The organism is Candidatus Methanarcanum hacksteinii (genome assembly GCF_964305265.1).
In the GTDB taxonomy this organism is placed as follows: Archaea; Thermoplasmatota; Thermoplasmata; order Methanomassiliicoccales; family Methanomethylophilaceae; genus Methanarcanum; species Methanarcanum hacksteinii.
Genome location: NZ_CAYATA010000003.1, coordinates 400,939 through 456,600, shown reverse-complemented (window position 1 = coordinate 456,600; position 55,662 = coordinate 400,939). Strand labels below are relative to the sequence as shown.

The window sequence follows — 55,662 nt, the reverse complement described above, 5'->3', positions numbered from 1 at the left end:
GATAATAAAATCCGGTATGCTTGACAAGAAAGAGGTCTGCATGGTCACCGATTATGGTACGAATGCAGAGATGGGACTCTACCTGGACGGTGAATTGTATTCAGGTTCCGCTGCTGCCGGTCCAGCGATGGAAGGTCAATCCATTGAACAGGGTGTCCTCGCATCACCGCGTGCGATCTCGGATGTCAATATCGCAGATGACGGTACATGGGAGAACGTCGTACTTGACGATCATCTGATCCCTGTGACGACCGCTAAGGTGGATCCTGTGACCGGAAATACAGTCAGGATCCTGGACTACAAGGCGAAAGGGATCACAGGAACAGGTACCGTATCATGCATATCTGAAGGTCTCAGATCAGGCGTGATCGCACTTCCCGGAATAAAGACCCCAGATAACAAGATCCATCTCGTGGACGGTGTAACGATATCCGCCAACGATGTACACGAAGCAGGGAAGGCCATGGGTGCAATCCGTGCAGGTCACAGGACTCTGATGTATGAGGTAGGTCTCTCCGATGCTGATGTGAAGACTATGTACATGGCTGGTGCTTCAGGAACATATGTTGATCCTGTAAAAGCACAGTATTGCGGAATGATACCTCGCGTATTGGATGAGGTGTATCAGCTCGGTAACACATCATTGATGATGGCTCACGATCTGCTCAAATCCGATGGTGCTCTCGATATGATGCAGGATGTTGCGAATTCGATCTCTGCGAACCACATAATGTTCGCAGGGAATCAGAAGTTCGAAGACATGTACGTCCTCGAGCTCGCATATTGGGATGAGGGTATGCCATACGACATGTACAACGAATTGATGGTAGCATCTGGATTCCCGCCGCTCCCTGAGATCGTACATCCGAAGATATGCAAGAGGATCGTGAAATCGGACATACCTGAGGTCGGTGCAGGAATACACACTTTGGATCCTGTCGGTATGATCATGACAGGTATATTCGACGGATGCACCGGATGCAGGAAATGTCAGCGCGGATGCCCTGAGAAGGCATTGACCGTGACCGATACGCCCGACGGAGCGCACATGATAAACGTACGTTCCGACCTCTGTCTCGGTACCGCATGTAAGGCATGTGAATTCAATTGCCCAGAGAAGGTCTATTCTTTCACAGATCTCAAAGTGCAATACAAACTCTGATTCAGATGGGGGCTACACCCCTATTCTCTTTCTTAGATACATTTTATATGTAGTATTAACATCCTTAAGGCATGTCGGACAACAGCGTATTCGCAGAGAAGTTCAAGACGATTCTCAAGCTCAGACACGAGCCTGTGGCTGTAAAATTGGTAAAGAAGGATGAGGAGTATCCAGCAGGTTATGACGCACCTTCCGAGCAGATGACTCACTGTCAAGCCGTGATGGGAGCGAAGAATGGAAATTCATACAAGATGCCTGCAGCTATGCAGTCATGCAATGTCGGTGCATCCACTTTGGGAATGATCCCGAAGCCTGAGAAGGTCATCAGCGGCGAGTTCCATGCGAATATAGGTATCCATGAGTCGCCTGATGCGGCCAAAGCGATGATCGCTGCTGCCGTTGACGTTCCCTTCGAGACACAGGGCGAGGTCGTATGCCCACTGAAGGATGCAAATTTCATACCTGATGTTGTAGTCTTCGTCGACATACCCGAGAGGATCTATTGGTTCGAGGCATTCCTCACACGTAAGGTCGGAGGGCGCGTAACATACACCACAGCACCGTTCCAATGCGCATGCGAGGATGTCACTGCGATACCTATCGTATCAGGCAAGCCGAACATCTCGATCGGTTGTTTCGGTTGCAGGAAGAGGACGGATATGAAGGCTGACGAGATGGCTATCGGTGTCCCCTACAGCTTGATCGCAGAGATGGTATCCGATCTCGACATCTACAAGGACGGCGTCTTCCTCAAAGCAAAGAGGGACTGATGTCCGAACGGTCCCGCCTATGTCGAATGGCGGGACCAATTTCTTCTTTAACCACATGGTCTGTGGATTTAACTATTGTTTAGATAGATTAAATACGATGATTGCGTAACGTCGTTGCATGGCAGAGCTGATCGACAGGAAAGATGTTGAGATCCTGAAACGGTTGAAGGTGGATTCTAGAACCCCTATGGGTAGCATAGGGAACAAATTGAACATATCCAAGGCAACCGTGAGCCGTCGTGTGGCAAGGATGGAGGATGAGAATATCATCCGCAAATATTCCATGGATGTGGACCTTACCAGTATGGGCATCATGAAATCATTGGTGATGATACAGGTCGTAGGTACCCCCACGGCAGTGATCATAGATCAGCTCAGGGATTATGAGGAGATCGGTGGCATCTACAAGACATTCGGTGATCACAATATCATATGTGAGATATACACGAAGAATGTGGATGAGATATACGAGATGATCCAATCCAAATTGTTGAAGATGCCAAGCGTCAGGAACGTGGAGGTAGATGTCCTCATAGGGGAGGAGACTCTCAATGAGAATGCAGACCTCAAACTCTATGAGAAAGGATTGAAGGAGTGACATCATGGCTGGGATCATACTCAATCGTTGTCCGAAGGTGTCTGCAGATACAGGGATAAGGGTCGTTCCGCCAGAAGAGACGCTCAAGAGAGTGATCCCCCTCTTGGATAAGGCAGGGATGGAGCCGCTAGAGGATATCACCGATAAGGACAACATAGGCATTCCAGTCTATTCCGTGTACAGGAAGAAGACTGCGAAGGGAACATTCGGCAATTATAATGGTAAAGGTGCTACACCCGAACAGGCGATGGCATCAGCCGCGATGGAAGCCATCGAAAGATACAGTGCTGAATTACATGATGACGATGAGATAGTACTTGGTACGATACAACAGGTAAGGGACAACGGTCCGATGATAGAACCGGATGATCTGATCCTTCCTGCGCGTGTTATGTACAATCTCGAAGCGGCAGATATCGCATGGACAACAGGATATGACCTCATCCAAGGCCAAGAGGTATGGGTCCCGGCATGTGCAGTGTACTATCCATACTATCCCGATGGGGATCTGCAATTGTTCAGATTCCATACGAACGGCATAGCATCAGGGAATACCATCGAAGAAGCGATACTGCATGGTATGTTTGAAGTCATAGAGAGGGATGCATGGTCGATAGCGGAAGCATTCGACAGGACGAATGCCGACATAGTGATAGATGATGAGGATTCCGTGCCTGGAAAACTCCTCAAACAGTTCAGAGATAATGGAGTGGAGATACACCTCAAGGATCTGACCAGTGATCTTGGCATACCTACGATCGGAGCATCATCCGATGACGTTTCCACGAAGGATCCCGAGCTTTTGAACATAGGCGTAGGGACACATCTCGATCCTGTCATCGCTGCAACCAGAGCATTGACAGAGGTAGCACAGAGCAGGACCACTCACAAACATGGATTGAAGGTCAATGCGAATCTTGTCAAAGTGACCAAAGAGATGGGCTATGAGAGGATCAAGGCTGTGAACAGACTCTGGTATTCCGACAACGACAAGAAGATAAGATTGTCGGAGATGCAGAATCTCTCAACACCCTATGTGAGGGATGATATCGAAGTGATACTTGGAAGCCTGGTGGAGCATGGATTCGAACGTGCAGTGGTAGCGGACCTCACAAGAGATGATGTGAACATACCTACAGTAAGGATGATCATCCCCGGAATGGAGGTATCCACGATGGATTCGGAACGCGAAGGCCCAAGACTCTGGGGAAGATGGCCAAAACGGTGAAAGAACGAGTAATAGGTTCAATAAAAAACAACCATTAAATATCAAAAAGCAGGCGGTTTTTGTCGATTCAAACTTCATTTATAAATGGCCAAAAAATGGTCTTTTTTATCTTAACAATCGATAATTGTTAGAAATGCTTTACTTTATATGCTAAAATGGCATACGGAAGAACTACAAGGGGAGGCAAAAAGGTTAGCCCTTTTGCTGATTTATGAATAAACGGAGGTATGAAATGCCAAAATACAATGACGTAATAGATCTGTATGACGACAGAGGAAAGCGTATCGCTAAACAGATTCCTCTGGAGGCAATCAGTCCGTTGCGCAACAATGCAATCAAGAGAATTGCAGCAATGACCGAGAGGACGATCGCAGTCAACCTCGCCGGAATCGAGAAAGCTCTCAAGACTGGTTCAATGGGTGGAGACGGTGCAATCATCAAGGGAAAAGAAATTGACATCCCCCTCGTGAAGAATGCAGACAAGATTGCAAAAGCAGTAAAAGAAATGGTCCAGGTAGAAGAGGGCGACGACACAATCGTCAACGTGAAAGCTGACGGAAAGAGTCTCGTCGTTGTCGTACCTGAGGCAAGGATGCGCGCAGGAATCGAGTACACAACTGGATTCACATGTGTCGCAGCAGCAACAGTACAGGCAATCATCGACGAATTCAAGATCCCGATGTACAAGGCAAACATGGTCAAGGGAGCAGTATGGGGAAGATACCCCCAGACAATGACCTTCACCGGTTCAAACGTAAAGTCAATCCTTGAGGTTCCTCAGAACAACGAAGGTGCAGGTTACGCACTCAGGAACATCATGGCAAACCACGTCGTTGCACTTGTAGGCAGGAACGCAATGCAGGGTGTTGCACTTTCAGCAATCTTCGAGCAGACAGCATCATTCGAGATGGGTGACGCAATCGGTCCGTTCGAGAGAGGACACCTCCTCGCACTCGCATATGAGGGACTTAACGCAAACAACATGCTCTACTCAATCGTCAAGAAGAACGGAAAGACCGGAACAGTTGGTACCGTTATCGAGACACTCATGGAGAGGGCAATCGAAGACGGAGTCATCAAGGTGAAAGAGACACTCCCCAGCGGATACAAGGTCTACACAACCGATGATCTCATGCTCTGGAACGCATACGCAGCAGTCGGTCAGGTCGCAGCAGTCATGGTCAACGTTGGAGCAGCAAGGGCAGCACAGGGAGTTCCCTCAACAATCCTCTACTACAACGATCTCCTTGAGCACGAGACAGGCCTGCCTTCAACAGACTACGGACGTTCAATGGGAGTTTGTGTTGGAATGTCATTCTTCTCACACTCGATCTACGGTGGAGGAGGACCTGGACTGTTCCACGGAAACCACGTCGTTACAAAGCACTCTAAGGGAGTTCTGATCCCCGCTGTCACAGCAGGTAACTGTCTTGATGGTGGAACACAGACCTTCTCAGCAGAGGCAACATCAGGATTGTTCAAAGAAGTCTTCGGAGACGTTCCTGAGTTCAAGACACCGATGCAGATTGTCGCCGCGGAGGCAAAGAAAGTCGCAAAGAAGCTGTGATGTAAAATGTCAGAGAGTACCAATAATTCAGACCCCAATTATGCCGGAGTACCTCTTCCTGAGGTATGGATTCAAAGTCAGCGTCTGCTTGGAGCAGATAGTACAGAGAAAGTGTTGAAAGCATTGGAGGGTGTGGAGAAGATCAGGCAGATCAACCTCAAGGGCGAAAGTCTCCCCGCCACCATCAACAGTGGCCCTAACAAAGGCTTGCCCAACAATCACACCGAACGCAGGATGATCAATTTCTGCGGAAAGGATGTTGAACTCAAACATCTGGTAGGTGATTTCTACATTGAGCTTTCCGTCAACAATGAGGATGAGCTGAATGAGAAAGTGAAGGAGATCGAGGAAGCTGTCAAGGACACTATGCCTTTCGGTTACAGTGTTCAGGTCGGAAGGTACTCCAAGTACAGAGCATCAATGCACGATTATAGATAAGGTGTTTAATTATGGCATATAAGAGACAATTCTACCCTGGTGAGTCCATTCCTGCAAAGAACAGGAGAAGATACATGGACCCCAAACAGAACCTTAAGAAACTGAGAGACATCGCAATGGATGATGTCGTCAGGATCATGGGACACAGGAACCCTGGAGAGGAATACAAGTCGATCCACCCCCCGATCGAGGAGGGAAAGGAGCCCGACTGTCCTATCAGGGCACTCGTTAAACCGATCGAGGGAGCAAAGCACGGAGACCGTGTAAGGTACATCCAGTTCACGGATTCAGTCTACTTCGCACCCATCTCGCCCTACCAGAGGGCATGGATGTACCTCTCCAGGTACAGAGGTATCGATACAGGTACGCTGTCCGGAAGGCAGATCATTGAGATGCGTGAGAGGGATCTCGAGAAGATCGCAAAAGAAATGATCGACAACGAGACATTCGACCCTGCACTCACTGGAATCAGGGGTGCAACAGTTCACGGACACGCATGCCGTCTCGATGAGCACGGACTCATGTTCGATGCATGGCAGAGGTATGTCTGGGACGACAAGAAGAAAGAAGTCGTATACGTCAAGGATCAGGTTGCACTTCCCCTTGACAGGAGAATCTCCGTTGGAAAGCCCGCAAAGATGGATGACCTCAAGAAGAGGACAACAATCTTCAGAGCAGACGGTGTAGACATGAGAGACGACAAAGAGGTTACCATGTACGGTCTCAGGATCCACAAACTGAGGACACTCGGTGGTTACCAGCCCTACAAAGTTAAGGGGATCTGATTAAGATGGCAGCAAAAGAAAGGTTGTTTATTGACGCCTGTAAGAAGAAATTCAAAGAGGACCCAACCAGCATCGAGACAAAGTTCTACTGCTACGGCGGATGGAAACAGTCAAAGAGAAAGGTCGAGTTCGTAGAAGCAGCAAACAAGATCGCAAAGCAGCGTGGCATACCCATGATGAACCAGGACATCGGAGTTCCGCTCGGACAGAGGTCCTGGATGCCCTACCAGCTCTCACACACAGATATCTTCGTAGAGCCGGATGATCTTCACTGCATCAACAATGCTGCAATTCAGCAGGCATGGGACGACATCAGGAGGACAGTCCTCGTTGGTCTCGACTCACCCCACAACACAATCGAGAGAAGGCTTGGAAAAGAAGTCACACCTGAGACAATCAACGAGTACCTCGAGGCAGTTAACCACACAATGCCCGGAGGAGCTGTTGTTCAGGAACACATGGCTGAGATCAACCCTGCACTCGCATACGACTCATACGTCAAGGTCTTCACCGGAAACGACGAGCTCGCAGACGAGATCGACAAGAGGTTCCTCATCGATATCAACAAGCAGTTCTCAAAGGACCACGCAAAGCAGCTCAAAGCAGCAATTGGAAACACACTCATGCAGGCAGTCCGTGTCCCGACAATCGTCGGACGTGTCATGGATGGAGGTACAATCTCGAGGCACGCAGCTATGCAGATCTCGATGGCTTTCATCACATCATACAAACTCGCAGCAGGAGAGGCAGCAATTGCCGACTTCGCATACTCTGCAAAACACCAGTGTATCAACATGGGTACCATGATGCCCGCAAGGCGTGCAAGAGGACCCAACGAGCCTGGAGGAATTCCCTTCGGATTCATGGCAGATATCGCACAGTCAGACCGTGTACACCCGGACGACCCCGGACGTGCAGCTCTTGAAGCAGTCGCACTTGGTGCAATCGTCTTCGACCAGATCTACCTCGGTGGATACATGTCTGGTGGAGTAGGATTCACACAGTACGCATCAGCAGCATACACTGACAACATCCTTGAGGATTACACATACTATGCAATCGACTACATCAAGGACAAGTTCGGTGGCTTCGGAAAACTCAACCCCGAAGACTTCGACAAGCTGATCCAGCTCGGAGATGACATCAACTCATACGCACTCGAGTCCTACGAGAAGTACCCCGCAATCATGGAGGCACACTTCGGTGGATCACAGAGGGCAACAGTTGCAGCAGCAGCAACCGGTATCGCAGGTTCAATGGCTACCGGTGTCGCAGACTGCGGTCTCAACCTCTGGTACCTCTCAATGCTCCAGCACAAGGAGAGGACAGGAAGGCTCGGATTCTACGGATACGACCTTCAGGATCAGTGTGGTTCAGCCAACTCATTCGCATACAGGTCCGATGAGGGTCTGCCCATGGAATTGAGGGGTCCGAACTACCCCAACTACGCAATGAACGTCGGTCACCTCTCTGGATACACAGGTATCCCGAAGGCAGCTCACGCAGCACGCGGAGACGCATTCACAGCCAACCCATTCATCCGTATCGCATTCGCAGACCCGAGCCTTGTGTTCGACTTCGCGAACGTCACAAAAGAGATCGGACGTGGCGGACTTCGTGAATTCAAGCCTGCAGGTGAGAGGACCGCAATCATTAAGGCATAAGCGTGAAACACATGCAACTGGGTGAGATCTACAAATACATGCCAACATCGACTGTTGGGAAAGTGGTGGATATTCGTGAGAAGGACGGTAAGACTTGGGCTTTGCTCGATTTCACTGGCCTTTGGTACGATGTTTCAAAGCTCACTCCTGCGGATGTAAGTGAATATAAGGAGATCTCGTTCAAATACAGAGAGAGGTCCTTCGATTCCAGCGTTAGGTCCGTTGAGGAACTGGCGAAGGAGATTCAGGACGTCGACATATCTGACTTTACACCCAGTGGCGGCGGATGAACGCTCAACCAAACCAAACCTTTTACACTTTTTACCTTTTTTTTACTTTTTGTAAAAACGAACGTGTTTTTCAACATTCTATGTTTTACCACCCACACTTATTTTTACAATGAACTGTTTATTACGAAATCGTCGCAATATGCGATAAAATAAGGGGAGGGATTTGATGGCAAAGACATCGTTCAATCTCAAGGATCCGGCGACTTTCGTTGGTTTCATCTTGGGACTTCTTGCAACAGTGCTCTTCGGCGTGTTGGGATTGATTATCCTTATCGTTGTTGTGCTGTTCTATTATTTCACCAACAAGAAGAACGTTGTGCCCGCATTGATCGGTGCACTCGTCGGTATTGTTATCGGCATCGTGATCAACATCATAGTCGGTGGCGTTATCGCGTTATTCTGATGAAATAAAAGGCCAAGAAACAAACATCTTAATTTTTTCTACACCTATGCCACATGACAACAATCGATCGAGATGATGATATGTTTAGAAGGAAGAGTAAAGTGAACGTTAGGAGGAAATCTCCAGTGAAATCTATCAGAGATTTCGAGAAAGATCTTCTTAGGAATAACAAAGGTGGCGGAAAGGTCACCAATTGTCATATAGATAGGGATGAATTCACTATCACGATCGATATCGATGATGCTAAATTCGAGATGACTTATGGGCAGGCAGCCCTGATCCTCATGGCGTTAAAAGGCATCTACAATAAATGATCGAGTGCGGGTATTGATAAATATTAATTCAATATTGACAGGGATTGTGAACTGAATGATGGCTGAGAATGATTATCTGATCGGAAAGGATGTCATCACCAAGGATGCGTACAAGTTAGGGGAGATACAAGATTACTCTTGTGAGACCGTATCCTGGAGCATCATGGGTCTTAGGGTGAAGAGTGGCAATAATGTGGCGCCGTTATTGAACATCGGTAGCGGCAAATCCATGATTTTGCTTCAGCCAGATGATTTCACGATAAATGATGTTGTGCTTTTGGATGACACAATAGAGGAAGTCAGATCTAAGATCACTGCGGATAGGTCGGATTACCTTTCGATCAATTCGATAATCGGTATGAGTGTATATGCCTCTGACGGATTGTTGGTCGGAACGATAGATTCCATCGAAGTAGATTATTCCAAATGGAAATTGATCTCGATGCAAGTAAAGTTGGACAAGGCTGCACATCAAGCTCTAGGTGTCAAGAAGATCCTATTCGGTAAGAAGATATCGGGGATCCTCATGTCGCAGATAGACGGCATAAGGGATTCCGTGATATTATCCCTTGATACTGACAGTATAAGGGGTCAGATGATCATCCTTTGACCGTATTGAATGCTACGAGGATGGATGCGTATTTTCCATTATCTTCCATCCCGTGCCATTTCCTAATCATCTTGTCACATGTAGGCGCAGGACTGCATGATATGACATCGAAGCATCCGTTGCTCTCATTCAACTCAGGGAATGGAACAGGCGGCATGATGAATGATTCGCTACCTCCTGGTGGTATCTCAACATAGGGAAATATGACGAAACCATCCGACAACCAGAGTACGTCGTCTCTGTTCCTGTATTCCGCAGATGTCTCGGGGAAGACTTCGGTACCTAGGAGTTTCCCATCACTTGAAAGCAGGATTACAGTGGGTTTTGGCGGTGGCCTGAACCTGGGATCCTTGACGATACAGATGACTTTCTCCCTTTTCAGAGCTTCCATATAACCTAGATTACAAACTGTGATTCCTCCGCAGGCCTTCACGGTATTCTCCTCGGCCTGTACCTCTGCTTTGATCTTGTCATCGAGGTAGAAGGCGTCGATGACACCTCTGAGTCCTTTCAGCAGTTTGATATGCTGGTCATCTTCACACATGTTCACTCGTATGTTTACTTGTTCTAAAATACCTTATCCTCGGAAAGTTTCGTTACAATAGGCCCTTTGGACGTCAGTATCTCCTTTATGTCGACGACACCGATGGCTGCGATCGCTTTCCCATCGAGATCGATCGGAGTGACGACGACTTTGATACCTTTATATGGTCCACTTGTAGCGATCTTCCTTATGCACGTTTTCGTGCGGATGACATCCTCTAGGACCTCTCCGGTGTATGCATTGTCGATGACGACCCCATTCTCGATTCTCACACCAAGGTCATCCCTGCTCTTCGCACAGACGGGAAGTCCACCTACCAATTCGTGTATCGCGAACGCGAGTGACAATATTTCTCCGGTGGATGATCTCGATGATAGGATGTCCTTGATGCCTTTCTGTAATCTTAGGCCGCCCATCGTATTCAATGCGGCCGATATCGCACCGCATTCCGCGAGTTCGTAGGAATCTGCCGTACCGATGATCACCGCATCATCGTTCCTTACCGCGAATATGTCTCTGATGATCTTCTCGGTATCCTTGTCCACGGGGTAATCTGAACCAGGGAAGATGAGGCGGTTGTTGGAACATATCAATGTCGTAGCACCCTTCGCACCCGATATGATTGCCGAATCCCTCTCCTCACAACCGAATGAGATCCTTCTGGAGGCATGTCTGATCAGTACGGCACAGTTGTACATGCCGATGGTGAGGTCATGTAGGACGATCGGTTTCGCATCCAGGAATATCAATCCTCTGTATTCATCCCCTTCCTTTGTCAGTGTGATCCCACTCTTTCCGATCTCTATGTATTTGTTCTCGAGGAGGATATTCAGGATCGTCCTTGTGCTGCCTTCTCCGATGCCAAGTACCGATGATAGTTTCTTCCTTCCGATCGGTTCATCGACATCCATGGACATGATCGATTTCCATATGTGATAATCATTGAATTTCGGGGCAGGCCCACAGATCCTGACGTTGGATGATGGATGCATCATACATCCAGTGTTCTGTTCGGATATAACAATTCTGGTGTTGTCAGTCGTAGCCAATATTAACGCGACTAATCTTTACACACGATAAAGGCACGCTTTATCTATTTAAAAGTGATAACGCTGTTTATGTCAAATGAATCTGTCGAACTTTTAAAATTAGAGAATGTCTCGAAAGTTTATGACGGAAGGACTGTGCTCAACAATGTCAGTGCTACTTTGTCAAGCGGTAAGATCCTCGGTCTTATCGGAAAGAGCGCAGCCGGAAAAAGTGTTCTGATCCATATGATCAGAGGTTCTGATGATTACGCACCCACTTCAGGCAGGGTGCTCTATCATGTCAACATATGCCCCAAGTGTGGAAACCTTGACCTTCCGTATTCAGGTCACGTATGTACGAAATGCGGTGCTGAACCGAAGACAGAATGGGTGGACTACTGGGCACTCCCCGAACGCGATCCTGTCAGACAGGAGCTCAAACAACGTATCTCCATCATGTTGCAGAGGACGTTCGCTCTCTTCGGAGACAGTACGGTGATGGAGAACATATTCGAAGCCATCGGAGACAAGGTCTCTGAGAAGGAGAAGATCGAGAAGACCATCGAGCTCTTGGAATTCGTCAACATGACTCACAGGATAACGCACATCGCGCGTGACCTTTCAGGAGGAGAGAAACAGCGTGTCGTCATGGCAAGACAGCTTGCGAAGAACCCGTTGATATTCCTCGCTGACGAACCAACAGGTACTCTCGATCCGTATACCGCCAACATCGTTCACGAGAGGTTGGTTAAATATGTGCGCGAGAACAACATCTGTATGGTATTCGCATCACATTGGCCGGAGGCCATCAACAAGATGGCGGATGAGGCGATATGGCTCGACTCAGGTAACGTCGTCATGAGTGGCGATCCTAAGACCGTCACATCCAAATTCATGGAGGAATACCACTTCGAGAGAAGGAAGGATACCAAGCTCGGAGAGCCTCTCATCGTTCTCGAGAACGTGAAGAAACATTACTTCTCCGTCGTGAGAGGTGTCGTGAAGGCTGTGGATGGAGTATCATTCACCATAAGGGAGAATGAGATATTCGCGATGGTCGGTATCTCTGGTGCAGGTAAGACCACGACATCCCGTATGATCGCAGGTATGACTCCAGTAACATCTGGTGTCGTCAAGATCAAGATCGGTGACGATTGGGTGGATATGAGCGAATCAGGATTCATGGGCAAGGGAAGGGCGACACCATACATCGGTGTCCTCCACCAGGAATACACATTGTATCCGTTCGATACCATCCTCAAGAACCTCACAGTTTGCATAGGGATGACGATGCCTGCCGAGATCGCCAAAGTGAAGGCGATACAGGTCCTTCAGAGCGTAGGATTCCCAAGGAAGGATATCGAGAAGGTCCTGTACTCATACCCCGATGCATTGTCTGTCGGTGAGCAACAGAGGGTCGCATTCGCGCAGGTCCTCATCAAAGAACCCCGTATCGTCATCTTGGATGAACCTACGGGAACGATGGATCCGATAACAAAGGTTACTGTCGCCAAAGCCGTGTTGAATGCGAGGGACAACCTCGGTGAGACGTTCGTCGTCGTCAGTCACGACATGGATTTCATCCTCAATTGTTGCGACCGTGCCGTTCTCTTCAAGAACGGAAAGGTCATCGAGGAAGGAAAGCCGGAAGAGATCGTCAACGGTTTCGACAAGATAGAAAAAGAATTGGAAAATGGTGAACAACAGTGAAACAGAAGATTGGAAGGCATCTCAGTTTCGTTGAGTGCCGTGAATCCATGGGGATGGGTCAGGGCGGAGGCTTGGCGCAGAGAGCGACTATCTCGGAAAGCGGCAGGGATGTTGTCGCCATCGCCATGGGCCCTGGAAGAAGACACATCACGAAACCTGTGTGCGAGATCACGTATGCACTCAGGGAAGAAGGTATCGACACGTCGGTCTTGGTCCTTAACGCGGGTGCAGGTGTGCCTGCGGATGCAGAGGATGTCTCCCATGGACAGTGTATGGGATTGGATCCGATCGAAGTGGAGAGGATACAACAATTCAAAGTGGCATTGATACACCTCGGGAATGTCCGTAGCCACATAATATGGAAAGCAAGACTCATCCTCAGGAATGTCGACATCCCTGCGATAGTGGTATGTCAATGTCCTGTGGATTTCGAGGATTTCGCCGCCATCGGTGTGAAGACGAAGGATGTCATGCCACCCGATGATAAGGTGAACACCAAAGGGACCATAATAGAGATTGTCAACGGAGTCATAAGAGGGATCTCATGCCCTCAGGATAAGTTGGATGAGATCGTTTCGAAGGTACAGAGCATGCTCCCTAAACAGGAGGAGTCGAGATGAAGGTACTCGTCAACGGCAAGGAGAAGGAGTTGCCATCGAAAGCAACACTCAAATCGGCATTGACCGGCGAGCATTACGTTAAGGATACGCTTGTATCGATCCACCTCTCGACCGAGAAGTTGGTCAAGGAATCCGATGATTTCGAGATCGTCACAGAGAGGGGTAGCATGGTGATCCATCTTGACGATACTCCGGATGCGAAGATCTGGAGATCGAAGGTAAGTGATATGTCCGAACTCTTCCTGAGATGGAGGACAGAGAGGCTCGATGCCTTCGGTTCATTCTCCACAGATATAGAGTTCGATCAGACGGAAGGGATCTACAAGCGTTTCGATTGTTTCTTCTCATTGGGAGGGAATGATAATTCCACGACATACATGATGATCGCGAGGAAGGACCATAAGAGATCATATGGTGCTGGTAGCGGTCGCATAGGACACATCACGAAAGGGAGGCACATCCTGGACATATTCCAAGAGGGAGACAGGATCATAGAGGTCAAGCCTTTGATATCCGAAGAGAGTACGGAGAACGTCATAGTCACGACCGATCTCTCATTCAAGCTCGAGGACGGATATTCCGTCGACACGCACGTGAGGATAAAGCTCGACGAATCATCACCGGAGAGTGCGGAGCATGTATTGATCCTGTCGGACAAAGGTCATATGCACATATCGGACACATCTGGAAGCTATGCGGCCTGTAGTGAGGATCAGGATATCTCGATGGAGATCGAGGACAGAAGGGTGAGGGACATAGGTTCGGTCACCGTGAGGAATCAGGGTGTCGGATTAGGAAGGATATTCATCTACAAGGAGAAGAGGCAGTTATCAGAGGTGCACAATTACGCAGGTACCGTGATAAGCGGTATGCCCATAGTCAAGATGGCCAAGGGCGATAGCAGCATCAGTGTTGTGACAGAACCTCTTCGTTTGTTGACTGTCGGTATGACGCAGAAGAAAGCATCGGAATTCCTCGATTCCAGAGGCGTGAAGCAGGAAAGGGTAGGTGACGTCGATGATGATGCGATTGTTGTCGAACAGATACCTGAAAGGACTATCGATGCATTGAAGGCTGGAAAGGTCAAGACATTCGCTGTGAAAAAGGACAGGATCTACAGGATATCCTTGGACAGGAAGAAATCTCCATTGAGCGTCCATTATTTCGAGAAGGTCACAGGCTTGAGTCATAAGCCCATAGGTTCGTTGAAGGTGTTCTTCATGTTCGATGGGATGCCCATGGTGCAGTTCGAAGGCGATCCGAGCAGAGCGCATATGCTCTATCCCGATGAACCGTTCAAGAAGTGTAAACGCGGAGACATCGGTGTAACGAATCAGGCAAGACCCAATGCAGGCCTAATAGGCATAAGGTTGGAGGACAGCAAGGAGTACGGACCTACCGGTGAGGAGGGATATGGTACGAACATCTTCGGAAAATTCGAGGATGACCTTGATGAATTCTTAAAGAAGACTGATGATGAGGAGGTCATCTATGTCACGGAGGAGAGATTATGAGTGAAGAGAGAGAAACAAGACTTCTCATGATATCGCCCACATCCAATATAACACCGGATCAGCTCTCGCGTACGATCCACTCCATGGGCGAGAGGATCACAGTGAAGGAGACCTGCTACGGATGTCTCATCGAAGGGCCTAGTGAGGTCGTGAGGCGTGTACGTGATAGGGCTAGAGAGATGGATCGTAACGCCATATTCTCGAAGATCAGAGCATATCCCGCGAGCGACCCAAGAAGATGCCGTGCACAGCATGGTACCAGGCCTGGTTATTCCCAATTGGAGATGGAATGGAAGGCCCTTACCAACATAGAGGCTGGACTCGATGCATTGGATAGAGGAGAGGAGATCAAGGAACCCACTCCTAAGAAACAACTTTCAGTAATGGAATTTAAGAAAATATGTGAGGCGAACCAATGAAGGTGTTCATCGACCCCCCAAACAGTATGATTTTATTCGATTTGATAGAGAGGTTCGGACATGAGCCCCTCAGTACAATGGCAGCACTCCAAGAGAGGGTGGACAATATAGAGATAGATATGCCTCCGATGAATGTGACATTGGATGACGTCATCAAAGGACTCAAATATGCAGGTATAGAGGTACCGTCAGGTATCAGAGGAAGACTTGCGATATGGGGCCCCCTAATCGAGGAAGCGGATGCCGCTGTCGTCATGGAAGGGGCACCGTTCGCCTTCGGATGTGTCGGCTGTGAACGTTCCAACCTCATGGTCAAGTATCTGTTGCAGAGGCGCGGGATACCCGTGGTCACTGTCAATTATCCCGAGAATGAGGAAGAAGGTAAACTCGTGGTTGCCAAGATAAAGGAATTCTTGGACAAGCTCAATGATAAGAGGGAGGTGGATTGATGTCCGAGTTGATCAAGATCGCACAGTTGTCATGCGGAACCGAATACAGTAGCGTTCAGTATGAGATAGAGAAGGCCGCACGCAGTGTCGGTGCCAAGATAGTATATCCTGACGTATCCGCTGCAGATGTGGATGATGCGGTGCAGAGATTCGGTTTCAACCCAAGGTCTCCGCAGCTCAAATTGATGATTGCACGTGCCGTCCAATTGGCTGATGGACTCTACGATGCTGATGCAGTGTTCATCGCAACATGCTTCAGATGTGCCGAGGCCGCACTCGTGAGGAATGAACTCAGAAGATTCATCCAAGAGAACACAAGACTCCCTGTGGTCACATACTCGTTCACAGAGAGGCTCAAGGCATCACAGCTCCTCACAAGGATGGAGGCATTGGTCACCATAGTGGCAAGGAAGGAACTCCTTGCCAGAGAGAAGCAATCCGGATTGACCGCAGGATTGGATTCGGGTTCATCCACGACCAAGGCCGTCATCATGAGGGATAACAAGATCATAGGGAAGGCATGGATGCCCACAGGTAATGTGGTGGAATCCGCCACATCTGTCCTTGAGGATGCACTGAAACAAGCTGGCGTGAAATTGTCTGATATTGAGGCGATAGGCACGACAGGATACGGACGTTTCACTCTCGGTAAACATTTCAACGCCAAATTGGTCCAAGAGGAATTGACGGTCAACTCCAAAGGAGCCGTATGGTTGGCTGACAGACAGAGGGGAGAGGCGACCATCATCGATATAGGCGGGATGGATAACAAAGCGATAACCGTCCGTGATGGTGTCCCTGATAACTTCACCATGGGTGGTGTCTGTGCAGGTGCATCCGGTCGTTTCATGGAGATGACCGCCAGAAGGCTCAAGATCGATGTAGCTGACCTTGGAAAATATGCAGTGAAAGGGGACTGGAGGAATGCTAAGATGAACTCATACTGTTCAGTCTTCGGTATACAGGACCTTGTCACGACACTCGGTGAAGGGAAATCATTCGAGGATGTCGCAGCCGCAGCATGTCATTCAGTGGCCGAACAGGTCTATGAGCAACAGCTTCAGGAGGTCGATGTGAGGCATCCGATCATCCAGGTCGGAGGTACATCGCTCAATGCCGGACTTGTCAAAGCCGTCGGCGAGGTCCTTGGAGAGGCACCTATCGTGCCTCCGAACTCACAGTACATCGGAGCCGTCGGAGGAGCACTTCTGAGTTCAGGATTCCTGTGAGGTGTCCATATGCTTATCGATGTGACCGGTACGGAAGAATATGCATGCGAAGCATACAAGAAGCTCTTCGAGGACATCATGAACGATGTCGGCAAGGCAACGATGATAGATCGTGCTAAGTTGGTGCTCAAACCAGAGGTCCCTCTGTTCATATTCAGCGTCAGATTGATCAATGAGCCGACGAACAAAGTCGTTTCCGATGCCGCGGATCTGAGGCAGGAAGGATCCGACACACACGTTTCCATCTCCGATGAGAGATATGCTCCCGAGATCATAGCATCACTCTGGAAGAATTATGGCAGGGATAAGGTCGAACAACAGACGAGATTCGATCTCACCGTATACGGCGGGGATGAGAAGGCCATATCGAATTACCAGATATCATCTGGAGAGGAAGCAAAGAAAGAGATCATCGGTGCACTCTGGAGGGTCATGCCTGAGGGCATCAAGAACAGACACAACATGTCCGATGGCAACGTGATAACGATAGTCGCCACGGAGGAGCTGATGCATCCAGAGATGATAGATGAGGGTGTGAGCGTGCACAAGTCGATGAAGGAGGTTGCCTGATGTTCGAGGTCATGATGTATGATGGAGGCATCTATCGTTCGGATGAGTTGTTCGAAGCGATAGAGGATGTTGGCGGCGTCGTATTGCAGAGGACGAGGAGCGCACAGCTTCTCACTGTCACCATGTCCATCCCAGGTGAGGACAAGGAGATGCTGTCGGAGAAATGCAGGGAGATCGGAGGCGAAGTGAAGAATGTTCCCCTCGCAGGTACAGAGATCGCAGTGGTCGGATGTACGTTAGGAAGACACCACATGCCGCACCCGATATGCGACATAGCCGAGGAGATCAGACAATACGGGGGCATATCTGTTGTCATGGGCCTTGCAAGAGGCAGAGGTAAGAGCACCTCCCAGATATCAGCCAAAGAGAAGGGTATAATCGAGGAATACGATGCAGCGGTGTTCATGCTTGGTAATTTCAAACAATGCATCGAATCCAAGAAGGCATTGTTCGATGACATTGATATCCCTGTGATCCTAGTATGTGGTCCACAGCCTGACGGTCTCGATGAGGATTGTGAGGCTATCGTGTCCGGTGTCGGCCGTAAGGCAGAGAGGATGAGGACCACGGATGAGAGGAAGAAACTTACTGAGATCGCCGACGTCGTTGATCAAGTCATCAGGAAAAGAAGGGCGATGTTCGAGGAGGATCCTCTGTTCGTCCATCCTGCTGAATTGAAACAGTTGTTGGAGACATATGAGCCGATAGACATGAGTCTCAGACCTGCACCCATCGTCCTTCACCTGGACGGCCTTAGGGTCAAGATACCATATAGCGAACACAAGGATTATTTCGATAATCTGACCGTCTATGGTAGGAAACTGACGGACATAGCTAGGATCTCAGAGTCCAAGATCGATGACAGTAGTACGATCATAAGGATAAAGACGAAGTCAGAGGTCGATGACGAGGATCGCAGGAAGGGCATATGATCCGTAAGGGGACATATGTCCTCTTCCTCCACATCCCATGTGATACCATTGTCAACGTAGGTTCAATCGGTCCAATCCCATTCCAAGAAGGATATTACTGCTATGTGGGCAGTGCGATGGGCGGGTTGGACCAGCGTATCAATAGGCATATCTCCAAAGAGAAGAGATTGCGGTGGCACATCGATTATCTGACAATGGCATCCGATGACGTATATGCATTCGAATCCAGCGGAGACTGTATCCCGGAATGTGATTTGGCGAAATTGTTGTCCGACAATGGTTCCACCCCGGCGGTCGAGGGATTCGGATGTTCTGATTGTAATTGTGCAACGCATCTTTTCCGTGCTGAACCAGCATTTTTGGAAAGTATCCTAGTAAAAAATGGTCTTACGAAATTCGTACCAAAAATTGAATAAACTTATTATATTCGAAACATGAGGTTTTTAGTTTATATACTCAGGAAGGAAGGGTTATAAACACTAATCTATTTTACAGCACTATCAAGTCACACTGTAAAGTGAGGGACAGAATATGAAAGGCGTAGAAAACTTATCACGCAAAGTGACTCCCGAAGTCATCAACAAATTGATTGAGATCTGTGGAAAGGACGATGTCAACACAGGTGAGATGGATAGACTCCTTTACGCTCACGATCTTGCACCTTTGCCAAAGGAAGCAGGTATTGCGTTCAAACACATTCCTGATGTAGTCGTCAGGCCCGAGTCCGTACAGGAACTCTCCAAGATCGCAGCACTCGCATTCAAGACAGGCGTCGCAGTGACACCCAGGGGAGCATCCTCATGGGGTCTTGGAGGATCCATGCCCGTTGAGGGAGGTATCCTTCTCGACATGTCCGCCAAGATGAACAAGGTCATCGCTGTGGACAAGGTCAACATGACAGTCAAAGCACAGGCAGGATGCACATGGAAGCAGATCATGGATGCATGTGATGCAGAGGGTCTCTTCGTTGGATCCACACCTTCATCATTCCCCTCAGCAACGCTCGGCGGATGGGTCTCCACCGGTGGAATCGGAATCGGCGGATACAAATACGGAGGAGCAAGGGAGAACATCATGAACCTTGAGGTCGTCCTCTCGGATGGTATGGTCATCAACACAGGTTACGACAGCATCGGTAACAACATGTCCGGATACAACCTCAACCAGCTCTTCGCAGGTGCAGAGGGTACACTCGGATTCATAGGCACAGTCACACTCAGGGTATACCCTAAGGGTGAACTCAGGTACCTCGGCTACGACTTCGACAAACTGAAGGACATGCACGGACCTATCCAGAAGATCGTCAACCACCCCAGCGTAAAGCCGCTCCACATCGCATGGTCTGACAGTTACCACTTCGACAACCAGAGGAAAGCAGGACTTCACGCACCTGATGTGTCCAACCTCTTCCTCGTCACACTTCAGGGAGCACCCGAGTTCCTTGACCTCGAAGAGAAGACGATCGATGCTATCGTAGAGGAAGCAGGCGGAAGGAAGGTCTCAAGCGAGATCTGCGAGCACGAGTGGGAAGAGAGATGCTACGAGTACAGGTGCCGCAAGGCAGGTATCGGATCGATCCCCGCAGAGGTCGTTGTGGAAGTACAGCACTGGGGAGAGTTCGTCGACGAGTGTTACAAGGGATTCGAAGCAATGAAGATGGAGCCCGGAGGAATCGTCGGAATGATCTCTGACCGCAGCACAGCGATGTTCATGCCTTACTACTTCAAGGATGATGAGAGCATGCTCGGAATGCTCGCATTCGCATACAACTTTTACATGGGCGACAAGGCAATGCTCTACGGCGGTCGTTCACTCGGATTTGGCGTCTTCTTCGCATCGAACCTCGATGTTGTCCACCCCGGTGATGAACCTGCAGTGATGAGGGACATCAAGACATTGATGGATCCCCACGACATCGTCAACCCCGGACACCTCGTCTGCGGAAAGACAAGGTTTGGAATCAACCTCGACAAGAACATCATGGGCGTCGCATCGAAGCTCATGGTCGGTGTCAAGAAGTTGTTACCCAAGGACTCAAGATTCGAATCCAACCTCGGAAGGTTCTACTACAACCAGCTCGAGGAAGAGAAGATGGAGTCTCTTGAGGTCACATACGGAAAGGGAACCGAGTAAAACAATGGAATCGAGGGAGTTCAACTCCCTCTTCCAATCTTTATCTGATTTTAAAAACGTCCGATGAGTTCGGATATGTTATTGAGAATCTCTGGTCTATGATCGTATGATTCCCACATGGTGCGGCTGTGCTCATTTTGGGCCAATCCGATGAATGCCGCTCCTGAATCCCTAGCACAGAGATAATCCGTCACAGCATCTCCGACATAGATCATCTCATCGGTTCTTACGCCCAATCCCTTCGCAAGATACTCCATGGCCACAGGGTTCGGTTTCTGTTCACCGACAGGATGGTCATCGTACGCCTCTATCGCATCGAAATATCCTGTAAGGTCGAATCTATCCATGGTCTTGAGGACATACCCTCTGTGGCCTCTCGAAAGAAGCCCTATCTTGTATCCTTTCGATGATATCTCGTCAAGGAGCTCTCTCACCATCGGGAACGGTTTCGAACCAGAGATGTTCAACGTCTCTATCCTCGTGGATTCCTCATTGACCATGCGTTCCAATTCATCAGAGCTGATATCTTTCCCGATCGAATGCAGATAATCGATACCTGCGACCAACATATCCTTCTCGGACATTATATGGGCGAAGACCTTGCTCGGTACACCCAATGATGTCAATACATCATGTTCGACCATCCCCAGTCTAGCATAGTCGATATCACTGTCGATCAAGGTTCCATCCATATCGAATCCGATGGCTTTGAACATGATCGGTCAATGTTCATAGGAGGATATAAGTGTCAGGTGAGGGTAGTAGCCCCCCTTCTGTTTAAAGCGGCATTCAACTTCGCATTCTACCCACGGGTCCCGGGCAGGTCTTCCCCGTTGTATGAACTTGCTCCGATGGGGAGTCGCCGTTTCACCAAATCTCCGGAAATGTCACCACCAGGTGGATCATCCTATGGCCGGAACTGTGTCGTTTCTGAGCCCTTGCCACGACTCTCGCCGTACAGGCTTACGCCTGTCCATCTTGCCCTTGGAGGAGGGAACTTCCTCAGCTGGATCCAGTCCTACCGTCGGCCGCTCTCCCTCTCCTGACATCACGGGTTATCGGATGTAGATATTTTACAGTAACGCAACGACATCATGATTAAATCATCACTGTGCGATACCGACCTCATGATTGCCAAGTTGTCGGATTCGATACAGATGATCACAGAAGAGGATGATGATCTAGACCTCTTTGAATGCAGATACCCTATACCAGATGGTGTAACGTACAATTCGTACGTGATATCCGATGAGAAGATCGCTGTTTTGGATACGATGGACGCACGCAGATCGCAAGCATGGGAACAGGATATATCCGCGATCTTGGACGGTAGTGAGCCCGATTACCTTGTGGTACACCACATGGAGCCCGATCATGCCGCTTGCATAGGGGAATTCTCATCCAAGCATCCGAAGATGAAGATCGTCGGTAACGAGAGGACGTTCAAGATGATCGAACAGTTCTTCGGGAAGGGATTCGAAGACAGGAGATTGATCGTGGAGGATGGATATGTCCTGGAGCTTGGGAAACATTCATTGAAGTTCATAACAACGCCGATGGTCCATTGGCCGGAGGTTATGATGTCGTATGAGGCATCGGAGAAGATCCTCTTCACCGCCGACGCGTTCGGAAGATTCGGACCATCCGATCCGAATTATGATTGGGTCCTTGGCGCAAGGCGTTATTATTACAACATAGTCGGGAAATACGGCCCTCAGGCAGCTAAGGCACTGGAGAAGGTAGCTTCATTGGATGTGAGATCGATATGCCCTCTGCATGGCCCTGTGCTCAATGAGGATCTTGGAACCTATGTCGACTATTACGTCAAATGGGCCAATTACAAGGCAGAATCGAACGGGGTCTTGATCGCATATACATCCGTATACGGTAACACGAGGAAGGCTGCATACGATCTACTCGATATTCTGAAGAAGAAAGGTGTCGAGGCCGAGATCATCGATGTTGCCCGTACCGACGTATCATATCTCATCGAGAAGGCATTCTTCTACAGCAAGATGGTGGTCGCAACGACCACATACGAAGCAGGGATATTCCCTGTGATGGCCAATTTCCTCTTGGAATTGAAGGACAAGAGGTACTCATCCCGTGATGTGGGAGTGATCGAGAACGGATCATGGGCTCCTGCAGCAGGTGCGGAGATAGAGAGGATATTCTCATCGATGGAAGGTGTGAGACTCGTACGTCCGAGGATAACAATAAGGTCAGCAATGAAGGATGAACAGATGGTGGAATTATCCGATCTGGCTGAAAAATTGGCATGAATTGGAAATAATGTGGAAAACATCCTCGATTGAACGTTGTTAAAACCAAAAGCTTATTAATTACGTTCTAATCGGGGGTATGCTTGCAAGGGTAGTCAAGCATGGCCAACGACGCTAGCTTGAGGGGCTAGTCCTTAGTGGTCCGCGAGTTCAAATCTCGTCCCTTGCACCACTTTATCATCCTATTACCACAAGAGCTTGAGCGCTCGACAATGAATCCTGATAGCGTGAGCTGAGATTGAAATTCTGGGATCATGTTGTTTTCTAACTCCATGGTAATGGATAGCTATGTTCAAGAAAACTTTATGAGAACGCAGAAGCATCTGAGATTATGTACTGTCAGTATTGCGGAAGAGAGATTCCGGATGGTGCGGCATACTGCCCTGATTGCGGAAGCAAGGTCGGTCTTGTGCCCTCAACGTACGCTTCACCGTATCCCGTCTACAATCGGATGCCGAAAGAACCATCGACTTTGGGTCCATTCTTGCTAGGGATGTTCCTTGGACTCATCGGAGTCATAGTCGCAGTACTGGTCTACAACGGTAACGATGGCCCATATACGAAGAATCCGACAACTCACGCACTCGTTTGGAGCATATTAGGAATATTGGTCTGGATACCGATAATGATCATTCTACTATCGTTGATGTCGATCGGGTCATCAGTGTGAATCAGAGATGAAGTTTAACGAGAAGGGTCCATCTGAAGTATTACATCAGTGTTGATTTGGAATCTGCTACTTCACATTCATGCCATCAATGATCTGTAGAAATCGGTGATCGAATCGAATTCGACCTTCACGCCCTCTTTCATCCAATCATCCGATCTGAATGCACCAGTGGTGACCGCTATGAAATCGGTGCCCGCATCCTTGGCGCATCTGTAGTCCATACCATGGTCACCGAAATAGAGTATCTCATTCGTCTTCACATTCAATCTATCTGCCATGTGCTGCATCGCAATAGGCGAAGGTTTCGATTCCTCCTCTGGGTAATCATCCCTTGCGATGAGACAATCTATCCTCTTCAGTGAATCACACTTCTTCAATACGGCTTCGGCATATTCCCTGCACCCTCTAGTCAATACACCAGTGGATAGGCCGAAAGAATGGATCAGATCCAACAATGGATTCGTTCCATCGAATGGTCTAGCCTCATCCACCCTCTCCATCTCGATGTCACGTGCCATCTTGGATATGTTGGCCCCTATCTTGTAGATGTCCTCGACCTTGTTGTGCTTCTTAAGGTATTCAATGCCGGAATCTATGTTGAATTTGAAACTCTCGCTGCGATCGATCGCAGTCTCCGGAACCCCGAGTCTGACCATCTCATCGAATGCAACATTCGCCATCTTGACATAATCGACTTTCGTATTGAGCAATGTTCCATCCATATCAAAACAGACGGCCTTGTATTTCGGGTTCAGCTTCATTGGTTGATGGTATGTGATAACATGGATTTATATCCGTTCTCTGTACCGTCGAACGATAGGTTATAATCGCATCCTGTAGATATGGCGTGACATGGATCTGTTCGATACTACGAGGAAGGAGATATTGGCCAGGGAAGCGCCCCTTGCGAATCGTATGAGGCCAAAGACCATCGAGGATGTGGTCGGACAGGAACATATCCTTGGAAAGGACAAACTTTTGTATCGTTCGATCAAGGCCGATAGGATCAGTTCTTTGATATTCTATGGCCCTCCAGGTACTGGGAAGACGACCTTAGCACAGGTCATAGCCAATACGACAAAGGCGGATTTCAGAGAGATGAACGCCACATGTGCTGGAAAGAAGGATATGGAGGATGCGGTCAAGCATGCGCAGGACATACTGGGCATGAACGGGAGAAGGACGATACTATTCATCGACGAGATCCATCGTTTCAACAAGGGTCAGCAGGATTACCTATTACCATTCGTCGAGAACGGCACCATAATACTCATCGGCGCTACGACAGAGAACCCATATTTCGAGGTGAATCGCGCATTGATATCACGCTCGATGGTATTGGAACTCAAACCGTTGGATCGTGAGGACATCATCACGATATTGAAACATGCGATCTCCGATGCAGATAACGGATTGGGGAAGGAGAAGATATCCATCGATGATGATGCGTTAGTATTCTTGGCCGATATGTGCAACGGCGATGCTAGATCGGCGTTGAATGCATTGGAGATAGCATTCCTCACTACAGATCGTGATGCTGATGGTTCCATCCATATAGACGTGGATGTCGCATCATCATGCATACAGAAACGCATACTCGGATACGACAAGGACGGGGACAATCACTACGACACGATCTCTGCTTTCATAAAGAGCATGCGCGGCTCTGATCCAGATGCCACCGTGTATTATCTGGCTAGGATGTTGTATGCAGGGGAGGATGTGAAGTTCATCGCAAGGCGCATAATGATATGCGCCTCCGAGGACGTATCCAATGCCGATCCCCAAGCTATCATCATCGCTACGGCAGCCTCACAGGCCGTCGAGCGGATAGGTATGCCTGAGGCCAGGATAATCCTAGCACAAGCCGCGATATACGTCGCATGCGCCCCGAAGAGCAACTCATCCATCACAGCGATAGATGCTGCCATGAACTCGGTCAAGAATGAGCCCATGGGGCAGATCCCGCCATATCTGAAGGATGCACATTACAGCAGTGCGAAGGAGTTGGGCCGTGGATTGACGTACAAGTATCCTCACAACTATCCTGATCACTATGTGGAGCAACAATATCTTCCAGATGCTGTCAAGGATCGCAAGTTCTATGAGCCATCCGATAGTGGATATGAGAAATCGATAAAGAGGTTGTTCGAGAGGATAGGTAAACGTTAGTTCGGATTCTCGCAGATCTTCACTATCTGTTCTATGAATCCATACGTACCCGTTCCGCCGCCGACATCAGGCGTACGGAATCCCCTCTTGTATGCAGAACGTATGGCTTCCCACAGTTTATTGCCTTCATCCTTGTATCCAAGGAAATCAAGCATCATGGCTGCGCATCTTAGGGATGCCGTCGGATTCGTCGCGTTATATCCTGCAAGGTCAGGATTGGATCCATGGAGCGGTCTGAACAATCCTCTCGTCCTATTGATCGTCGCACACGGTACGAGATATGTGCCGCCTGTCAGCTTCGCCACCATCTCCGATAGCACATCGGAGAATGGACTGTATGAGATCACTGTATCGATCGTGTTGGGTTTGGTCAGGATCCTGGAGGCCAACTCAGGGATGCTCACATCATCGGATGATATCGAAGTACCAACCATGCATCTGTGGAATGATTCGATGGACATCGACTCCATCTCACTCGCAGGATCGCCCTCATGCGCAAAGAGGATCGTTTTGGAATCATTCCTTTCAGCATATTCCCTCGATGCGATGAATGTCCTGTCCATCTCTGAATACAGATATGATCTGGTGACATCGACGCTATCTATGTCGTTGATCTCTGTTACGTTGACATCATCAGAAGCGTTCCTTATGAACGTGGCATCGATGTCGATCGAACTCAACTCAGGGATTATGGATTCTATGCGTCTTATATTCAATTCCAATCTCATCCTTCTTTCAATCTCCGTTATAGGATTCCTGAAGGATCTGTCATCGGTAGGGATGGTGATGCCGCCCATCAGGACGGCATCACATTCGTCGATGATCTCAAGTGTCGATACAGGGAGTGATTCCCCAGTCCTTTTGTAGCATTCGTAGCCGCAGTCAGCGGAGATCATGTCGATATCTCCGGTCAGTGCCTTGAGCACCGATACTGCGGCAGTCGTCACTTCAGGACCTACGCCGTCACCTGAGAGCACCGCGATCTTCTTCATCAGAGCCTATCCTCAACGGCTGCCATGATGAGCGGGAGGTTGATCGTAGCATCTCCTTCCACGGTCATCTTCTTGGCATTGGCCTTGACCTTACCCCATGAGACGGCCTCTCTGATCTGTGCACCGGAGAGTGAACCGTCGTATTCCTGTGCTGTCGTGAGGTAGATCGCATAATCCAATCCTCCGCGGAACTGATTCCACCAGATGACGTGGTGTTTCGAGATACCTCCGCCGATGATGATCGCACCCGTGTTCTTCGCCTCATCCGTCATCTCGCTGAGCATCTGCTCATCAGCGAAGAGATCGATCCTGAGCTTTCTGTGCATCTGGTAGTACATCCAGAGCTGACATCCGAATGAACCGTCCGTGATACCAGGGACGACTATGGGTACGTTGTGTTTATGACATTGATACAGAAGTGAGTCCTCATCATCGAGTCTCGCACCGACCTGATCTATGATCTCGTGTGTGGACAATGATGTGGTGTCCTTGAAGATGTCATCGAACATAGGGAGGAGGTTATCCTCAAGAACGATACCATAGCAGTCGTCGGGTACGAGGACGTTACCGAGCCTGCTGATACCATTATCCCTGAGTTTCGCATCATCCATCAAGAAGTCGCCTTTGTAGTATGAGGCCCATGTCCTTGAAAGGTCGTGGTCCAATGTTCCGCATGTTGTGATTATGACATCGATGAATCCTTTCTTCACCATGTCGACGATGACACCGCGCGTACCTGTCGCCATGATGCATGCAGGGAATGACAGGATGCGAAGACAATCCTTCTTCTTGAACATCTTCTCTACGATGTCAGCGGCATCTGAGAGTTTCTGTGCTGTGAATCCGCCTGATTTTCCCATCATCTTGACGAGATCATTGGCCGTCATCCCTTTCTTGATCTTGATATCCTTGACTGCAACGAGTTTCTTGTTATCAAAAGTTGCTACCATGATACTAACTTCCGTTATGCGGTGGTTACGGCCTCTTATTAATTAAGTTTATCAATTGACCAAAGAAGGATCGAATTCAATCCTTCTTCCTGAGTAACGGTAATGCATGCAAGAAGAAACGGATGAGTCCTCTCTTACTTCCGAAGAGACTTTGCGTCATCTCGGTCTGTATGTCCGTACCCTCTTTCGTGTACGGTGTCCACCACGGATCATTGCTCCAAGCACCCTTATCCTCATGCAGATGCTGTATCTCCATCAGACTCAGGAATCCTTCCTCGCCATGGCTCTTCCCGAATCCGCTCATGTGTGTCCCGCCCCATGGGAGCGAAGGCATACCATAGTTGTACAGCAGGTTGTTCACGTTGACCATGCCCGAATTCATCCTTCCTGCCAATTCATGTCCGTATTGGATATCCTCAGTCCATACCGAACCGCCAAGGGCATACGGACAACTGTTGTTGAGTTCTATAGCTTCATCGTCATCATCGAATGGAACTATCGTTGTGAATGGCCCGAACACTTCGGTCGTGTACAGTTCGCTGCCAACAGGTATGTCGGTGATCACGGCAGGTTCGAGGAACCATCCCTCGAGTCCTTCCACTCTCTTGCCTCCATATACGACATTTGCACCGAGTTCTTTCGCTCTTTCAACAGCATCCAGTACGTCATGCATCGCCCTCTCATTGATGACAGGTCCGATGGATATCGTCGGATCGTTGTAGTCATATCCTATCTTCAGCCCTTTCACTCTTTCTACGAATCTTGATACGAAATCATCATAGATCGAACTGTGGACCATGATCCTCTGCACTCCGACACATACTTGCCCAGAGTTCACATAGGATCCCCAGACGGCAGCTTTGATCGCTCTATTGATGTCAGCATCCTTCAGGACGATCATAGAATCGCATCCTCCGAGTTCAAGGGATACAGGAGTGAGGTTATCCGCGGCTGAACGCATTATGCTCATACCCGTATCAGTTCCACCCGTGAACATGATCCTTCTCACCGAGGGGGATTGCACCAATGCATTGCCTATCTCCGAACCATGGATGCAGATGACGAGATCATCAGGGAATCCTGCTTTTTTGAATAGTGATGATATCAACTCTCCGCAGAGAGGCGTCTCGGATGAAGGTTTGAGTATGACTGAATTCCCGACGGCAACGGATGACATGCATTCTGTGAACGGGATGCAGATCGGGAAGTTGTATGGCGATATGCAAGCGGTGATACCCGCGGGTTTGTATCTGATGTAGGATCTGCGCCCCATGGCACGCATCATCATATCCATGGGTTCTATCTTCCTGCGTATCTCGAATTTGAATCTGTTGAGCCAATCGGCACAGTACTTTGCATGCGCTGATGATACAAAGAATTCCGTGTTGATGCATTCCGCCTTCGGTTTACCCGTTTCCTTATGCACAGTGAGTCCGAGTTCTTCCACATCATCGGCGATGATCTTACTCAATCTTCTGAAATACTCGCTCCTTCTCTTTGGAGGTATCTTAGCCCATTCCCTCTGTGCCTTATCACTCCTTTCGATTATAGAGTCGATTTCCGACACGTCTATCGTTTCAACAGAACCTATCTCTTCGGTGGTCGCAGGGCAATAAGATTTCAGTATTCCCATGGAACTCTGTATGTCCGCATGGTTTAATTTGATTATCCGCGTCCATAGGTGTCTTTATTACATGAAGTAATCATGTTATACAGCATGATGTTGATGGAGAGATGCTGTGATTATCCCGAACTACTCGAATCGTTGAGAGGGAGATCGGTACTGATATGGTCGTGCTCCATATGCGCATCATTATGCAATGGCATAGGCAGCAAAGCATCGGCGGAATCATTGTCTGATAGGCTGACATCCGATGGGATAGATGTGAAAGGCATCATCATGACCGGTGCAGCATGCATAATGAGTAAGGTCAGATCCACGTCGGACGATTCTGGAATCGATGGTTCGGATGTCATACTGGCTCTGTCATGCAACATGGGTGCCGATAACATTTCTCGCGTGACCGGCAAGGATGTCATGAACCCCATCATCACCATCGGTTACGGATATCTCGATGATGACGGGATACCTCGTCTTCCTGACGGTTCTACGTTATCATCGAAATCATCTCCGTTCTGAGTTTATATAAATTATTTACCTATCCTTTTTATACAACAACGAATGTTGGGGGCTCAGCAACATTAGGAGTTAACTATAATGATTGAGTTCACCATGGACAACTTGTTGTGGATGGTACCTGTCGCTGCAGTTATCGCCTTGGTGGTTGCCGCTGTTTTCTTCAAACAGATATTCTCGAAGGACAAAGGAACCCCCGAGATGCAGGCAATCTCCGATAAGATCGAGGAAGGAGCTATGGCTTACCTCGCAAGGCAGTACAAGACTATCGCTATCATCGCACTTGTTGTTGCTATCATCATCTTCGCAGTAGGATTCTGCGAGGATTTCAAAGACTACTTGAACGGAAAGGTCGCAGTAGCGTTCCTCATCGGTGCAGGATGCTCGATCCTCTCCGGTTACATCGGAATGAAGGTCTCTGTCAATTCCAACATCAGGACATCGGCTGCAGCAACACGCTCGCTCGATGAGGCATTCAAGACATCATTCCGCGGAGGAGCGATCTCAGGAATCGCAGTGTCCGTCCTCTCACTCGCAGGACTCTTCGCTGTGTTCTTCCTCTACGACATCTGGTGTGACGGCGATATGACCGCTACACTCCACTCGGTCGTAGGTTACGCATTCGGTGCATCTATGGCAGCTCTCTTCGCACAGCTCGGAGGAGGTATCTACACCAAAGCCGCAGATGTCGGAGCGGATCTCGTCGGAAAGGTCGAGGCAGGTATTCCCGAGGATGACCCCAGGAACCCCGCTGTCATCGCAGATCTCGTCGGAGACAACGTCGGTGACTGTGCAGGACGTGGAGCAGATATCTTCGAATCCACAGCCGCTGAGATCATCGGTTCGATGGTCATTGGTCTTGCAGTCGTCAAGCTCTCAACAGTTGGGATCTTCAACAACAACTTCATCTACCTTCCGCTTGTCATCATGGCATTCGGACTCATCGCATCCTTGGTCGGAATCTTCTGTGTACGTCTCAAGGATGAGGATGCAGACGTCATCAAGTCACTCAACCTCGGTTACTATGTGACTATGGCCCTCGTCATCGTTACGATGATATTCTCATGCTATTGGCTTCTCAATGGCGACAACGGCCTCACACAGATCGGTGGATTGTCAGTGACGGTCAACTGGTGGATGTTCGCAATCGCTGGAATCGTCGGTATCGCACTTGGACTCGTCGTCGTCTATGTCACACAGTACTACACAGGCGACCACAAACCAGTCAAGACGATCGCGGAACAGTCCGAATCAGGACCTGCAACGAACGTCATCATGGGTCTCTCGGTCGGTATGGAGTCCACAGTCATTCCTGTGGTCTGCATCGGTATCGCAATTATCGCAACATTCCTCCTTGGTTACTTCGCCATCGATGGAGCATTCGTCGACTCTACATACAAGATGACGATGGGACTTTACGGAACAGCGATCGCAACCGTCTCTATGCTCGCATCATCCGCATTCATCCTCGCAGAGGATACGTTCGGACCGATCACGGACAACGCAGGCGGTATCGCGGAGATGTCCAACCAGCCTGAAGAGGTAAGGAACAGGACAGACAAGCTCGATTCCGTCGGTAACACAACAAAAGCACTCACGAAAGGATACGCAATGTCATCCGCTGCACTCGCAGCATTCCTTCTGTTCGCAGCATTCTTCGAGATCGTTGCCGAGCACAACGGAACAACGATCATCGCTGAGATGAACCAGGTCGTTCTTGGAAATCCCCTGATCTTCGTCGGAGGACTCATCGGAGCAGCACTCGTGTTCTTCTTCGCATCACTCGCTATACGTGCAGTTGGAACGGCTGCCGGTGAGATGGTCCAGGAGGTCCGTGAGCAGTTCAAGGATGGAAAGATCATGGCTGGAGAGAAACAGCCTGAATACGGAAGGTGTGTCGATATCGCAACGAAATCCGCCCTCAGGCAGATGGTCGTTCCCGCACTCCTGCCTATCCTCGTACCTGTCGTCTTCGGACTCCTTTACAGGTACGCTCTGCCTACAGAGTTCCAGGTACTCGCACCCTATGCGGTCGGCGGACTCATCATGGTAGCTACCATCGTCGGTATCCTCATGGCCAACTTCCTCAACAACGGTGGAGGAGCATGGGATAACGCAAAGAAATACATCGAGACCGGTGCACACGGAGGAAAGAAGTCACCTGCACACGCAGCAGCTGTTGTCGGTGATACTATCGGTGATCCGTTCAAGGACACTGCAGGACCTTCGATCCACGTTCTGGTCAAACTGCTCTCGACCATCTGTTTGGTCACAGCAGTCCTGTATCTCTAAACAAGTTTAAGGGAGGTAATCCCTCCCTTCATTTCTATACTATATTCTTATACGCGTATGCGTGTAATCAGCTTTATATAAGAGGGCTTTAATCTCCAGCCATTCAAGAGGATATCCTATGTACATGATAACACAGGCCGAGAGGGTAGTGCGCATACCTCCAGCAGATCTTGGTGAAGACATAGACAAAGTCATCGATGCCCTCACATGGGATTCATTCGAAGGACAGATCGGACCTAACAAGGAGATAACTATCCTTGTACAGGATGTCGAGACCATTGGACCTGGACGTATCGTTCATGGAGACGGAGCGGTCTATCAGACGGTCAAATTCAATCAGCTCGTATTCAAACCGAAAGAGAACGAGATCATCGAGGGTGAGGTCGTAGAGATAGTCAAATTCGGTGCTTTCATCAGATTCGGTCCGTTGGACGGACTCCTTCACGTGAGTCAGGTGTTGGATGACCGTGTCGATATCGATGCAGAGAATCAGAGGCTCATCGGAAAGGACACTGGAAGGACCCTCAACATCGGAGACATCGTCAGGGCAAGGATCGTCAGTATCGACCTCAACGAGAAGAATCCCCAGGATAGTAAGATCGGATTAACGATGCGCCAACCCGGTCTGGGAAGACTCGAATGGATCGAGGAAGACAAGAGGAAACAGGAGGCTGATGCCTGATGGTCGGACCTGTTTACAAAGCATGCAAACAGTGCAGCTTCATCTCTGAAGAGGACACATGCCCCCGCTGCGGAGGACAGACATCCAGAGAATGGCAGGGCTACCTCGTGGTCATAGACTATGAGAAATCCGACATAGCTAAACAGATGGGCATCTCATCCAATGGGAAATATGCCCTGAGGGTGCGTTGATCCAAATGTCCGGCAGAAGGATCCCTGGGGGGAGAAGAGATCTCTTCAAGGAACCGCTGGGCACAGATTTGGATGAAACTGAACTCAAACAACATAACGCTGCAAAGATGATCACTGTCGGGGATGTGGTATCTCTGACGGTGAGGAGGAACGGCATGACGCCACTCCTGTCCATCTATGATGGATACACGGAGAGGCATGAGATGACCGGGTTCGCCACCTATGTCGAAAGTCATGGGTTGGAAGAGAAGGTCATCGTCAATCCTGCAGGTACGGTAACCTGTGAGCTTGAAGATGCCATAAGAAACGCGATTACTGGTGAGGCAGGGATAATACGTGTCGAAGGCGAGGAGGATCTGGCAGTGATGCCGTGTATCCTGAACGCGCCTGATGGCTACGATATCATCTATGGTTGGCCAGGAAAAGGGATGATGTGCGTCACCACGGACGAACACATCCGCAAAAGAGTAAAAGAACTCTGGAATATGATGGAGGACTTTGAATGAAGATGGAAATCAACGAGAAGAAAGAGAACGTCATCCTCAAAAGGACTGAGGTACGTTTCACAATCGACCACAAAGGCGAGTCAACACCCAGCAAAGGCGCTGTCGTTGACGAGCTTGCAAAGAAACTGGATGCAAAGAGGGATGCAATCGTCCTCAACAACATCGATACAGTCTACGGAAGCGGACTCTCCAAGGGTTACGCAAAGGTATACGTAACGAAAGAGGACGCACAGGCCATCGAGCCCGAATACATCCTCAAGAGGAACGGAATCCAGAAGCCCGAGTACAAGGCACCTGAGGCCACAGAGGGACAGTGATTTAGATGGCAGCTAAAGCAGAAGCTAAGAAATCAGTCAAGAAAGGTGACGCATACAAGGATGGACAGAGGACAAAGCCTGTCTGCCCCAAGTGTGGACCTGGTGTGTTCATGGCAACACACGGTGACCGTGTATCATGCGGAAAATGCGGATACACAGAGTTCACGAAGAAAGAGTAAGGAAGGAAAAATCTTCATTCGGTCTCCTCCCTCTCAAGCGGAGACTCAGGATCCCCGGTTCATCGACGGGTTTCAAACCTCTTACCCTTCCCAATTCTTCTACATTAATTTGATTGGACCTGTAGTATAGCTTGGATAGCATTGGAGCCTCCGGAGCTCTCGACCCGGGTTCAAATCCCGGCAGGTCCGCTTCAGATTCAGGTTCGAATCCATATTGTAGATTAACCTGTGATTTCTGGATATACAATTTTTCTAGATTTTTCGAAAGTCTTTGTGAATATTGCACAAATCTACGATTTATCAAATTATTATAAACTTATTACATAAATCCACGATTAATAAAAGATATATACATGCTATGCCATGTCTAAAACATGGGGAAGTATCTGGTACGTGAGCAATACCTCAGTAAGATTCGTGCGGGTCGTGATGACACAGGGGTTATCAAGGTCATAACGGGAATGAGACGTTGCGGAAAATCAGTCATTCTTGAATTATATGCGGAAGAGCTCAGACAGTCCGGCATTTCCGAGGAGGACATAATCTTCATCAATTTCGAGAAGTTTGAGTTCCAGAAGATAAAGACCAGCGAACAGCTGAATGATTATCTTCATCAGAGGATCGATCCGAACCGCATAATGTACGTTCTGTTGGACGAGATACAGGATGTGAAGGATTGGGAACTATCCCTTTCGGCACTTAATGCAGAGAAGAACTGTGATGTTTATGTTACTGGTTCCAACTCAGATATGCTTTCATCACAGCTAGCCACCCGTATATCCGGCCGTCACACGGAGGTCGAGGTATTTCCTTTGTCCTTCTCTGAATACATGGAGATGCATGGATACACCGATAGGGAGAAGGCATTCATCGAATATCTTGAATGTGGGGGGTTACCGGGAGTAGACCCTTCGAGGGATCAAAGGTACAGGCAGGACTATCTCCAGGGCGTATACAACACCATCGTCGTCAAGGACGTACTGAGGCACGTCAACGTTAGCGACCCCATGAAGGTGGAGGCGATTGCGAGGTTCCTATATGCAAATATAGGCAACATCACTAGCAAGTCTTCCGTAGCGGAGGGCACAGGAATCCCCGAGTCCACTGTGGGGATATATATGAAGGCCATGGAGGATGCGTTCCTCATACTCCCATGCGACCGTTACGATATGGTAGGAAAGAAACTGTTTTCGACCATCGGGAAATATTATGTCACCGATCTGGGGATGAGGAAAGCCGTTCTGAATATCGCCGCAGGCACCGACATAAGCAAACCTTTGGAGAATCTCGTATACGTTGAACTGCTACGCAGAGGGTATAACGTCAGGGTCGGATGTTACAGGGATTCTGAGGTGGATTTCATCGCCGTGAGATACGACACCATGGAGTACATCCAGGTATGTCAGACTATGATGTCGGATGACACCAGGAAACGGGAGATCAAACCTCTGACGAGGCCGAAGGACAATTATGTTAAGACTGTCTTGACTCTGGACCGCTTCGGTCTTGGGAACGAGAACGGGATACTGATTAGGAATGTTTTGGATTGGTTGCTGGAGTAATTTTGATAATTATGGGGTTTCTGTTTTTATGACGTCATCGACAAAGGATATGGGATCGGCATCAGTTACTGCGTGATTGATCGTTTCTGATGTTAATGATAAATGAAGGCTATTAATCAACGGTACGTACCAATATACTCTACACGATACCATGCCGTATCTGATTTTTTCATGTCTGGCCTATGTATAGGGCGGATCCCGGCGGGTCCGCATCAGATTCGAGTTCGAATCCTACGTTGACATTTAAATAGTACAATGTACTACATATCATCAGTGATCAAATGGCATTCTCGATAAGACTCACTGAAGATGAAGAAATTCTTGCCAGAAGATATGCGGCGCTGATGGGTGTCTCTATGGGAGAGGCCTTCAAACAGGCCCTTTTCGAGAAGATCGAGGATGAATATGACATCGCTGTGGGCGAAGCGGCATATAGGAGATACCTCGATAATCCGAAGACCTATTCTCATGCAGAAGTCCTCAAGATGTTCGGTGATGAAGAGTGAGCTATTTCGTCGAATATACCGACGATACTATCAAGCAGCTGAGGAAGATGGATCGTTTCACGAGAACGATGATCCTCAATTGGATCTCCAAGCATCTTGATGGTACTGACAACCCTTTCGCTTCAGGAAAAGCACTGACTGGCGATAAGGTTGGATTGTGGAGATACAGAGTGGGGAACTATAGGCTCATTAGCAAGATCGACAAAGGAAAACTTGTGATCCTGCTGGTCGAGATAGGGCACAGATCCAACATATACGACTAAATTCGTCAGTTGGCCAAGTTTTTTTTTCATCAGATAAGTTCCGAACTTATGCCTTTATAAAGGGTATAAGTTATCACGATTTCTGATGTCTGGCTAATGCTTTAAGCGGTTCCCAGCGGGCCCTCCTAGTTATCGAAATGGTTTGATACTACAGTATATTGGGAGCATGCTGAAAACCGAGTATTTGTCCATTCGGGCTTTTATGCACTTCACTCGCATAAATGCAATTCTTTATCGAAAAAAGATGGGCGGTAAATCTATGCTTCTATGAAAGGATAAAATTGAAAAATAATATAATTTATCATTACAAAGAATGATAAAAATTAAATTATATCATACTTTATCATTGTATGAAATGATAAAATCGTAATTATCTAATAATCAATAAGAGATGGTACCTCATGGAAGATTCTTTGGTATCACGTGACAGGTATTTCGCTGAGATCGAACCGTATGTCGGCAATGGCAATGCTAAAGTGATAACTGGCATACGTCGCTGCGGAAAATCGACATTGTTGGAGATATACCGCCACCGTTTGACCGATGCCAATGTTGTCTACATAAATACAGAACTCCACGAATTTTCTAGCCTTGGCGATTGGGAAAAACTCCTCTCTTATATCGAATCGGAATACCGCCAGGGTATCGATAATGTTCTGATAGTGGACGAGATCCAGAACATAGAGAAATGGGAACTGATCATATGTGATCTTATTGCCAGGAAAATGTTCGATATCTACCTGACAGGATCGAATGCAAATCTGCTCTCGTCTGAATATTCAACCCATCTCGGAGGCAGATTCAACCGCATACGCATGCTCCCCTTGTCGTATGAGGAATGCAAGGTTTTTGCGGAACGCTTCCTGTCGAAAAAGGATGTATTGGACAGATACATGCGTGTTGGTGGATTCCCAATCCTGTGGATCTCGGATGTGCCTGAGAGATCGTGCATGCAGACCGTGAGGGATATCACAGAGGTGATCCTTTCGAAGGATATTGAACAGAGGTTCAACATACGTAATCATGTACTCTTGAGGGATATCTACTGTACGATACTGTCCACTATCGGTAGTTATGTTTCTTCCAATAATATCTATTCCACCATTAGATCGACGGGTTCGAAGACAACTGTAGATACGGTGAACGAATACATCGGGCATCTCGAAGCGGCGAACCTGATAATACGTGCTAATGTGTTCGATCTCAAGGGTAGGAGGACCCTTGAGAACAAACACAAATACTATGCCACGGACCTGGGGCTGAAACATTCGTTATTGGGATACAGACCAGAGGATATCTCCGGGCATATGGAGAAAATTCACATAATGTTTCAGTGTTAACGGTACACATGGCTGAGGTTTATCTACATTGCGAGCTATAAGGCGGGCTATGCTCACATATGATGTCGTAGAAGGGTTCACGAAAGAGATGTCTGAACTCTATTCGTCGGCTTTCACTGAGATAGAGAAGGTTCCGGAAGAGAACATCCTTAGGACCATAGGAAGGGGCGGGAAACTGATAGAGTACCGCGATGATGGCAGATTCATCGGTTTCACCTTGACATTCACATCAGGGGAATGTACCTTTTGGATATACTTGGCGACGATTCCAGAGGTACGTGGGAAAGGATACGGTTCCAAATTGATCGATATGGTGAGAGAGACACATCCTGGAAAGAGGATATTCCTTGTCGTTGAGCCGATGGATGTGACATCAGATGATTATGAGATGAGGGTCAGGCGTCAAAGATTCTATGAGAGGAACGGTTGTGTGAATCCAGACATAACACTCATCTCTGACGATGCACCCTTCGATTCGATGTATGTCTCCGGCGTATTGACCGAGGATGAGATGCGCAGGACCGTATCGTTGTATGAGGACATACATAATGGGAAGGTCTGAGCAGTAACCCTATCTATCATGACCCCATACTTCGCATTATGGATCTCACAAAGGAAGAGCAGTCCATCCTCGATGGCGAATTCGGGGAGGGTGCACAGAAAGCCATCGAGTTGATCGTGGCACTAGGGAAGATTTATGGTGCGGACGGTCTCGTCGATATAACGTCGGCGCATCTGTCGGGTGCGTCCTATAAGACCATCGGCGATGGCGGATTGCTCTATCTCGAGGATATGGTGAATGGCGGTGCCAAGGTCACCGTTCCATCGACATTGAATCCTGTCGGCATGGACAGGAAGAGATGGAATGAGATGCATATAAAGGATGATTTCGCTGAGAAACAGATCCGTATCATAGATCTCTATGGAAAGATGGGGATCCAAACGACATGCTCATGCACACCCTATGATGGTGTAAACGTCCCTAAACTGGGCGATCATGTGGCATGGGCAGAATCATCTGCGTTATCATACGTGAATTCATTCATCGGTGCACGGACCAATAGGGAGGGCGGCCCAGGTGCACTTGCGGCGGCGATACTTGGAAAGACCGCTAATTATGGATTACATCTGAAAGAGAACAGGGCGCCCACCGTTGTGATCGATGCCGATATCCCTGATACTTTGTTCTCGCATTCGCTTCTCGGACAGGCCGTAGGTTCGGTCATCGGCGGAGGGATACCTTACTATAGGGGCATAAAGCCTGGGATGGAGGAAGGGAAGACGATGGCTGCTGCCATGGCCGCGGCAGGTGCCGTTGCAATGTTCCATGTGGAAGGCGTAACACCTGAATGGAAGGATTTCGATGTTTCAGAGCTTGAAGTGGTGCACATAGGGAAGAAAGAACTCGATGATGCATACGACAAATTGAACACTGCCGACGATGTCCAATTGATAGCTATCGGATGCCCTCATCTGACAGAGAAGGAGATGCACGAGATAGCTTCCTTACTCAAAGGCAAGAAGAAGAGGAGGACAGATGTAGAGATATGGTTCTGCACGTCGGAGAGAGTGAGATCCAAATGTCCTGAGGATGTCAGGATAATGGAGGAGTTCGGACCGGTGTTGGCGGATACGTGCATGGTGGTATCGCCTATCGAAGGAACGTTCTCGAGGACTGCTACCAACTCATGCAAAGCAGGCAACTATCTGCCCACATTATGTTCTCAGAAGGTCATGTGCAAAGATATCGCTGAACTGTTGAAGGTGGTAGAGTGATGTTGAAAGGACGCTCGATCTATAGAGGCAAGGCTGAAGGGAGGGTTTTGAAATTACAGAATGCCCTCAGTTTCCTCGGTGGCGTGGAAGCATCCACTGGTGAGATCAAGGTGGAGAACGGAGGAAACGTCGCAGATAGGATATTGGTGTTCCCAAGAGGCAAGGGGAGTACAGTCGGATCCTTTGTGATGTATGATCTCAAAGCACACGGGAAGTCACCGCTTGCGATCATTAATTCGTCAGCGGAGACGATCGTCGCCACCGGTGCCGTGATATCATCAATCCCGATGATCGATGGTATCGATGTCGATCTGATCAAGGATGGCGATAGAGCAGTGGTAGATGCCGATAGCGGGACCGTAGAACTCCCGGATGTGGTCAAGAAGACCGTAGCATCATCCGTCGTCATGGTCGATGGGAAGATATTGATGCTTCATCGCCCAGCTACTGCCAGATCATATCCTGGACGTTGGTCACTCGTATCCGGTAAGAGGGAGGATGGGGAACAGATGGTGGATACCGCGAGAAGGGAGATATTCGAAGAGACGCAGATCAAGGTTTCCGAGCCGATATCATCGTTGCCTCCGGTGTACGTTAGGGAGAACAACATCATCTGGGAAGTGTATCCATTCCTCTTCGATGCAGGGGAACAGAGACCGATCCTTAACGGTGAGAACACAGAGTATAGACTTGTGACACCGGATGAGATGAAAGGATTGGATCTGGTGGATCTCACAATAGAGATGGTCTCAAACCTTACCAGATGATCTAGAACCAAGCGTCAAGGGACCTTTGTTGTCTCTTGGCCTTGTTATTCTTCCTTGCAGTCTCGATCTTGGTGATAGCAGACGTCACACGTTCTTTGGAGAAATCGTGATCGACAAGGAATTCTATCGTAGCATCCTTGTCTATCTCCTTAGGTGATAGGTCATAATCATTGGAATATGTGCCTCTGAGGAATATGTCTCTGATCTCCTGATATTCGGGGATCTCCTTCCCGAGGTGTTCCAAGGCTCCTTCTATGTCGCCATAGTCCTTGATGAGTTTGAGTCCCTTCTTCGGGCCGATACCGGATATCCCGTTGTTGAAATCAGTTCCCATCAATATGCATACGTCGACCAATTGTTCTCTGCTGATATCCAATGCTGATAGGAATTCGGACGAATCGATGATCTCTGTCTTCACATCCTTGTACATGTCCTTACCAGGTATCTTCCTCCTACCGGTTATGGTCATGTTCCTCACCAATGTCGGTGCACCGAAGAGCAATGAGTCGAAATCCTGTGATGCGGAAGCGAATACATCTCCTTTCGCACACATGTAGGCGCCTTGTGCCTCTCCATCGCTTGGAGCATATACGACGGGAAGGCCGAGGTATCCGAGCAATTCTTTGGATGATTCAAGAATATCGGGAGTCATCCTCGAAGTCTGTTGAGCCTTGGAGAATGCCTTCTTGGTATCCCCCTCCCTCACAGCCTGCTCCCATTCCTTCTCCGCCTTCTCTCTTCTTTCTTTACGTTCGTTGAGTGTCCCCATCTTCAGTTCATGCGGCTTCCCATCGAATATGAATGATGGTTCTATTCCTGCCTCGATGAGGTTAGCGGTCCTGTACAATAATCCGGACAGATGGGATGTGACCCTGCCCTTTCTATCCTCGAGAGGATGTCCATCGGGCTGTCTTATTATTGATAGGAATTGATAGATCGTGTTGTATGCATCAATTGCAATGTGTTTGCCATTGAGTTCACTCAATTCTATGTATCTTGGTTCAGTCAGATCGGAAAGGTTCACTCCCATGAATACACCTCAGAATCCATGCCACAGTTTGATCTCTGGGGACATATCATCCATCTTGAACAGATATGATCCTGCTGCAAGTACTGTGGCGCCTGCATCCGCACATCTCTTCCCCGTGTTGCGGTTTATACCTCCATCCACGGAGATGTCATATCTGAGTCCATTCTCATCGGCATATCTCCTTAGGAATTCAATCTTAGGGATGCCTTCTTCGCGGAATGATTGTCCTCCGAATCCAGGCTGTACGGTCATGACAAGTACGAGATCCACCTTGTTCAGGTATATTGTGATATCCGATACGGGCGTCCCGGGATTCAATGATATGCCTGCTTTGAGACCATTCTCATGGATCTTATCGATGGCACCCATTATGTCCCCTTTGGCTTCGGTGTGTACCGTCAATATGTCCGCACCGGCTTTCGTGAAATCATCGATGTAACGTATGGGATCCTCGATCATCAGGTGTACATCGAATGGTAGTTCGGAATTCTTCCTCACCGCTTTTATTATCGGTGCTCCTATCGTTATGTTCGGGACGAACATCCCGTCCATGACATCCAAATGTATCCAATCCGCACCAGACCTTTCAACTCTTTCGATCTCTTCACCGAATTTAGAGAAATTGGCCGATAGCATGGATGGGGATACTTTCACCATGGTCCACAGGATGGATTGCCCGATATATTAGTGCTTTCTGTAAAGCTATCATACGACATCAGAATGATGGCGAATCCGATGATCGCGACCTTAAGTTAATATCATCCTTGTACGATAGACGATGTATGTCACACGTGACCAAAGAGGAGATTTGTGATGTTGATGGATGCGACAAGGTCGCAGAGAGATCACTCAATATCAAGAAGGTCAGCGAAACGTCGCTGATCCTCAAGAATCCTGACGCAAGGAGCGTTCACCTTTGCAAGGATCATTACAAGATCCTGAAGAAGGAGACCAAGGGCGACATCCCCGATTACTTAGGATGAACTAGGGCATGTTCGAGATACTGTTCGCAGGAACGGGTGCATCCATCCCTTCCAGAAGCAGATCCCTCCCTTGTATCGCGATCAAACATGGTAGGTCATTGACCTTATTCGATTGCGGAGAGGGATCTCAGCGTCAGCTGATGGTATCTAGATTCTCATTCATGCGCGTGGACAGGATATTCATAACTCACATGCATGGTGATCATGTACTTGGGCTTCCTGGATTGCTGTTGACGATGGGATTGTCCGGGAGACGTGAACCTGTCCAATTGTTCGGTCCGAAGGGCATCTCACTGACCATAAACTCCATGTTGGATGCCTGCGAGGGGGAATTGGAATTCGAACTGATCGTTCATGAGATGGAACCAGGTGATGTGGAGAGATTCAACGGTTTCTCGGTATCTGCATTCAGGACCGAGCATAATTGCCCATCGTTGGGATATCTGTACAAGGAGGATGACCGTTCAGGTTCATTCGATAAGGAGAAGGCGATGAGATTCGGCCTCAAACCCGGACCTGATTTCTCAGCAATACAAAGAGGCGAGGAGGTACGCGGAATATCTCCGGAGATGATTATAGGCGAAAAAAGACCGGGTCTTTCCTTGGCATATCCTGGTGATACACTCATATGTGATTCCGTATCCGAAGCGATACGTGGGGTGGACGTGCTCATACATGAGGGGACGTATCTGGAGAAGGATTCTGAATTGGCTGTTGCGCATTTCCATTCCACGATCAAGGATGTCGCGAAGATGGCCAAAGAAGCCGGGGTCCGCCAATTGATGATCGTCCATGTTAGCAATCGTTATGGCGAAGAATCGGGACCGAGCATAGAGGCCAGTACGTATTTCGAAGGCTCAATCATCCCCAAGGATCAGGACATATACATGGTGTGTGACGGAGGAGTTAGATTAGTTTCAGAAGATCCGACGTCGTTATGATCCCGACTATCTTCCCATTCTTGTGAACGAGTACAGCATCGCAATCATTCATCATCTTGGTCACTGTACTCATCGAGATGTTCTCTGGTATCACAGGGTAGGAATCATTCATGACCTTGTAGACTGGCATATTCACAAGATCGTCCATCGTGGCACCTTTCATCAGGAGCTTGGATATCGTACGTTCCGATATGCTGCCGACAGGCGTTTCGCCTTTCAACACAGGTAATTGCGAATAACCGGTCGATTTCAGAAGTTCGGATGCCTCATGTACAGCCATATCACTCTGCACGGTAGCAACATCCTTGGATGAGATATCCTTCGCTAGAAGTTCCTTCTTGTCGTCATTTCCCATCCTTTCCAGTGTTTCGAACAGTTTCACAACGGTCGCATAGCTTGCAGATATGGATTCCCTCTCTATCTTAGCTATCGTACTTTGGCTTATACCAGATTCCACAGACAATTGTGATTGGGTGATGTCGAGGGTCTTCCTCATCTTGCGGATATCTGATATGGGTGGGAACTTCATATCATAAGAAGATTAATATTCGTATAAGAATATTTATGTCACATTCATTTATATGTAAGGAGAATATCGGAAAAATAATTATTCCCAAAGGGAGCCCGAATATATGGCAAATAAGAACATCTATGTCGAAGGTATCTGTGAGATGCCTGTGCCTATGAGAAAGATCGAATTGGTTGAGAGGAAAGGTATTGGACACCCCGATTCGGTTGCTGATGCATTGGCAGAGGAAGTCAGCAAAGCACTCTGCAAGATGTATAAGAAAGAATTCGGAACTGTACTTCACCACAACACTGATGAGACACAGATCGCAGCCGGACAGGCAAGCCCGAAGTTCGGCGGTGGACACATCATCGACCCATCATACATTCTTCTCGTGGGCCGTGCGACCACAAACATCACAGACGTCAAGACGAAGGACATACGCTGTCTTCCATGCAAACCGACCGCACTCGCTGCAGCCAGGAATTACTTGAAGAAGACGTTCCCCAACCTCGATGTGGATTCGGAGGTCGTTCTCGATGCAAGGCTTGGACAGGGTTCCGATGATCTCAGAGGAGTTTACAAATCATCCAAGATCCTCGCTAACGACACATCATTCGGTGTCGGTTATGCACCATATTCGATAACTGACCGTTTGGTACTCACGACCGAGGAATACATCAACGGCAAGATGAAGGACATCCTCCCCGAGACGGGACAGGATGTCAAAGTGATGGCATCAAGGGTCGGAAACGACATCACGATGACAGTGGCTTGTGCGATGGTCGACAAGTACATCGACGATCTCGAACACTACAAATCCGTGGTCGAGCAGATGTATGACAAAGTGAACCAGCACGCACTAGACATCATCGGTGATGAGAAGATCAATTTCAAATTGGATATCAACACGGGTGACGATTACGACAAAGGCGTGATCTATCTCACATGTACCGGTCTCTCTCAAGAGATGGGTGACGACGGTTCCGTCGGAAGAGGTAACAGATGCAACGGCCTTATCACACCTTACAGGCCCATGTCCATGGAAGCTACGTCAGGTAAGAATCCGATCACACACATCGGAAAGATCTACAACGTGATGTCCAAGCTCATCGCTGAGGACGTCGCTAAGAAGGTCTCACCCGAGGTCGAGGTAAGGGTAAGGATCCTCTCACAGATCGGAAAGCCTGTCTCTGAACCTCTCAACTGTAACATACAGCTCGTTTCAGCCACAGAGGATAAGAAGATCGGACAATGGAAACAGGAAGCCGAATCGATCGCATACGAGTGGCTTGACAATGTCGACAAGGTCACAGACCTTATAATCAATGGAAAGGTTAGGACATTCTAATGAAGATCATCGAGTCACCTCAATACGGGCCAATGTTCCGTTTCACTGATGCAAATGTCTACTGGGCACTCCATATACTTTCCAGCGGAAAACGCATGGGGCGCAAAAGGTTGGCAGATGAGATAGGCGTCGGAGAAGGCAGCATGAGGCGCATATTGGAGACTCTTCGTGAATGGGAGATGATACAGATCAAACAGTCTGGAATCACCATAACCCGTTCAGGATTGGGTTTCCTTTCCGAGATCCCACTCAAAGTCATCGATGTGGACCTCGGCGATTCGATCGTAGGTGACTACAGCCAATCCGTGCTCGTATTCAATGTTGCTGACAAGATACAGAATGGGATGCAACAGAGGGATGCGGGCATAAGGGTAGGCGCGACCGGATGTACGACATTGGTGATACGTGATGGCAATCTTATCATACCTCCTGATTGGAACATGGATGTAGAGCGCCCAGAGATCGCCAAGAATGTACGTGCGACGGGCATAACGGATAAGGACGCCATCATCGTGGGCAGTGGTAACGACCAACGTACTGCGATGATGGCCGCACTTACCGCTGCATTCGAGTTATTCTGATGAAGCACCTGATATGTGATTCGGTCTATTCGAATGATGTGGTCATCCCATCACTGATACGGGAGACGGACCATGTCGAATTATTGACAGGGTATTCTCCTGTATCAGGATATGATCTTGAAAGAGTGGAATCCGTACATCTGCCATACTCAACGGATTGGTATGGAGTGTGGTCAGGAGAAAGGAGGATCACCGATGATGTCGATGATGCCTCGATACCTTTCATGTACTACGGTTCCGACAAGGATGAGATCGTACAGAACATGATTGAGGCGATACAAATAGCACAGCCTCTCAAACCTCAATATGGCGTATTGCATGCATGCAATGCCAATTTTGACGAATTGTTGTGTAGAACGTATTCCGATAGCGATTCTAAGATATTGTCCGCTTTCGCTGAGATGATGAATGAGGTTGCATCATCATTCGGCGGTGATATGCCGTTCGAATTGGCATTGGAAAATCTTTGGTGGCCAGGGATGAGGATGGTGGATACATCCTGTTACAGATTTTTGGAGAGTCATCTGGAGTTCGATAACTGGTCGATATGTCTTGATACGGGCCATCTCCTTATAGCTGCAGGCGGATCGGATTCAGAATCCGAATCGATCGAGTTGTTGAATCATATCGTAGATGGATATCAGAAGGATGTTCTGGACAGGATACGTGTGATGCATCTTCACAACAACACATCAAGATTATTCGCGAGATCATTCGTTGCACCAGATGATTTCTGTGAACTTGGCCATATGGGGCGTTATTCCGCCGCATATCGTTTCATCTGTGAATTGGATCAACACCGTCCGTTCACGGATCCATCCATAGTAGGATTCGTGGAGCGGATCTCACCCGAGTTCGTAAACCATGAGATGGGTGCAGTGGATCCACTGGAGCGCGTCTCTGATTACAACATACAACGCTCACTTTTCAAGAAGGATTATATCTGAGTCTATTCGTATGTGTATCGAGGTGTAAACAGATGGCGATGGATAAAGACAATGCAATCACCTTTATTGTCATCCAACTCATATTGTTGGTTATTGCGATATTGGTCGTAGGCGTTGTGGCACTCATATTCGGATTGCTGGCAGACATCGACAAGGTCAGAGACGGTCTGCAATACGCAGTACTCCTTCTATGCTCCATGTTGATCGCAGGCGCAATATATCTGAAGAAAAACTAATCGTGGTGCTGTCAAACAGCACCCCTCTTTTCCTTTTAAAGTATCTTCTCGAGTATGTTCACGACATTCATGCACAGACGTGGACAGAATTCTGTGTAAATCCCGCTCTCGTATGCTTTGAGATTCTCCTCGTCGATACGGACGTCGAATCCTGTCAATTCGGGGCATGTGGTCCCTTTGTAGAGTTTCCTGAACTCCATCATGAACTGTTCCCTCTTGATGATGGCCATCCCCTTATCCGACATCTTCGGGGTGGATCCTCCATACTTCAGGCCGATGACAACGAAAGCACCGAGGAGTGCACCGCATATGCTGCCTTCGAAGAGCCCCATGCTCATCAACGATGTGCATCTCATAACATCTGCTTCATCGATGTCCTCGAATCTATCCATGAATACATGGACGATGGATTGTGCACAGTCATAGCCTTCTGAATAGAGCTGTTGCGCTTCTTCGAATTCCATGCGCATCAAATCGACCCATGAGTTAATAAAAACGATTCCTTGCAAGGATGGAACTGCCGTGTGGGATCCACTGGTATGGGGCGGATGACGCATCTTATTTTCTTTATTGTATAGAAGAACGAACACTTAAATATATGAGCAATATTGGGTTGCCCAGAGGAAATCAAATGGCACGCTTCAAAGAGGCTGAGAGCAGATTGTTGGACAAGTCTGTCTGTATGAGCTGCTACGCCACTAACCCTAAAAATGCGACCAAATGTCGTAAATGCGGATACAGCAACCTCAGGCCTAAAGCAAAAGAGAGCAGGAAGCAGTGAGCTTCCCATTGTTTTCTTTGGCCATATGGCCTGTTCTTAATCGATCAGCTAATGCGGTGTTAATGCCGCAATAGTTGATTATGTAACGGCCTGTGGTAGCATTGCTTTGGGTTATGTTTTATACTTCGACATGATAGGTTAGATGGACCACTATTCATCCCGGAGGGAGAACAGGATGAAGGCACTAATAGTTGATGACAATATAGCTATCCAGGAGATTCTGTCAGAGATCCTGGTATCTGAAGGCTGGACCACTGAACAGACAGGTGATGTGGACGATGCCATATCCAAATTGGAATCGTTCAGACCGGATCTGTTGATACTGGATTCCAAGGTCAATGGGCTGAATTCATTCAGGATATTGGATGAGATGGAGGACGGCAACAAGGTCCGTGTGATAATCATATCCCGGAGTAAGGAGACCATCCCTGACGATAATCCGAACGTCATAGGCGTGGTCACCAAACCATTCAAGAGTTCTGATATACTTTCATGCATACGTGAATCCGATCTTGTGGATTCCGATAAGAATGCCAAAGGGATGATCCACAGATTCTTCGGAAATAATCAACAGTCGAACGATGCTGGAGATGCGCCGTTCGAACATGATGTCAAATTCGGTCATTCTTACTATGTCATCGAAGAAGAGCCCGATATGGTCTATGAATTGGGTATGTCCTTGCTCAAGACCTGTAGATTGATGATCATCACCGCTGGAAGGACGAAGGCGGTGAACGACAGATTCAAAGGTTATGATACAAAGGTCATCGGCCTATCCACCAAAGCGAAGGTGGGGTATCTTGAGATGTCCAAGTTAGGGACATTGATGAATATGGTGATGAGTTTCATCGAGGAGAATGATAGGCCCGTCGTCATCATAGATAGCATCGTACAATTAATCGGTGTCAATGGGGCCAATACAGTCATGACGATGTTGCATCAGATCATCTCCTCATCCAAGGTAACACTCATCGTGTCGATTGAAGAGAATTATCTATCTGAAAAGGATGTCGACGTTCTAAGCAGTATGATGGAACAATATGTTCTGGAGTGAATCAAATGAAGATTGAAGCAGTATGGGCGAGAGAGGTATTGGATTCTAGAGGGAATCCTACGGTTGAAGCAGAGATCACGGTCGCAGGCCACAAGGTAAGGGCCATAGCTCCTTCTGGGGCGTCCACCGGTTCTTGGGAAGCGCATGAACTCCGTGATGGCGATGCAAGATTCGGCGGAAAAGGCGTATTGAATGCTGTGAACAACGTCCGTACGGAGATCGCAAAAGCAATCGTAGGAATGGATCCTGCGGACCAACGTGCTGTCGATGAGGCGATGATCGAATTGGACGGTACTGATAACAAGAAGAGGCTTGGTGCCAATGCGATAATAGCAACATCCTTGGCAGTTGCAAAGGCAGGTTCTATGGTTGACGGAGTACCGCTCTACCAGCACATCGGAGACAATGGAGTGACCCTCCCCGTTCCGATGCTTAACATCATCAACGGTGGCAAACACGCAGGCGGCAATCTGAAGATACAGGAATTCATGATCATACCTGCTGGTGCAAAATCGTTCTCGGAGTGTCTTAGGATGTCATCCGAGGTATACATGTCACTCAAATCACTCCTCAAGAAGAAATATGGTGTAGGGGCCATCAATCTCGGTGATGAGGGTGGATTCGCACCTCCTCTCGACACATCGGCTGAAGCGATGGAGACGATCCTCTCCGCAGTCTCTGATGCAGGTTATGCGCCAGGGAAGGATGTGTTCCTTGCATTGGATGCAGCATCGAGTGAGTTCTATAATGATGGTGTCTATGACGTAGATGGAATGAAACTCTCAGCAGGCGAGCTTGCGGATCATTACAAGAAACTCACAGAGACGTATCCTCTGATCAGCATCGAGGATCCATTCTTCGAGGATGATTTCGAGACCACTGCCGAATTGACCAAGAAGATCGGTTCGAATGTTCAGATCGTCGGTGACGATCTCTTCGTGACGAACACCAAGAGATTGTCCAAGGGAATAGATGTCGGTGCGGCGAACGCACTCCTTCTCAAGGTCAATCAGATCGGTACGGTCACCGAGGCCGGAGATGCAGCACAGATGAGTTTCGATAATGGTTATTTCGTTGTTGTATCGCACCGCTCCGGTGAGTCCGAGGATGTAAGTATCGCGGATCTCGCTGTCGGATGGGGATCAGGTCAGATCAAGACCGGCGCCCCTGCCCGTGGAGAGCGTACGTCAAAGTACAACCAACTCCTTAGGATCGAGGAAGAACTCGGTTCGAAGGCCGTGTTCCTCGGAAAGAAAGCATTTACCCTCTGATCATGAGCGGGGCTTTAGCCCCCTCATTTTTCATCATCATCTGATTGTTCTAAACCCCTACATTTCCACTGGAGATCGACTCATATCGAAACACTAGGATATGTAGTGTTATGAAGTTGTTCCATCGAGATTTTGATATCATTATCAAATATTTGATGTGAAAAAATAGCATTCGCCAAAATATTGTAATTTTACCACAAAATGGTCATTATCTTAGGATTTTTCATTCATTTATAAACAAATAACGTCGTTAATCATCGATTTTTCTATTAACGATGTTATTTTAACTGGGGTTATTAAGGCCGTTATGGATACCCTTATATCCTGTCTATTGATTGAGGGAGATGCTTGTCTGATTGATTCAAATCAGTCTGTACTATGCGTTGAAAACAGGTGTGTATCGTGGATAAAAAAAGAACGTTTCGTCAACTTTCTGGTGATACATCCACAATATTCACAGTACCTGGAATCGGCAGAATGAAGTCGATCTATTGTAAGTGCGGTAGCATCATCAGAGTGGACTCTGCACAGGTCAATGTGAAGCTATCTCTAGGCAAGGAGCTAGAGTGTCCTAAATGCCGCAATGCTCGTATCTCCAAGGATATCGACGAGATAGAGATGCACTTCAATGGCATAGAAGCCGAAGAGTGCGATACATTCTGAATCTCATTTCTTAGATCTGCTGGGGCAGGTCGCGTTTAAACATTCTTCATAATCGCCCATCGCAATTATTGGTGCGCCGCATAGTTCACACGATTTACCTGTGGCTGTCACGGTCCCTTTCGGCCTAAGTGGATATGTTTGAGTGCATTCGGGCCATGATGAGCATCCTGCAAAGCGTTTTCCCGCTTTTGAGTACATTATCCTGATCGTACCTTTTCCACATGTTGGGCATTTTCCAAGATGTGTCTTCAATGTGTTGCTCTCACATTTCGGATCGATACAAATGGTCTGAGGCGGCATGCCTTTCCTTATGACCTTGAGCTGAGGCAGACCGCAGACTTCGCATTTCGTCTCCAAGGTCTGTATCAACGCACTTCTTGGCAATGGGTACGCACATTTGCAATCAGGGTAGCCATCACATCCAATGAAGTTACCATTCCTGGATTTCTTGATCGTCATATTGTTGCCACAATTTGGACAGATGCCGATGAACTGTTGGGATTTGAGTGCATTTTTGATCTCATCACCTATCGCAACCTTCTGTTCATCTATCGTTACGGCAGCGGCATGGAGCATCCTTTGCGATTCTTCGACAACATCGGATAACATCTTCTCTCCGCTGCTGATCTTGAGCATATCCGCTTCGAGTTTAGCGGTCATATCAGGTTCAGCAATACCTCCGCCATGCTTTTCCAAGGATTTGGTCAAGGCTATTCCGCTCGCTGTCGGCGTCATATAATTGCCTTGTACATAGTTTCTGGAATAGAGTTTGCCGATTATGTCATGTCTCGTTGATTTCGTACCGAGTCCGAGCTTATCCATCTCTTGGATGAGTGAACCCTGGTTGTATCTGTATGGAGGTTTCGTCTCCCCCTCGTCCATGGACATGGACCTGACATCTATGTCATCACCGACATTCAACGGCGGGATGTGAGTGTTAGCGATGGTCATGTATTTTTTCCAATACTTCTTCCATCCTTCTTTCTTGAGAACGTATCCGTCTGCGTTGAATGTCTCTCCGTTGACATCTATGGAGCACTTCGTGATCTCCGCCTCAGCATTCGGTCCGAGAGTAGCAAGAAATCTCCTCACAATGAGTTCATAGAGCTTCCATTTGTCCCCCTTCATCTTATCGGATGTCGCCGCAGCGGTAGGATAGATAGGCGGGTGGTCCGTGGTTCTTCTCTTTCCTCTTGAAGGGATGATTGTCTCCTGCGAAAGGATCTCATTTACCTCATCCTTGAAATCAGACTCTTTGAGCTTCTCTAGTACACTTCTGATACCAAGGCTCTTCGGATATTCCGTGTTCTCTGTACGCGGATATGAGATGTATCCACCGGTGTACAGATCCTCTGCAAGTTTCATAGCTGTGGCAGGAGGTATGCCTATCTTGTTGGCTTCGACCTGCATAGCGGTAGTATCGAATGGTGCAGGTCTGAATTCCTCCTTCATCGAACGGTCGAAGGATTTCACCGTACCTGATTTCACGTTCTTGCATTTCTCGAGGACGGCATCGGCCTTCTCCTTCTCCCAGAATGGGTCCTCCTCATGCACTCCTTTGAATGCAAGCATTCCGAATTTTCCGACGATCTTCCAATATGGCGTCGGTACGAATTTGGTGATCTCCTCATTCCTGTCCACAAGTAATTTGAGTGTAGGACTCTGAACTCTCCCTACGGACATGAAGTTCTTCCCGACCTGTCCTGCGGACAATGATATCAGTCTTGTGAGCACAGCACCCCATGAGAGATCGACGATCTGTCTCGCCTCTGCTGCATTAGCAAGTCTCTCATCCGGAAGTACGAGGTTGGCGAATGCATTCTCCACCTCCATCTTGGTGAGGGCGCTGAATTTGGCCCTCTTCACCTTCGACATATCTGCGCCCACGGCAGTGATGGTCTCCATGCCGATGAGCTCTCCTTCCCTATCAAAGTCAGTAGCGATGATTATCTCATCAGCAGAATCCATGAGGTTCTTGATGGTGTTCACAATGCTCTTTACGCGTATTGTCTTCACCTGCGGCGCATATACGAGATCTACAGGTGAGCTCGCGCTCCAGTCGTTGTATTGCTCCGGGTAATCGAGTTCGATGATGTGACCTCTGAGACTGACGACATCATATTCGTCGCCATTATTGGTGAACGAGATTACGGTCACTCCTCCATTGCTTTTGGAATGTGATTTGCCGTCGGACAGTATCGTGGATATCCTCCTTGCGGCATTTGCTTTCTCAGTGATCACAAGTTTCTTCATCGCCTCGTTATTTATCTTACAATTATAAATAATAACATGGCTAGAATCATCATGTCTGGACTGTACGTCATTCCATGGGGGATGGTCTGTGATATTTTATTATGACGATTATGCATACCCCCAGTCATGGTCGTTCCTAACGATGTCATCGATCATCTCAACGGTATCGACGGCGTGTTGCGTGTCATCATCATGGACAGTGATTTCTCAGAAGTGATACACAGGGAGGAATTGAATACGAAATCCGCCACAGGGATGGATGTCATCAATAGATCATATGACGAGGTCATGGAGAAGGAGAACAAACTCGCGTTGATCGTCGATAACAGGGTATTCGATTCCAAGATGAAGGATTATGCGACCGTTCTCATGGTGAATTCGAAAGGGGATGTCGTCGGAAGATCCCTGAAACCAGAGGAGATGGATGGATACAGGACGAGAGAGGATATCGTTTGGGTGTCGAAGGATTTCATAGTGTTCGTAGATTCCGTATTCGATGGTGCTGAGAGATTCATCATCCCCGCGACTCATACGACATTATTGGATTCCATCCCTCATTGTGCTGGTGCGATCGTGGCCCATCCATGCACTACGTCCGATATGATGATAAAGAGTAAGGCCGGGTTCGATCTTTCCAAAGAAGCATCAACTATAGTGATAGGTTTCGATAATGATTGAGTGTATCACTTCATATTTCTGACAGATATCAATCGATATAATCGATGGATGGTACGGATAGTTGTATATCCAACATCCATATCTTCAATTCATGTGTGCATCATCTGAATTGACAGATGTCCTGAAAGAGGTAATAAGAGAGATGGTGGAAGGCAAGGATGTAGCGGTCGCCTTCTCAGGAGGGCTGGATTGCGGTATCGTGGCATCCATCGCCAAGGATTATGCTAATTCCATACATCTTTACACGGCAGGCGTCGATGATGCATACGATGTCAACGAATCACGTGAGGTGTCGGAGATACTCGATCTCGAATGGGATCACATAAGGATATCCGAGGATGACATCGAGGACAATGTTAAAGAGATGATCTTGATAACAGGGACTGTCAATCCGATCACGCTATCGTTCGAGATCCCTTTGTATTACGTATCGAAGAATGTTCCTGAACGTATGATAATCGGAGGGCAGGGTGCGGATGAACTGTTCGCAGGTTATTCGAAATACATAGGGCTGTCCGAGGATGAGTTCAAGGATCAAAGAGAGGCCGATATGGCCTCTCTGTTAACGAAGACCTTGAAACATGAATCGATGGTGGCCGATCATTTCGGAAAGGAGATACTGTACCCATATCTCGATGAACGCGTCAGGGCGATAGTCGAGAGAATGGATATCAAGGACATAATTCCCGGCGAGGTACGTAAGAAGACCCTCAGGGATGTCGCGGAAGCAATAGGTCAACCAGAGGTCGCTGCTAAGAAGAAGAAGGCTGCACAATATGGTTCTGGAGCTATGAATCTCCTTAGAAAGGTCGCTAAGAGGAAGGATATGACCGTCAATGAGATGATCGCAGGTTGGTCCGATGAATAAGGACGAGATGACATCATGGCTCTATGGCCTCAGTGTCCACGGCATCAAACTAGGGCTGAGGAACATAACGGAGTTGTTGAATAGATTAGATGATCCTCAGAACTCATTCAGATCGATACATGTCGCAGGTACTGACGGTAAAGGTTCCACATGCGCTATGATCGAATCAATACTGAGATGTTCTGGGATAAGGACGGGGTTGTATACATCCCCCCACATATTGGATTTTAATGAGAGGATGAGGGTCTCCGGACAATCGATAAACGATGATGAGTTGGAGAGATACATCACCGAGATAAGACCCCATGTTGAAGATATGCATTCGAACGGGATGCAATGTACGTTCTTCGAGGTCACGACCGCCATAGCGTTCGAGTTCTTCAGAGATAAGGGCGTTGAATATGCAGTAGTGGAAGTAGGGATGGGTGGCAGATATGATGCCACCAACATATTGCACCCTGATGTTTCTGTGATAACCAACATAAGCATGGAGCACACGGAATATCTCGGAGACACCTTGGAGAAGATCGCATACGAGAAGGCTGGTATAATCAAAGATGGGGTTCCTGTCATAACATCTAACGAAGGGACGGCATTGGATGTGATCATGGATGTAGCCTCTTCCGTATCTACAGACGTTGAGGTCATCGATGATATATCCATCACATATGTCGGAGAGGATGTCACACGTGCTGTGTACAAGGGGCAGGAATATGAGATCAATCTTGCTGGTAGGCATCAAGCGAAGAATGCCGCGTTGGCGATAGATGCCGTATCTTCCTTAGGATTGAAAGTGAATGTCACAGAAGGCTTGAGGAAGGTCCATTGGCCATGCAGGTTGGAGAAGATGGATGATTTGCCGATCATAGTCGATGTATCGCACACTGCAGCAGGTAGCAGAGTATCATTCGATGCTGTCAAGGAGATCTATGGAAATGTCACGGTGGTATTCGGTA

General features: G+C 48.1%; 64 protein-coding genes, 2 tRNA genes, 1 other RNA gene and 1 pseudogene (2 of these 68 cut by a window edge). 55 read left to right on the top strand and 13 right to left on the bottom strand.

Translation table 11 applies throughout. The features are described from left to right. The 12 genes from ACI2NF_RS07150 to ACI2NF_RS07095 all read left to right on the top strand — a co-directional run. Positions 1–1,162, top strand: the 3' portion of a protein-coding gene (locus ACI2NF_RS07150; protein ID WP_400148884.1) for a methylamine methyltransferase corrinoid protein reductive activase. It extends 479 nt beyond the left edge of the window; only the last 1,162 of its 1,641 coding nucleotides appear in the window; the start codon falls outside the window, past its left edge; the stop codon is at positions 1,160–1,162. A gap of 71 nt (positions 1,163–1,233) precedes the next feature. Beyond that, positions 1,234–1,932, top strand: a complete 699-nt coding sequence (locus tag ACI2NF_RS07145; protein ID WP_177971599.1) for a DUF169 domain-containing protein — start codon at positions 1,234–1,236, stop codon at positions 1,930–1,932. 118 nt (positions 1,933–2,050) lie between these two features. Next, complete coding sequence (locus ACI2NF_RS07140; RefSeq protein ID WP_177971600.1) at positions 2,051–2,530, top strand: Lrp/AsnC family transcriptional regulator; 480 nt, start codon at positions 2,051–2,053, stop codon at positions 2,528–2,530. 4 nt (positions 2,531–2,534) lie between these two features. After that, entirely contained in the window at positions 2,535–3,758 is a 1,224-nt protein-coding gene (locus ACI2NF_RS07135) for a YcaO-related McrA-glycine thioamidation protein (RefSeq protein WP_400211275.1), read from the top strand. A gap of 232 nt (positions 3,759–3,990) precedes the next feature. Then, on the top strand, positions 3,991–5,325 hold the full coding sequence (mcrB, locus tag ACI2NF_RS07130) for a coenzyme-B sulfoethylthiotransferase subunit beta (protein WP_177971602.1): 1,335 nt from the start codon (positions 3,991–3,993) through the stop codon (positions 5,323–5,325). A 6-nt stretch (positions 5,326–5,331) separates the two neighbouring features. After that, on the top strand, positions 5,332–5,763 hold the full coding sequence (mcrD, locus tag ACI2NF_RS07125) for a methyl-coenzyme M reductase operon protein D (protein WP_177971603.1): 432 nt from the start codon (positions 5,332–5,334) through the stop codon (positions 5,761–5,763). Between the two features lie 11 nt (positions 5,764–5,774). Next, positions 5,775–6,548: a coenzyme-B sulfoethylthiotransferase subunit gamma gene (gene mcrG, locus ACI2NF_RS07120; protein ID WP_177971604.1), complete on the top strand. Its 774-nt coding sequence runs from the start codon at positions 5,775–5,777 to the stop codon at positions 6,546–6,548. 5 nt (positions 6,549–6,553) lie between these two features. Next, positions 6,554–8,212, top strand: a complete 1,659-nt coding sequence (gene mcrA, locus ACI2NF_RS07115) for a coenzyme-B sulfoethylthiotransferase subunit alpha (protein ID WP_177971605.1) — start codon at positions 6,554–6,556, stop codon at positions 8,210–8,212. Positions 8,213–8,223: 11 nt separating this feature from the next. Continuing rightward, on the top strand, positions 8,224–8,502 hold the full coding sequence (locus ACI2NF_RS07110) for a DUF2098 domain-containing protein (RefSeq protein WP_177971606.1): 279 nt from the start codon (positions 8,224–8,226) through the stop codon (positions 8,500–8,502). A gap of 166 nt (positions 8,503–8,668) precedes the next feature. Further along, a complete protein-coding gene (locus ACI2NF_RS07105; RefSeq protein WP_177971607.1) occupies positions 8,669–8,905 on the top strand; it encodes a hypothetical protein in 237 nt (78 codons plus the stop codon). 80 nt (positions 8,906–8,985) lie between these two features. Further along, positions 8,986–9,219 (top strand): hypothetical protein, encoded by a 234-nt coding sequence (locus ACI2NF_RS07100; protein WP_400151860.1) that lies wholly within the window; start codon positions 8,986–8,988, stop codon positions 9,217–9,219. Between the two features lie 55 nt (positions 9,220–9,274). Beyond that, entirely contained in the window at positions 9,275–9,829 is a 555-nt protein-coding gene (locus ACI2NF_RS07095) for a hypothetical protein (RefSeq protein WP_400211274.1), read from the top strand. Here the strand turns inward: ACI2NF_RS07095 and ACI2NF_RS07090 are convergent. Beyond that, entirely contained in the window at positions 9,819–10,373 is a 555-nt protein-coding gene (locus ACI2NF_RS07090; RefSeq protein WP_177971610.1) for a hypothetical protein, read from the bottom strand. The two genes, ACI2NF_RS07095 and ACI2NF_RS07090, sit on opposite strands and share 11 nt — an antisense overlap. Before the next feature lie 23 nt (positions 10,374–10,396). Next, positions 10,397–11,368: a DUF2111 domain-containing protein gene (locus ACI2NF_RS07085; protein ID WP_400150292.1), complete on the bottom strand. Its 972-nt coding sequence runs from the start codon at positions 11,366–11,368 to the stop codon at positions 10,397–10,399. A 123-nt stretch (positions 11,369–11,491) separates the two neighbouring features. Between ACI2NF_RS07085 and atwA the strand changes: the two genes are divergently transcribed. From atwA to ACI2NF_RS07035, 10 genes are all read left to right on the top strand, one after another. Further along, positions 11,492–13,111 carry a methyl coenzyme M reductase system, component A2 gene (gene atwA / locus ACI2NF_RS07080; RefSeq protein ID WP_400152335.1) on the top strand — a complete coding sequence of 540 codons (1,620 nt, stop codon included), beginning with the start codon at positions 11,492–11,494 and terminating at the stop codon, positions 13,109–13,111. Next, positions 13,108–13,731, top strand: coding sequence for a methyl-coenzyme M reductase I operon protein C (gene mcrC / locus ACI2NF_RS07075; RefSeq protein ID WP_177971613.1), 624 nt, complete (start codon positions 13,108–13,110; stop codon positions 13,729–13,731). The genes atwA and mcrC overlap by 4 nt, the downstream gene beginning before the upstream one ends. Continuing rightward, the gene (mmp3, locus tag ACI2NF_RS07070) at positions 13,728–15,245 is read left to right on the top strand and encodes a methyl-coenzyme M reductase-associated protein Mmp3 (protein ID WP_400211273.1); all 1,518 of its coding nucleotides are present in this window, start codon (positions 13,728–13,730) and stop codon (positions 15,243–15,245) included. Before mcrC ends, mmp3 begins: the two co-directional genes overlap by 4 nt. Next, positions 15,242–15,664, top strand: coding sequence for a methanogenesis marker 6 protein (locus ACI2NF_RS07065; RefSeq protein WP_400147313.1), 423 nt, complete (start codon positions 15,242–15,244; stop codon positions 15,662–15,664). Before mmp3 ends, ACI2NF_RS07065 begins: the two co-directional genes overlap by 4 nt. Beyond that, complete coding sequence (locus ACI2NF_RS07060; protein WP_400147316.1) at positions 15,661–16,113, top strand: methanogenesis marker 5 protein; 453 nt, start codon at positions 15,661–15,663, stop codon at positions 16,111–16,113. Before ACI2NF_RS07065 ends, ACI2NF_RS07060 begins: the two co-directional genes overlap by 4 nt. Next, on the top strand, positions 16,113–17,342 hold the full coding sequence (locus ACI2NF_RS07055; RefSeq protein WP_400147318.1) for a methanogenesis marker 15 protein: 1,230 nt from the start codon (positions 16,113–16,115) through the stop codon (positions 17,340–17,342). The genes ACI2NF_RS07060 and ACI2NF_RS07055 overlap by 1 nt, the downstream gene beginning before the upstream one ends. A 9-nt stretch (positions 17,343–17,351) precedes the next feature. Then, a complete protein-coding gene (locus ACI2NF_RS07050; RefSeq protein WP_400147320.1) occupies positions 17,352–17,912 on the top strand; it encodes a methanogenesis marker 17 protein in 561 nt (186 codons plus the stop codon). Then, on the top strand, positions 17,912–18,844 hold the full coding sequence (locus tag ACI2NF_RS07045) for a methyl-coenzyme M reductase family protein (RefSeq protein WP_400147323.1): 933 nt from the start codon (positions 17,912–17,914) through the stop codon (positions 18,842–18,844). The genes ACI2NF_RS07050 and ACI2NF_RS07045 overlap by 1 nt, the downstream gene beginning before the upstream one ends. After that, positions 18,841–19,260 carry a GIY-YIG nuclease family protein gene (locus ACI2NF_RS07040; protein WP_400149922.1) on the top strand — a complete coding sequence of 140 codons (420 nt, stop codon included), beginning with the start codon at positions 18,841–18,843 and terminating at the stop codon, positions 19,258–19,260. The genes ACI2NF_RS07045 and ACI2NF_RS07040 overlap by 4 nt, the downstream gene beginning before the upstream one ends. A 115-nt stretch (positions 19,261–19,375) precedes the next feature. Next, positions 19,376–20,977 (top strand): FAD-binding oxidoreductase, encoded by a 1,602-nt coding sequence (locus ACI2NF_RS07035; RefSeq protein ID WP_177971508.1) that lies wholly within the window; start codon positions 19,376–19,378, stop codon positions 20,975–20,977. A 50-nt stretch (positions 20,978–21,027) separates the two neighbouring features. Here the strand turns inward: ACI2NF_RS07035 and ACI2NF_RS07030 are convergent, their stop codons facing one another. Continuing rightward, a complete protein-coding gene (locus ACI2NF_RS07030) occupies positions 21,028–21,693 on the bottom strand; it encodes an HAD family hydrolase (protein ID WP_400211272.1) in 666 nt (221 codons plus the stop codon). 34 nt (positions 21,694–21,727) lie between these two features. Beyond that, positions 21,728–22,021, bottom strand: an RNA gene (rnpB, locus tag ACI2NF_RS07025) — RNase P RNA component. A 50-nt stretch (positions 22,022–22,071) separates the two neighbouring features. On the opposite strand from rnpB, the gene ACI2NF_RS07020 reads away from it, so the two are divergent. The 3 genes from ACI2NF_RS07020 (at position 22,072) to ACI2NF_RS07010 (ending at position 23,929) form a co-directional block, all read left to right on the top strand. After that, positions 22,072–23,259, top strand: a complete 1,188-nt coding sequence (locus ACI2NF_RS07020; RefSeq protein WP_400151699.1) for an FprA family A-type flavoprotein — start codon at positions 22,072–22,074, stop codon at positions 23,257–23,259. Between the two features lie 85 nt (positions 23,260–23,344). Continuing rightward, positions 23,345–23,431: transfer RNA gene (locus ACI2NF_RS07015), tRNA-Leu, on the top strand. A gap of 159 nt (positions 23,432–23,590) precedes the next feature. After that, a complete protein-coding gene (locus ACI2NF_RS07010) occupies positions 23,591–23,929 on the top strand; it encodes a zinc ribbon domain-containing protein (protein ID WP_400149534.1) in 339 nt (112 codons plus the stop codon). A 77-nt stretch (positions 23,930–24,006) separates the two neighbouring features. On the opposite strand, the gene ACI2NF_RS07005 is transcribed toward ACI2NF_RS07010, so the two are convergent. Then, positions 24,007–24,690: an HAD family hydrolase gene (locus ACI2NF_RS07005; RefSeq protein WP_400211271.1), complete on the bottom strand. Its 684-nt coding sequence runs from the start codon at positions 24,688–24,690 to the stop codon at positions 24,007–24,009. 91 nt (positions 24,691–24,781) lie between these two features. Between ACI2NF_RS07005 and ACI2NF_RS07000 the strand changes: the two genes are divergently transcribed. Then, the gene (locus tag ACI2NF_RS07000) at positions 24,782–26,101 is read left to right on the top strand and encodes a replication-associated recombination protein A (protein WP_400147340.1); all 1,320 of its coding nucleotides are present in this window, start codon (positions 24,782–24,784) and stop codon (positions 26,099–26,101) included. Here ACI2NF_RS07000 and ACI2NF_RS06995 read toward each other — a convergent pair. The 3 genes from ACI2NF_RS06995 to ACI2NF_RS06985 form a co-directional block, all read right to left on the bottom strand. After that, entirely contained in the window at positions 26,098–27,093 is a 996-nt protein-coding gene (locus ACI2NF_RS06995) for an isocitrate/isopropylmalate family dehydrogenase (RefSeq protein ID WP_400211270.1), read from the bottom strand. The two genes, ACI2NF_RS07000 and ACI2NF_RS06995, sit on opposite strands and share 4 nt — an antisense overlap. Beyond that, positions 27,093–28,043: a deoxyhypusine synthase gene (locus ACI2NF_RS06990; RefSeq protein WP_400196458.1), complete on the bottom strand. Its 951-nt coding sequence runs from the start codon at positions 28,041–28,043 to the stop codon at positions 27,093–27,095. The genes ACI2NF_RS06995 and ACI2NF_RS06990 overlap by 1 nt, the downstream gene beginning before the upstream one ends. A 76-nt stretch (positions 28,044–28,119) precedes the next feature. Further along, positions 28,120–29,676, bottom strand: a complete 1,557-nt coding sequence (locus tag ACI2NF_RS06985; protein ID WP_400211269.1) for an aldehyde dehydrogenase family protein — start codon at positions 29,674–29,676, stop codon at positions 28,120–28,122. 84 nt (positions 29,677–29,760) lie between these two features. Here ACI2NF_RS06985 and ACI2NF_RS06980 point away from each other — a divergent pair, with 84 nt between their 5' ends. The 16 genes and pseudogenes from ACI2NF_RS06980 to ACI2NF_RS06905 all read left to right on the top strand — a co-directional run bounded on the left by ACI2NF_RS06980 (position 29,761) and on the right by ACI2NF_RS06905 (position 40,561). Next, on the top strand, positions 29,761–30,183 hold the full coding sequence (locus tag ACI2NF_RS06980) for a hypothetical protein (RefSeq protein WP_177971517.1): 423 nt from the start codon (positions 29,761–29,763) through the stop codon (positions 30,181–30,183). Positions 30,184–30,276: 93 nt separating this feature from the next. Beyond that, a complete protein-coding gene (locus ACI2NF_RS06975; protein ID WP_400151415.1) occupies positions 30,277–32,472 on the top strand; it encodes a sodium-translocating pyrophosphatase in 2,196 nt (731 codons plus the stop codon). 118 nt (positions 32,473–32,590) lie between these two features. After that, entirely contained in the window at positions 32,591–33,154 is a 564-nt protein-coding gene (locus ACI2NF_RS06970; RefSeq protein ID WP_177971519.1) for a DNA-directed RNA polymerase, read from the top strand. Beyond that, positions 33,154–33,345, top strand: coding sequence for a transcription elongation factor subunit Spt4 (spt4, locus tag ACI2NF_RS06965; protein ID WP_177971520.1), 192 nt, complete (start codon positions 33,154–33,156; stop codon positions 33,343–33,345). The genes ACI2NF_RS06970 and spt4 overlap by 1 nt, the downstream gene beginning before the upstream one ends. Before the next feature lie 5 nt (positions 33,346–33,350). Beyond that, positions 33,351–33,851, top strand: a complete 501-nt coding sequence (locus tag ACI2NF_RS06960; protein WP_400196454.1) for a GTP-dependent dephospho-CoA kinase family protein — start codon at positions 33,351–33,353, stop codon at positions 33,849–33,851. Beyond that, a complete protein-coding gene (locus ACI2NF_RS06955; RefSeq protein WP_400148563.1) occupies positions 33,848–34,168 on the top strand; it encodes a 30S ribosomal protein S24e in 321 nt (106 codons plus the stop codon). The genes ACI2NF_RS06960 and ACI2NF_RS06955 overlap by 4 nt, the downstream gene beginning before the upstream one ends. Before the next feature lie 5 nt (positions 34,169–34,173). Continuing rightward, the gene (locus ACI2NF_RS06950; RefSeq protein ID WP_400148564.1) at positions 34,174–34,347 is read left to right on the top strand and encodes a 30S ribosomal protein S27ae; all 174 of its coding nucleotides are present in this window, start codon (positions 34,174–34,176) and stop codon (positions 34,345–34,347) included. A gap of 115 nt (positions 34,348–34,462) precedes the next feature. After that, positions 34,463–34,536 (top strand) — tRNA-Arg (locus tag ACI2NF_RS06945). Positions 34,537–34,721: 185 nt separating this feature from the next. Beyond that, a complete protein-coding gene (locus ACI2NF_RS06940; protein WP_400147550.1) occupies positions 34,722–35,909 on the top strand; it encodes an ATP-binding protein in 1,188 nt (395 codons plus the stop codon). A gap of 281 nt (positions 35,910–36,190) precedes the next feature. After that, a complete protein-coding gene (relB, locus tag ACI2NF_RS06935; protein WP_022532204.1) occupies positions 36,191–36,415 on the top strand; it encodes a type II toxin-antitoxin system RelB family antitoxin in 225 nt (74 codons plus the stop codon). Then, on the top strand, positions 36,412–36,678 hold the full coding sequence (locus ACI2NF_RS06930) for a type II toxin-antitoxin system RelE family toxin (protein ID WP_400151421.1): 267 nt from the start codon (positions 36,412–36,414) through the stop codon (positions 36,676–36,678). The genes relB and ACI2NF_RS06930 overlap by 4 nt, the downstream gene beginning before the upstream one ends. A 401-nt stretch (positions 36,679–37,079) precedes the next feature. Continuing rightward, positions 37,080–38,018 carry an ATP-binding protein gene (locus tag ACI2NF_RS06925; RefSeq protein WP_400211268.1) on the top strand — a complete coding sequence of 313 codons (939 nt, stop codon included), beginning with the start codon at positions 37,080–37,082 and terminating at the stop codon, positions 38,016–38,018. Between the two features lie 49 nt (positions 38,019–38,067). Further along, positions 38,068–38,580 carry a GNAT family N-acetyltransferase gene (locus ACI2NF_RS06920; RefSeq protein WP_400211267.1) on the top strand — a complete coding sequence of 171 codons (513 nt, stop codon included), beginning with the start codon at positions 38,068–38,070 and terminating at the stop codon, positions 38,578–38,580. Positions 38,581–38,618: 38 nt separating this feature from the next. After that, a complete protein-coding gene (locus ACI2NF_RS06915) occupies positions 38,619–39,794 on the top strand; it encodes an aconitase X (RefSeq protein WP_400149984.1) in 1,176 nt (391 codons plus the stop codon). Then, positions 39,791–40,168, top strand: a pseudogene (locus ACI2NF_RS06910) (aconitase X swivel domain-containing protein); the annotation flags it as partial. The gene ACI2NF_RS06915 and the pseudogene ACI2NF_RS06910, both read left to right, overlap by 4 nt. After that, complete coding sequence (locus ACI2NF_RS06905) at positions 40,169–40,561, top strand: NUDIX domain-containing protein (RefSeq protein WP_400152679.1); 393 nt, start codon at positions 40,169–40,171, stop codon at positions 40,559–40,561. 1 nt (position 40,562) lies between these two features. Here the strand turns inward: ACI2NF_RS06905 and fen are convergent, their stop codons facing one another. Continuing rightward, the gene (gene fen / locus ACI2NF_RS06900) at positions 40,563–41,591 is read right to left on the bottom strand and encodes a flap endonuclease-1 (protein WP_400149985.1); all 1,029 of its coding nucleotides are present in this window, start codon (positions 41,589–41,591) and stop codon (positions 40,563–40,565) included. Between the two features lie 9 nt (positions 41,592–41,600). Next, positions 41,601–42,248 carry a ribulose-phosphate 3-epimerase gene (gene rpe, locus ACI2NF_RS06895; RefSeq protein WP_400149986.1) on the bottom strand — a complete coding sequence of 216 codons (648 nt, stop codon included), beginning with the start codon at positions 42,246–42,248 and terminating at the stop codon, positions 41,601–41,603. A 125-nt stretch (positions 42,249–42,373) separates the two neighbouring features. Between rpe and ACI2NF_RS06890 the strand changes: the two genes are divergently transcribed. Together ACI2NF_RS06890 and rnz are read left to right on the top strand one after the other, a co-directional pair. After that, positions 42,374–42,574, top strand: a complete 201-nt coding sequence (locus tag ACI2NF_RS06890; RefSeq protein WP_400147693.1) for a hypothetical protein — start codon at positions 42,374–42,376, stop codon at positions 42,572–42,574. An 8-nt stretch (positions 42,575–42,582) separates the two neighbouring features. Then, positions 42,583–43,515: a ribonuclease Z gene (gene rnz, locus ACI2NF_RS06885; protein WP_400211266.1), complete on the top strand. Its 933-nt coding sequence runs from the start codon at positions 42,583–42,585 to the stop codon at positions 43,513–43,515. Here the strand turns inward: rnz and ACI2NF_RS06880 are convergent. Further along, positions 43,481–44,044, bottom strand: coding sequence for a CBS domain-containing protein (locus ACI2NF_RS06880; RefSeq protein WP_400147699.1), 564 nt, complete (start codon positions 44,042–44,044; stop codon positions 43,481–43,483). The two genes, rnz and ACI2NF_RS06880, sit on opposite strands and share 35 nt — an antisense overlap. A 103-nt stretch (positions 44,045–44,147) precedes the next feature. On the opposite strand from ACI2NF_RS06880, the gene ACI2NF_RS06875 reads away from it, so the two are divergent. The 4 genes from ACI2NF_RS06875 to ACI2NF_RS06860 are packed head-to-tail and all read left to right on the top strand — an operon-like array spanning position 44,148 to position 47,138. Then, on the top strand, positions 44,148–45,374 hold the full coding sequence (locus tag ACI2NF_RS06875; protein WP_400149988.1) for a methionine adenosyltransferase: 1,227 nt from the start codon (positions 44,148–44,150) through the stop codon (positions 45,372–45,374). After that, the gene (locus ACI2NF_RS06870; RefSeq protein WP_400148131.1) at positions 45,374–45,955 is read left to right on the top strand and encodes a DUF4443 domain-containing protein; all 582 of its coding nucleotides are present in this window, start codon (positions 45,374–45,376) and stop codon (positions 45,953–45,955) included. The genes ACI2NF_RS06875 and ACI2NF_RS06870 overlap by 1 nt, the downstream gene beginning before the upstream one ends. After that, complete coding sequence (locus ACI2NF_RS06865) at positions 45,955–46,902, top strand: TIM barrel protein (protein ID WP_400206265.1); 948 nt, start codon at positions 45,955–45,957, stop codon at positions 46,900–46,902. The genes ACI2NF_RS06870 and ACI2NF_RS06865 overlap by 1 nt, the downstream gene beginning before the upstream one ends. Positions 46,903–46,934: 32 nt before the next feature. Beyond that, positions 46,935–47,138, top strand: a complete 204-nt coding sequence (locus ACI2NF_RS06860) for a hypothetical protein (protein WP_400152960.1) — start codon at positions 46,935–46,937, stop codon at positions 47,136–47,138. A gap of 35 nt (positions 47,139–47,173) precedes the next feature. Here ACI2NF_RS06860 and ACI2NF_RS06855 read toward each other — a convergent pair whose 3' ends face one another. Then, positions 47,174–47,602: a C-GCAxxG-C-C family protein gene (locus tag ACI2NF_RS06855; RefSeq protein ID WP_177971695.1), complete on the bottom strand. Its 429-nt coding sequence runs from the start codon at positions 47,600–47,602 to the stop codon at positions 47,174–47,176. Positions 47,603–47,769: 167 nt separating this feature from the next. Here ACI2NF_RS06855 and ACI2NF_RS06850 point away from each other — a divergent pair, with 167 nt between their 5' ends. The 4 genes from ACI2NF_RS06850 (at position 47,770) to ACI2NF_RS06835 (ending at position 50,907) form a co-directional block, all read left to right on the top strand. Then, positions 47,770–47,919 (top strand): 50S ribosomal protein L40e, encoded by a 150-nt coding sequence (locus ACI2NF_RS06850; protein WP_177971696.1) that lies wholly within the window; start codon positions 47,770–47,772, stop codon positions 47,917–47,919. 175 nt (positions 47,920–48,094) lie between these two features. After that, entirely contained in the window at positions 48,095–48,973 is an 879-nt protein-coding gene (locus ACI2NF_RS06845) for a response regulator (protein WP_400148123.1), read from the top strand. Positions 48,974–48,978: 5 nt separating this feature from the next. Beyond that, entirely contained in the window at positions 48,979–50,244 is a 1,266-nt protein-coding gene (gene eno, locus ACI2NF_RS06840; RefSeq protein WP_400211265.1) for a phosphopyruvate hydratase, read from the top strand. Between the two features lie 477 nt (positions 50,245–50,721). Beyond that, the gene (locus tag ACI2NF_RS06835) at positions 50,722–50,907 is read left to right on the top strand and encodes a hypothetical protein (RefSeq protein ID WP_177971699.1); all 186 of its coding nucleotides are present in this window, start codon (positions 50,722–50,724) and stop codon (positions 50,905–50,907) included. Positions 50,908–50,910: 3 nt separating this feature from the next. Here ACI2NF_RS06835 and ACI2NF_RS06830 read toward each other — a convergent pair whose 3' ends face one another. Beyond that, a complete protein-coding gene (locus ACI2NF_RS06830) occupies positions 50,911–53,160 on the bottom strand; it encodes a DNA topoisomerase I (RefSeq protein WP_400211264.1) in 2,250 nt (749 codons plus the stop codon). A gap of 126 nt (positions 53,161–53,286) precedes the next feature. Between ACI2NF_RS06830 and ACI2NF_RS06825 the strand changes: the two genes are divergently transcribed. From ACI2NF_RS06825 to ACI2NF_RS06815, 3 genes are all read left to right on the top strand, one after another. Then, a complete protein-coding gene (locus tag ACI2NF_RS06825) occupies positions 53,287–53,838 on the top strand; it encodes a hypothetical protein (protein ID WP_400146450.1) in 552 nt (183 codons plus the stop codon). Positions 53,839–53,929: 91 nt separating this feature from the next. After that, complete coding sequence (locus tag ACI2NF_RS06820; protein WP_400211263.1) at positions 53,930–54,706, top strand: asparagine synthase C-terminal domain-containing protein; 777 nt, start codon at positions 53,930–53,932, stop codon at positions 54,704–54,706. Further along, a protein-coding gene (locus ACI2NF_RS06815) for a bifunctional folylpolyglutamate synthase/dihydrofolate synthase (RefSeq protein ID WP_400211262.1) crosses the window boundary here: on the top strand, positions 54,699–55,662 show its 5' portion. The gene runs 281 nt beyond the window's last position; 964 of the gene's 1,245 nt are visible here — the first part of the coding sequence; its start codon is at positions 54,699–54,701; its stop codon lies off the right edge, out of view. The genes ACI2NF_RS06820 and ACI2NF_RS06815 overlap by 8 nt, the downstream gene beginning before the upstream one ends.

Excerpts from the sequence above, each read along its gene's own strand:
- ACI2NF_RS07050 (WP_400147320.1), top strand. The coding sequence starts at position 17,352 with ATGCTTATCGATGTGACCGGTACGGAAGAATATGCATGCGAAGCATAC.
- ACI2NF_RS07035 (WP_177971508.1), top strand. The coding sequence starts at position 19,376 with ATGAAAGGCGTAGAAAACTTATCACGCAAAGTGACTCCCGAAGTCATC.
- ACI2NF_RS07110 (WP_177971606.1), top strand. The coding sequence starts at position 8,224 with ATGCAACTGGGTGAGATCTACAAATACATGCCAACATCGACTGTTGGG.
- ACI2NF_RS06940 (WP_400147550.1), top strand. The coding sequence starts at position 34,722 with ATGGGGAAGTATCTGGTACGTGAGCAATACCTCAGTAAGATTCGTGCG.
- ACI2NF_RS06925 (WP_400211268.1), top strand. The coding sequence starts at position 37,080 with ATGGAAGATTCTTTGGTATCACGTGACAGGTATTTCGCTGAGATCGAA.
- ACI2NF_RS07005 (WP_400211271.1), bottom strand. The coding sequence starts at position 24,690 with ATGAAGCTGAACCCGAAATACAAGGCCGTCTGTTTTGATATGGATGGA.
- ACI2NF_RS07030 (WP_400211272.1), bottom strand. The coding sequence starts at position 21,693 with ATGTTCAAAGCCATCGGATTCGATATGGATGGAACCTTGATCGACAGT.
- ACI2NF_RS06970 (WP_177971519.1), top strand. The coding sequence starts at position 32,591 with ATGTACATGATAACACAGGCCGAGAGGGTAGTGCGCATACCTCCAGCA.
- ACI2NF_RS07090 (WP_177971610.1), bottom strand. The coding sequence starts at position 10,373 with ATGTGTGAAGATGACCAGCATATCAAACTGCTGAAAGGACTCAGAGGT.
- ACI2NF_RS06975 (WP_400151415.1), top strand. The coding sequence starts at position 30,277 with ATGGACAACTTGTTGTGGATGGTACCTGTCGCTGCAGTTATCGCCTTG.
- fen (WP_400149985.1), bottom strand. The coding sequence starts at position 41,591 with ATGGGAGTGAACCTTTCCGATCTGACTGAACCAAGATACATAGAATTG.
- ACI2NF_RS06890 (WP_400147693.1), top strand. The coding sequence starts at position 42,374 with ATGTCACACGTGACCAAAGAGGAGATTTGTGATGTTGATGGATGCGAC.
- ACI2NF_RS07020 (WP_400151699.1), top strand. The coding sequence starts at position 22,072 with ATGATTAAATCATCACTGTGCGATACCGACCTCATGATTGCCAAGTTG.
- mmp3 (WP_400211273.1), top strand. The coding sequence starts at position 13,728 with ATGAAGGTACTCGTCAACGGCAAGGAGAAGGAGTTGCCATCGAAAGCA.
- ACI2NF_RS06860 (WP_400152960.1), top strand. The coding sequence starts at position 46,935 with ATGGCGATGGATAAAGACAATGCAATCACCTTTATTGTCATCCAACTC.
- ACI2NF_RS06980 (WP_177971517.1), top strand. The coding sequence starts at position 29,761 with ATGATGTTGATGGAGAGATGCTGTGATTATCCCGAACTACTCGAATCG.
- ACI2NF_RS06820 (WP_400211263.1), top strand. The coding sequence starts at position 53,930 with ATGTGTGCATCATCTGAATTGACAGATGTCCTGAAAGAGGTAATAAGA.
- ACI2NF_RS06985 (WP_400211269.1), bottom strand. The coding sequence starts at position 29,676 with ATGGGAATACTGAAATCTTATTGCCCTGCGACCACCGAAGAGATAGGT.
- ACI2NF_RS07010 (WP_400149534.1), top strand. The coding sequence starts at position 23,591 with ATGTACTGTCAGTATTGCGGAAGAGAGATTCCGGATGGTGCGGCATAC.
- ACI2NF_RS06835 (WP_177971699.1), top strand. The coding sequence starts at position 50,722 with ATGAAGTCGATCTATTGTAAGTGCGGTAGCATCATCAGAGTGGACTCT.
- mcrB (WP_177971602.1), top strand. The coding sequence starts at position 3,991 with ATGCCAAAATACAATGACGTAATAGATCTGTATGACGACAGAGGAAAG.
- spt4 (WP_177971520.1), top strand. The coding sequence starts at position 33,154 with ATGGTCGGACCTGTTTACAAAGCATGCAAACAGTGCAGCTTCATCTCT.
- ACI2NF_RS06825 (WP_400146450.1), top strand. The coding sequence starts at position 53,287 with ATGGTCGTTCCTAACGATGTCATCGATCATCTCAACGGTATCGACGGC.
- ACI2NF_RS07040 (WP_400149922.1), top strand. The coding sequence starts at position 18,841 with ATGATCCGTAAGGGGACATATGTCCTCTTCCTCCACATCCCATGTGAT.
- ACI2NF_RS06855 (WP_177971695.1), bottom strand. The coding sequence starts at position 47,602 with ATGGAATTCGAAGAAGCGCAACAGCTCTATTCAGAAGGCTATGACTGT.
- rpe (WP_400149986.1), bottom strand. The coding sequence starts at position 42,248 with ATGGTGAAAGTATCCCCATCCATGCTATCGGCCAATTTCTCTAAATTC.
- ACI2NF_RS06870 (WP_400148131.1), top strand. The coding sequence starts at position 45,374 with ATGAAGATCATCGAGTCACCTCAATACGGGCCAATGTTCCGTTTCACT.
- ACI2NF_RS07095 (WP_400211274.1), top strand. The coding sequence starts at position 9,275 with ATGATGGCTGAGAATGATTATCTGATCGGAAAGGATGTCATCACCAAG.
- ACI2NF_RS07000 (WP_400147340.1), top strand. The coding sequence starts at position 24,782 with ATGGATCTGTTCGATACTACGAGGAAGGAGATATTGGCCAGGGAAGCG.
- ACI2NF_RS06920 (WP_400211267.1), top strand. The coding sequence starts at position 38,068 with ATGCTCACATATGATGTCGTAGAAGGGTTCACGAAAGAGATGTCTGAA.
- ACI2NF_RS07135 (WP_400211275.1), top strand. The coding sequence starts at position 2,535 with ATGGCTGGGATCATACTCAATCGTTGTCCGAAGGTGTCTGCAGATACA.
- ACI2NF_RS06915 (WP_400149984.1), top strand. The coding sequence starts at position 38,619 with ATGGATCTCACAAAGGAAGAGCAGTCCATCCTCGATGGCGAATTCGGG.
- ACI2NF_RS07145 (WP_177971599.1), top strand. The coding sequence starts at position 1,234 with ATGTCGGACAACAGCGTATTCGCAGAGAAGTTCAAGACGATTCTCAAG.
- ACI2NF_RS06865 (WP_400206265.1), top strand. The coding sequence starts at position 45,955 with ATGAAGCACCTGATATGTGATTCGGTCTATTCGAATGATGTGGTCATC.
- ACI2NF_RS06845 (WP_400148123.1), top strand. The coding sequence starts at position 48,095 with ATGAAGGCACTAATAGTTGATGACAATATAGCTATCCAGGAGATTCTG.
- rnz (WP_400211266.1), top strand. The coding sequence starts at position 42,583 with ATGTTCGAGATACTGTTCGCAGGAACGGGTGCATCCATCCCTTCCAGA.
- ACI2NF_RS07045 (WP_400147323.1), top strand. The coding sequence starts at position 17,912 with ATGTTCGAGGTCATGATGTATGATGGAGGCATCTATCGTTCGGATGAG.
- ACI2NF_RS06955 (WP_400148563.1), top strand. The coding sequence starts at position 33,848 with ATGAAGATGGAAATCAACGAGAAGAAAGAGAACGTCATCCTCAAAAGG.
- relB (WP_022532204.1), top strand. The coding sequence starts at position 36,191 with ATGGCATTCTCGATAAGACTCACTGAAGATGAAGAAATTCTTGCCAGA.
- ACI2NF_RS06850 (WP_177971696.1), top strand. The coding sequence starts at position 47,770 with ATGGCACGCTTCAAAGAGGCTGAGAGCAGATTGTTGGACAAGTCTGTC.
- ACI2NF_RS06990 (WP_400196458.1), bottom strand. The coding sequence starts at position 28,043 with ATGGTAGCAACTTTTGATAACAAGAAACTCGTTGCAGTCAAGGATATC.
- ACI2NF_RS07140 (WP_177971600.1), top strand. The coding sequence starts at position 2,051 with ATGGCAGAGCTGATCGACAGGAAAGATGTTGAGATCCTGAAACGGTTG.
- ACI2NF_RS07100 (WP_400151860.1), top strand. The coding sequence starts at position 8,986 with ATGTTTAGAAGGAAGAGTAAAGTGAACGTTAGGAGGAAATCTCCAGTG.
- eno (WP_400211265.1), top strand. The coding sequence starts at position 48,979 with ATGAAGATTGAAGCAGTATGGGCGAGAGAGGTATTGGATTCTAGAGGG.
- mcrG (WP_177971604.1), top strand. The coding sequence starts at position 5,775 with ATGGCATATAAGAGACAATTCTACCCTGGTGAGTCCATTCCTGCAAAG.
- ACI2NF_RS07085 (WP_400150292.1), bottom strand. The coding sequence starts at position 11,368 with ATGATGCATCCATCATCCAACGTCAGGATCTGTGGGCCTGCCCCGAAA.
- mcrA (WP_177971605.1), top strand. The coding sequence starts at position 6,554 with ATGGCAGCAAAAGAAAGGTTGTTTATTGACGCCTGTAAGAAGAAATTC.
- ACI2NF_RS06960 (WP_400196454.1), top strand. The coding sequence starts at position 33,351 with ATGTCCGGCAGAAGGATCCCTGGGGGGAGAAGAGATCTCTTCAAGGAA.
- ACI2NF_RS07065 (WP_400147313.1), top strand. The coding sequence starts at position 15,242 with ATGAGTGAAGAGAGAGAAACAAGACTTCTCATGATATCGCCCACATCC.
- mcrD (WP_177971603.1), top strand. The coding sequence starts at position 5,332 with ATGTCAGAGAGTACCAATAATTCAGACCCCAATTATGCCGGAGTACCT.
- ACI2NF_RS07060 (WP_400147316.1), top strand. The coding sequence starts at position 15,661 with ATGAAGGTGTTCATCGACCCCCCAAACAGTATGATTTTATTCGATTTG.
- ACI2NF_RS06995 (WP_400211270.1), bottom strand. The coding sequence starts at position 27,093 with ATGAAGAAGATCGCGGTGCTCTCAGGTGACGGCGTAGGTCCTGAAGTG.
- ACI2NF_RS07105 (WP_177971607.1), top strand. The coding sequence starts at position 8,669 with ATGGCAAAGACATCGTTCAATCTCAAGGATCCGGCGACTTTCGTTGGT.
- ACI2NF_RS06880 (WP_400147699.1), bottom strand. The coding sequence starts at position 44,044 with ATGAAGTTCCCACCCATATCAGATATCCGCAAGATGAGGAAGACCCTC.
- ACI2NF_RS06875 (WP_400149988.1), top strand. The coding sequence starts at position 44,148 with ATGGCAAATAAGAACATCTATGTCGAAGGTATCTGTGAGATGCCTGTG.
- ACI2NF_RS06950 (WP_400148564.1), top strand. The coding sequence starts at position 34,174 with ATGGCAGCTAAAGCAGAAGCTAAGAAATCAGTCAAGAAAGGTGACGCA.
- ACI2NF_RS06830 (WP_400211264.1), bottom strand. The coding sequence starts at position 53,160 with ATGAAGAAACTTGTGATCACTGAGAAAGCAAATGCCGCAAGGAGGATA.
- atwA (WP_400152335.1), top strand. The coding sequence starts at position 11,492 with ATGTCAAATGAATCTGTCGAACTTTTAAAATTAGAGAATGTCTCGAAA.
- ACI2NF_RS07055 (WP_400147318.1), top strand. The coding sequence starts at position 16,113 with ATGTCCGAGTTGATCAAGATCGCACAGTTGTCATGCGGAACCGAATAC.